This window comes from Mesorhizobium sp. M0848 (genome assembly GCF_040319805.1).
Lineage (GTDB): Bacteria > Pseudomonadota > Alphaproteobacteria > Rhizobiales > Rhizobiaceae > Mesorhizobium.
In genome coordinates this window covers 115344-171895 of record NZ_JAMYOM010000014.1, presented here as the reverse complement: position 1 = coordinate 171895, position 56552 = coordinate 115344, and the positions used below count along the sequence as shown (strand labels likewise).

General features: G+C 61.0%; 55 protein-coding genes and 5 pseudogenes (2 of these 60 cut by a window edge). 30 read left to right on the top strand and 30 right to left on the bottom strand.

What is annotated here, in order from left to right; genetic code table 11:
- The 16 genes and pseudogenes from nifN to NKH95_RS17960 all read right to left on the bottom strand — a co-directional run.
- Window positions 1-596 carry the 5' end (the start) of a nitrogenase iron-molybdenum cofactor biosynthesis protein NifN gene (gene nifN / locus NKH95_RS18035; protein WP_352892254.1) on the bottom strand. It extends 787 nt beyond the left edge of the window, so only the first 596 of its 1383 coding nucleotides appear in the window; its start codon is at window positions 594-596; its stop codon lies beyond the left edge, outside the window.
- Between the two features lie 9 nt (window positions 597-605).
- Window positions 606-2096, bottom strand: coding sequence for a nitrogenase iron-molybdenum cofactor biosynthesis protein NifE (gene nifE, locus NKH95_RS18030; protein ID WP_352892250.1), 1491 nt, complete (start codon window positions 2094-2096; stop codon window positions 606-608).
- A 56-nt stretch (window positions 2097-2152) separates the two neighbouring features.
- On the bottom strand, window positions 2153-3694 hold the full coding sequence (gene nifK / locus NKH95_RS18025; protein ID WP_352892248.1) for a nitrogenase molybdenum-iron protein subunit beta: 1542 nt from the start codon (window positions 3692-3694) through the stop codon (window positions 2153-2155).
- Window positions 3695-3818: 124 nt separating this feature from the next.
- Window positions 3819-5321, bottom strand: coding sequence for a nitrogenase molybdenum-iron protein alpha chain (nifD, locus tag NKH95_RS18020; RefSeq protein WP_352892246.1), 1503 nt, complete (start codon window positions 5319-5321; stop codon window positions 3819-3821).
- A gap of 98 nt (window positions 5322-5419) precedes the next feature.
- Entirely contained in the window at window positions 5420-6313 is an 894-nt protein-coding gene (gene nifH, locus NKH95_RS18015; RefSeq protein ID WP_023763052.1) for a nitrogenase iron protein, read from the bottom strand.
- A 473-nt stretch (window positions 6314-6786) separates the two neighbouring features.
- Window positions 6787-8043: a type II toxin-antitoxin system HipA family toxin gene (locus tag NKH95_RS18010; RefSeq protein ID WP_352892244.1), complete on the bottom strand. Its 1257-nt coding sequence runs from the start codon at window positions 8041-8043 to the stop codon at window positions 6787-6789.
- The gene (locus NKH95_RS18005; RefSeq protein ID WP_352892242.1) at window positions 8018-8344 is read right to left on the bottom strand and encodes a helix-turn-helix domain-containing protein; all 327 of its coding nucleotides are present in this window, start codon (window positions 8342-8344) and stop codon (window positions 8018-8020) included. The genes NKH95_RS18010 and NKH95_RS18005 overlap by 26 nt, the downstream gene beginning before the upstream one ends.
- A 583-nt stretch (window positions 8345-8927) precedes the next feature.
- Window positions 8928-10034 (bottom strand): annotated as a pseudogene (fni, locus tag NKH95_RS18000) (type 2 isopentenyl-diphosphate Delta-isomerase).
- A 25-nt stretch (window positions 10035-10059) separates the two neighbouring features.
- Window positions 10060-10962: a terpene synthase family protein gene (locus NKH95_RS17995; RefSeq protein WP_352892239.1), complete on the bottom strand. Its 903-nt coding sequence runs from the start codon at window positions 10960-10962 to the stop codon at window positions 10060-10062.
- On the bottom strand, window positions 10959-12509 hold the full coding sequence (locus NKH95_RS17990; protein ID WP_352892236.1) for a hypothetical protein: 1551 nt from the start codon (window positions 12507-12509) through the stop codon (window positions 10959-10961). The genes NKH95_RS17995 and NKH95_RS17990 overlap by 4 nt, the downstream gene beginning before the upstream one ends.
- Before the next feature lie 146 nt (window positions 12510-12655).
- Complete coding sequence (locus tag NKH95_RS17985; RefSeq protein WP_352892291.1) at window positions 12656-13645, bottom strand: polyprenyl synthetase family protein; 990 nt, start codon at window positions 13643-13645, stop codon at window positions 12656-12658.
- 143 nt (window positions 13646-13788) lie between these two features.
- Entirely contained in the window at window positions 13789-15132 is a 1344-nt protein-coding gene (locus NKH95_RS17980) for a cytochrome P450 (protein ID WP_352892234.1), read from the bottom strand.
- Window positions 15132-15974 (bottom strand): SDR family oxidoreductase, encoded by an 843-nt coding sequence (locus NKH95_RS17975; protein ID WP_352554150.1) that lies wholly within the window; start codon window positions 15972-15974, stop codon window positions 15132-15134. The genes NKH95_RS17980 and NKH95_RS17975 overlap by 1 nt, the downstream gene beginning before the upstream one ends.
- 168 nt (window positions 15975-16142) lie before the next feature.
- Window positions 16143-16268 (bottom strand): annotated as a pseudogene (locus NKH95_RS17970) (ferredoxin); the annotation flags it as partial.
- Between the two features lies 1 nt (window position 16269).
- Window positions 16270-17559: a cytochrome P450 gene (locus tag NKH95_RS17965; protein WP_352554149.1), complete on the bottom strand. Its 1290-nt coding sequence runs from the start codon at window positions 17557-17559 to the stop codon at window positions 16270-16272.
- Between the two features lie 91 nt (window positions 17560-17650).
- Window positions 17651-18853 (bottom strand): cytochrome P450, encoded by a 1203-nt coding sequence (locus tag NKH95_RS17960; RefSeq protein ID WP_352892232.1) that lies wholly within the window; start codon window positions 18851-18853, stop codon window positions 17651-17653.
- A 1623-nt stretch (window positions 18854-20476) separates the two neighbouring features.
- Between NKH95_RS17960 and NKH95_RS17955 the strand changes: the two genes are divergently transcribed.
- The 6 genes from NKH95_RS17955 to NKH95_RS17930 all read left to right on the top strand — a co-directional run bounded on the left by NKH95_RS17955 (window position 20477) and on the right by NKH95_RS17930 (window position 25000).
- Window positions 20477-21010, top strand: coding sequence for a peroxiredoxin (locus tag NKH95_RS17955; protein WP_352892229.1), 534 nt, complete (start codon window positions 20477-20479; stop codon window positions 21008-21010).
- Between the two features lie 69 nt (window positions 21011-21079).
- Complete coding sequence (gene rpoN / locus NKH95_RS17950; protein ID WP_352892228.1) at window positions 21080-22516, top strand: RNA polymerase factor sigma-54; 1437 nt, start codon at window positions 21080-21082, stop codon at window positions 22514-22516.
- A gap of 57 nt (window positions 22517-22573) precedes the next feature.
- Window positions 22574-23788, top strand: coding sequence for an MFS transporter (locus NKH95_RS17945; RefSeq protein WP_352486902.1), 1215 nt, complete (start codon window positions 22574-22576; stop codon window positions 23786-23788).
- Window positions 23789-23872: 84 nt separating this feature from the next.
- Complete coding sequence (locus tag NKH95_RS33475) at window positions 23873-24202, top strand: hypothetical protein (protein WP_155930619.1); 330 nt, start codon at window positions 23873-23875, stop codon at window positions 24200-24202.
- A 31-nt stretch (window positions 24203-24233) separates the two neighbouring features.
- Entirely contained in the window at window positions 24234-24605 is a 372-nt protein-coding gene (locus tag NKH95_RS17935; RefSeq protein ID WP_023813997.1) for a type II toxin-antitoxin system RelE/ParE family toxin, read from the top strand.
- Window positions 24605-25000 carry an XRE family transcriptional regulator gene (locus NKH95_RS17930; protein ID WP_023801991.1) on the top strand — a complete coding sequence of 132 codons (396 nt, stop codon included), beginning with the start codon at window positions 24605-24607 and terminating at the stop codon, window positions 24998-25000. The genes NKH95_RS17935 and NKH95_RS17930 overlap by 1 nt, the downstream gene beginning before the upstream one ends.
- Before the next feature lie 346 nt (window positions 25001-25346).
- Here the strand turns inward: NKH95_RS17930 and NKH95_RS17925 are convergent, their stop codons facing one another.
- The 3 genes and pseudogenes from NKH95_RS17925 to NKH95_RS17915 all read right to left on the bottom strand — a co-directional run.
- The gene (locus NKH95_RS17925; RefSeq protein ID WP_245273310.1) at window positions 25347-25487 is read right to left on the bottom strand and encodes a hypothetical protein; all 141 of its coding nucleotides are present in this window, start codon (window positions 25485-25487) and stop codon (window positions 25347-25349) included.
- A gap of 24 nt (window positions 25488-25511) precedes the next feature.
- Window positions 25512-25823, bottom strand: a complete 312-nt coding sequence (locus tag NKH95_RS17920; RefSeq protein WP_352892227.1) for a phage integrase N-terminal SAM-like domain-containing protein — start codon at window positions 25821-25823, stop codon at window positions 25512-25514.
- A 234-nt stretch (window positions 25824-26057) separates the two neighbouring features.
- Window positions 26058-26270: pseudogene (locus tag NKH95_RS17915) on the bottom strand (IS110 family transposase); the annotation flags it as partial.
- Between the two features lie 852 nt (window positions 26271-27122).
- Here NKH95_RS17915 and NKH95_RS17910 point away from each other — a divergent pair.
- The 4 genes and pseudogenes from NKH95_RS17910 to NKH95_RS17895 all read left to right on the top strand — a co-directional run.
- Entirely contained in the window at window positions 27123-27560 is a 438-nt protein-coding gene (locus NKH95_RS17910; protein ID WP_352892224.1) for a toxin-antitoxin system HicB family antitoxin, read from the top strand.
- The gene (locus NKH95_RS17905; RefSeq protein WP_023760395.1) at window positions 27557-27691 is read left to right on the top strand and encodes a hypothetical protein; all 135 of its coding nucleotides are present in this window, start codon (window positions 27557-27559) and stop codon (window positions 27689-27691) included. Before NKH95_RS17910 ends, NKH95_RS17905 begins: the two co-directional genes overlap by 4 nt.
- Before the next feature lie 108 nt (window positions 27692-27799).
- Window positions 27800-28828: a hypothetical protein gene (locus tag NKH95_RS17900; protein ID WP_352892219.1), complete on the top strand. Its 1029-nt coding sequence runs from the start codon at window positions 27800-27802 to the stop codon at window positions 28826-28828.
- 269 nt (window positions 28829-29097) lie between these two features.
- Window positions 29098-29187: pseudogene (locus NKH95_RS17895) on the top strand (oxidoreductase); the annotation flags it as partial.
- Here NKH95_RS17895 and NKH95_RS17890 read toward each other — a convergent pair.
- The 4 genes from NKH95_RS17890 to NKH95_RS17875 form a co-directional block, all read right to left on the bottom strand.
- A complete protein-coding gene (locus tag NKH95_RS17890; protein WP_352892217.1) occupies window positions 29184-29891 on the bottom strand; it encodes a hypothetical protein in 708 nt (235 codons plus the stop codon). The pseudogene NKH95_RS17895 and the gene NKH95_RS17890 sit on opposite strands and share 4 nt — an antisense overlap.
- A 359-nt stretch (window positions 29892-30250) precedes the next feature.
- A complete protein-coding gene (locus tag NKH95_RS17885) occupies window positions 30251-30973 on the bottom strand; it encodes a thermonuclease family protein (protein WP_352892288.1) in 723 nt (240 codons plus the stop codon).
- A 68-nt stretch (window positions 30974-31041) separates the two neighbouring features.
- Window positions 31042-31428, bottom strand: a complete 387-nt coding sequence (locus NKH95_RS17880; RefSeq protein WP_031260607.1) for a hypothetical protein — start codon at window positions 31426-31428, stop codon at window positions 31042-31044.
- A gap of 1588 nt (window positions 31429-33016) precedes the next feature.
- A complete protein-coding gene (locus NKH95_RS17875) occupies window positions 33017-33160 on the bottom strand; it encodes a hypothetical protein (protein WP_155930622.1) in 144 nt (47 codons plus the stop codon).
- A gap of 239 nt (window positions 33161-33399) precedes the next feature.
- Here NKH95_RS17875 and NKH95_RS17870 point away from each other — a divergent pair, with 239 nt between their 5' ends.
- Entirely contained in the window at window positions 33400-34335 is a 936-nt protein-coding gene (locus NKH95_RS17870) for an ImmA/IrrE family metallo-endopeptidase (RefSeq protein ID WP_352486900.1), read from the top strand.
- A gap of 589 nt (window positions 34336-34924) precedes the next feature.
- Here the strand turns inward: NKH95_RS17870 and NKH95_RS17865 are convergent.
- Entirely contained in the window at window positions 34925-35011 is an 87-nt protein-coding gene (locus NKH95_RS17865; protein WP_245266724.1) for an NUDIX domain-containing protein, read from the bottom strand.
- Window positions 35012-35172: 161 nt separating this feature from the next.
- On the opposite strand from NKH95_RS17865, the gene NKH95_RS17860 reads away from it, so the two are divergent.
- From NKH95_RS17860 to NKH95_RS17850, 3 genes are all read left to right on the top strand, one after another.
- On the top strand, window positions 35173-35667 hold the full coding sequence (locus tag NKH95_RS17860; protein WP_352892213.1) for a hypothetical protein: 495 nt from the start codon (window positions 35173-35175) through the stop codon (window positions 35665-35667).
- Window positions 35668-35780: 113 nt separating this feature from the next.
- On the top strand, window positions 35781-36143 hold the full coding sequence (locus tag NKH95_RS17855) for a hypothetical protein (RefSeq protein ID WP_352892210.1): 363 nt from the start codon (window positions 35781-35783) through the stop codon (window positions 36141-36143).
- 251 nt (window positions 36144-36394) lie between these two features.
- Window positions 36395-36775, top strand: a complete 381-nt coding sequence (locus NKH95_RS17850; RefSeq protein ID WP_352892208.1) for a hypothetical protein — start codon at window positions 36395-36397, stop codon at window positions 36773-36775.
- 385 nt (window positions 36776-37160) lie between these two features.
- Here the strand turns inward: NKH95_RS17850 and NKH95_RS33470 are convergent.
- From NKH95_RS33470 to NKH95_RS17830, 4 genes and pseudogenes are all read right to left on the bottom strand, one after another.
- A pseudogene (locus NKH95_RS33470) lies at window positions 37161-37349 on the bottom strand (ABC transporter permease); the annotation flags it as partial.
- A 261-nt stretch (window positions 37350-37610) separates the two neighbouring features.
- A complete protein-coding gene (locus NKH95_RS17840) occupies window positions 37611-38282 on the bottom strand; it encodes a nitrogen fixation protein NifQ (protein WP_502895255.1) in 672 nt (223 codons plus the stop codon).
- A gap of 287 nt (window positions 38283-38569) precedes the next feature.
- Entirely contained in the window at window positions 38570-38761 is a 192-nt protein-coding gene (locus NKH95_RS17835) for a ferredoxin (protein ID WP_352892205.1), read from the bottom strand.
- A 39-nt stretch (window positions 38762-38800) separates the two neighbouring features.
- The gene (locus NKH95_RS17830; RefSeq protein ID WP_352892203.1) at window positions 38801-40018 is read right to left on the bottom strand and encodes a cytochrome P450; all 1218 of its coding nucleotides are present in this window, start codon (window positions 40016-40018) and stop codon (window positions 38801-38803) included.
- A gap of 409 nt (window positions 40019-40427) precedes the next feature.
- Here NKH95_RS17830 and NKH95_RS17825 point away from each other — a divergent pair, with 409 nt between their 5' ends.
- Window positions 40428-40727 carry a hypothetical protein gene (locus NKH95_RS17825; protein WP_352892201.1) on the top strand — a complete coding sequence of 100 codons (300 nt, stop codon included), beginning with the start codon at window positions 40428-40430 and terminating at the stop codon, window positions 40725-40727.
- A gap of 138 nt (window positions 40728-40865) precedes the next feature.
- Here NKH95_RS17825 and NKH95_RS17820 read toward each other — a convergent pair whose 3' ends face one another.
- Both NKH95_RS17820 and hemP read right to left on the bottom strand, forming a co-directional pair.
- Complete coding sequence (locus NKH95_RS17820; RefSeq protein ID WP_352892200.1) at window positions 40866-41948, bottom strand: hemin-degrading factor; 1083 nt, start codon at window positions 41946-41948, stop codon at window positions 40866-40868.
- Window positions 41949-41978: 30 nt separating this feature from the next.
- Window positions 41979-42083 (bottom strand): hemin uptake protein HemP, encoded by a 105-nt coding sequence (gene hemP / locus NKH95_RS17815; protein ID WP_023685012.1) that lies wholly within the window; start codon window positions 42081-42083, stop codon window positions 41979-41981.
- A 535-nt stretch (window positions 42084-42618) separates the two neighbouring features.
- Between hemP and NKH95_RS17810 the strand changes: the two genes are divergently transcribed.
- The 15 genes from NKH95_RS17810 to NKH95_RS17740 form a co-directional block, all read left to right on the top strand.
- Window positions 42619-42939 (top strand): iron-sulfur cluster assembly accessory protein, encoded by a 321-nt coding sequence (locus tag NKH95_RS17810; protein ID WP_352601193.1) that lies wholly within the window; start codon window positions 42619-42621, stop codon window positions 42937-42939.
- A 445-nt stretch (window positions 42940-43384) separates the two neighbouring features.
- Window positions 43385-44551: a cysteine desulfurase NifS gene (nifS, locus tag NKH95_RS17805; protein WP_352892198.1), complete on the top strand. Its 1167-nt coding sequence runs from the start codon at window positions 43385-43387 to the stop codon at window positions 44549-44551.
- A 25-nt stretch (window positions 44552-44576) separates the two neighbouring features.
- On the top strand, window positions 44577-45785 hold the full coding sequence (nifV, locus tag NKH95_RS17800; RefSeq protein ID WP_352892196.1) for a homocitrate synthase: 1209 nt from the start codon (window positions 44577-44579) through the stop codon (window positions 45783-45785).
- Window positions 45782-46162, top strand: a complete 381-nt coding sequence (nifW, locus tag NKH95_RS17795) for a nitrogenase stabilizing/protective protein NifW (RefSeq protein ID WP_352441428.1) — start codon at window positions 45782-45784, stop codon at window positions 46160-46162. Before nifV ends, nifW begins: the two co-directional genes overlap by 4 nt.
- Window positions 46163-46349: 187 nt before the next feature.
- Window positions 46350-47201 (top strand): electron transfer flavoprotein subunit beta/FixA family protein, encoded by an 852-nt coding sequence (locus NKH95_RS17790; RefSeq protein WP_023795975.1) that lies wholly within the window; start codon window positions 46350-46352, stop codon window positions 47199-47201.
- 17 nt (window positions 47202-47218) lie between these two features.
- A complete protein-coding gene (locus tag NKH95_RS17785) occupies window positions 47219-48328 on the top strand; it encodes an electron transfer flavoprotein subunit alpha/FixB family protein (protein ID WP_352664362.1) in 1110 nt (369 codons plus the stop codon).
- Between the two features lie 9 nt (window positions 48329-48337).
- A complete protein-coding gene (locus tag NKH95_RS17780; protein ID WP_352798753.1) occupies window positions 48338-49645 on the top strand; it encodes an FAD-binding protein in 1308 nt (435 codons plus the stop codon).
- Window positions 49646-49656: 11 nt separating this feature from the next.
- On the top strand, window positions 49657-49956 hold the full coding sequence (locus tag NKH95_RS17775) for a ferredoxin family protein (protein WP_023678245.1): 300 nt from the start codon (window positions 49657-49659) through the stop codon (window positions 49954-49956).
- 179 nt (window positions 49957-50135) lie between these two features.
- Window positions 50136-51899: a nif-specific transcriptional activator NifA gene (gene nifA, locus NKH95_RS17770; protein WP_502895252.1), complete on the top strand. Its 1764-nt coding sequence runs from the start codon at window positions 50136-50138 to the stop codon at window positions 51897-51899.
- A gap of 239 nt (window positions 51900-52138) precedes the next feature.
- Window positions 52139-53614, top strand: coding sequence for a nitrogenase cofactor biosynthesis protein NifB (gene nifB, locus NKH95_RS17765; RefSeq protein WP_352892193.1), 1476 nt, complete (start codon window positions 52139-52141; stop codon window positions 53612-53614).
- A 31-nt stretch (window positions 53615-53645) separates the two neighbouring features.
- Window positions 53646-53840 (top strand): 4Fe-4S dicluster domain-containing protein, encoded by a 195-nt coding sequence (locus NKH95_RS17760; protein WP_023672218.1) that lies wholly within the window; start codon window positions 53646-53648, stop codon window positions 53838-53840.
- A gap of 88 nt (window positions 53841-53928) precedes the next feature.
- Window positions 53929-54246, top strand: a complete 318-nt coding sequence (locus NKH95_RS17755; RefSeq protein ID WP_352554113.1) for a nitrogen fixation protein NifZ — start codon at window positions 53929-53931, stop codon at window positions 54244-54246.
- Complete coding sequence (gene nifT / locus NKH95_RS17750) at window positions 54243-54455, top strand: putative nitrogen fixation protein NifT (protein ID WP_023813715.1); 213 nt, start codon at window positions 54243-54245, stop codon at window positions 54453-54455. The genes NKH95_RS17755 and nifT overlap by 4 nt, the downstream gene beginning before the upstream one ends.
- 32 nt (window positions 54456-54487) lie before the next feature.
- Window positions 54488-55393: an SIR2 family NAD-dependent protein deacylase gene (locus tag NKH95_RS17745; RefSeq protein ID WP_352892191.1), complete on the top strand. Its 906-nt coding sequence runs from the start codon at window positions 54488-54490 to the stop codon at window positions 55391-55393.
- A 72-nt stretch (window positions 55394-55465) separates the two neighbouring features.
- Window positions 55466-56552 carry the 5' portion of an ABC transporter ATP-binding protein gene (locus tag NKH95_RS17740; RefSeq protein WP_352892189.1) on the top strand. It continues 758 nt past the right edge of the window, so 1087 of the gene's 1845 nt are visible here — the first part of the coding sequence; it begins with the start codon at window positions 55466-55468; the stop codon falls past the right edge of the window.

The following is a 56552-nucleotide window of genomic DNA, read 5'->3' as shown; positions in this document are numbered from 1 at the left end:
ACCGGCTTCAGTCCAAAGCTTTCAACCATCTCACGCAAATGCTCGATATCAGCCACAGTGAGGTTCCAGCCAGGCAGGATCACGATCTTCTTCGACTGCCGCGCCTGCTCGCCGGGCCGCGTAATCCTTTCGATCATCGCGGTGACAGCCTTGGCCCAGCCCTCTTCGATCGCGCCATCGAAATCCGGTGTGTTGGCTAGCACCACCTCCGTACCCACGAGTCCTTCCCTGCGCTTCAGCCTGATATTGGCGATATCGCCTGCGCAGTCTTCACCCCGGGTTTCCACCAGCGCCGTGGTGCAGACCCCGATCAGCGTTGGCTTTGTGCGGGCCTTGAGATTGAGGATCGCCTCTTCCAGATGGTCTGCCCCGCCGAGGATCGTCGCCACCTCGTCCATCGCCGTCGTCTGCAAGGGGATGGCTTCCTTGAAATGTCGCACGAAGAGCACGAGGGCGAAGCTGGTGCACCCCTGGCTGCCGTGGAACAATGGCATCGCGCCGTCGACGCCAAGAAAGGCCAAGGCGGCACCCAATGGCTGCGATGACTTCAGCGGATTGACCGCCGCCGCTTTGGTCTGGGGAAGGATGCGGACCATCGACTCTCCTCAACACTCGCCGAAATTGCCGGCCGTCGTGCCTGCGAATTCCTGGACAACATGCAAGGTCGCGGTCTCGCTTTTCGTGCGCGGCAGTTCCTGCCTCACCGCAGGCTGGCAATCCCATGGTGCCGGTTCCCGCACCTGGCGCCAGATCGGGTTATGAATAGCGAGGTCGATCTGGCGTACGAGTTCCACCATGCCGTGATAGCCGGAGTAAGGATGTTGGCGCTCCTGGTTGATATCGAGCCACGGTGTCTTGGCCTTCAGGGCGATGAACTGCGTGCGCCCGCCCGACAGCATGATATCGGCCTTGTGTTCCGAGAGCATGGCGTAAAGCTCGCGCGCCGACATCTGCTCGAACATGTGGTTGTCGTCCTTGAGGATCTGCTTGATGCGTTCCTTGTCTTCGACGGTCGACTTCTTGACAGAGGTGCCGACGATCTCGATGCCGATCTCCATCAGCGCATGGACGACCGACCAGGACTTCACACCGCCGGTGTTTAGCAGCACGCGCTTGCCTTCGAGCCTCGGCCGGTAGGCGGCGAGCTTCTTCCAAGCGATCGCCTCCTCCTCTGCAATCAACGCCTCGGTGCGGCCGAGGATCTCCGGATCGGCACCCTTCTTCACCAGCAGCTGAGAGATCTGTCGGAGCGCTTCCGAGGTGTCGGTGATGCCGTAGAAGGAGCCCTCGAAAAACGAGATGCCCCAGCGCTTCTCCATCTTGCGGGCGAGATTGATGAGCGCGGTCGAGCACACCACCATGGCCGCCCGGGCGCGGTGCGCGCCGGCAATGTCCAAGTAACGTGCGTCACCTGGAATGCAGGCGCGCACCCGGATCCCGAGCCGATCCAGCAGCGGCTTCACCAGCCAGAATTCGCCCGAGAGGTTGAATTCGCCAAGAATGTTGATGTCGTAAGGGCCGGCATCGTCGGGCTCGACCGTGCCGATGACATGCTCGAGCAACGCCTCGCCGGCAAGCTTGTTGCCGAGATTCTTGGAGCCGACGAAGCCCGGCGCATTGACCGGTACCACGGCCAAGCCGAACTTTTCCGCCGCGCGCTTGCAGACGGCCTCGATGTCGTCGCCGATCAGCGCCGTCACGCAGGTCGGATAAACGAAGATCGCCGGCGGCCCATACGCTTCCTTGATCTCGCGGATCGCTTTGAAGAGCTTCCGCTCGCCCTGCCCCATCACCACGTCGAGTTCGGTGAGGTCGGTCGTGAAGCTTGTGCGCCACAGTGTTGGCCCGGACGAAGCCGCACCGCGGTTGTCCCAGGAATTGCCCTCGCAGGCGAGCGGCGCATGGATCAAATGCGCAACGTCAGTGATCGGCTGCAGCACGATCTTGGCGCCATCGAAGGCACAGCCGCCGGCCGCCGCCCCGGGGGTCGGTGGCTTCGAACAGCCCTTTTTGCGCGCCTTGGCATTCTTGCCGCGGTTCTTCTCGCAGGCAGGCTCATTGAAGAGATCCTGGATTTTGGCTCTGAGCAAGGACATTGCGTCGGTCTCCAAAGTCCCTCGGGAAGACGACCGGCCAAAGCCGACCGTCACGCTTAGCGGGTGAGGTCATACGAATAGTCCGTCACGCCCGTCTCGCTTGTCTCGCGATCGAGCTTGTCGAAGATCTTGTCGAGGATCGTCGTCAGGACGCGCAACCCGCCTTGGTAGCCCATAAGCGCAAACCGATGGTGATGGTGGCGGTCGAAGATCGGAAACGTCAGCCGGATCAGCGGCGTGCCGGTGTCGCGCTCCAGATATTTGCCATAGGAGTTGCCAATCAGCAGGTCCACCGGCTCGGTGAAGAGCAGCGAGCGCATCGCCCAGAGGTCCTTGCCCGCCCAGACTTGAGCACCCTTGCCGAAGGGCGATGATGCAAGCAGTTCCTTCAACTCCGCTTCCCATGCCGAGGTGCCGTTGGTGGCGAGGCAATGGGTCGGCTCGCCCCCCGTCTCCATGATGAAGCGGGCCATGGCATAGACAAAGTCCGGATCGCCGTAGATGGCGTATTTCTTACCGTGCAGCCAGGATTGACTGTCCGCCATGGCATCGACAAGTCGGCCGCGCTCCAGGCGGATTGCCTCGGGGATTTGCTTGCCGGAAATCGCGGAGACCTCCATCAGGAAGTCGTCGGTCGCCTGGACGCCGAGCGGGTAATGAAACGAGGCAGTCGCCTGCCCTACCCCCTCGCAATACTCCAGTGTTTTTCGGGTGTTGTAATGCTGAAGCGAAAGTGTCGCCTCGGCGTTGAGTGCCTTCCTCACGTCTTCGATCTTCGTGCCGCCGTCATACATGCGGTATTCGCCGTCGGACGGCGTGTCGAACTGGTCAGAGGCGTCTTGGATGAAAGTATAGGACACGCCTATCAGATCGAGCAGGCGCTTGAGTTCCCGGTTGTTGCCGACACAGAACCCGTCGAAGCCCGGAATGATGTTGATGGTTCCCTCGGCTTCCGTTCGCTCCTCGCCCTTCCAGAAATGCTCCAAAATGCCCTTGACCGCAACGTCATAGCCGTCGACATGGCTGCCGACAAAGGCCGGCGTGTGGGCGAAGGGCACGTCGAAGTCGCGCGGGACCGAGCCTTCGTCCTTGGCGTTCTCGATGAAGCTGTGCAGGTCGTCGCCAATGACCTCCGCCATACAAGTGGTCGAGACGGCGATCATCTTTGGGTCGTAAAGTTGGTACGTGTTGGCGAGCCCGTCTACCATGTTCTTCAGGCCGCCGAACACTGCCGCGTCCTCGGTCATCGAGGAGGAAACCGCCGAAGCAGGCTCCTTGAAATGGCGCGACAGGTGCGAGCGGTAATAGGCCACGCAGCCCTGGCTGCCGTGGACGAAGGACATGGTTCGCTCGAAGCCTGCGGCCGCGAACACCGCGCCGAGCGGCTGGCAGGCCTTGGCGGGGTTCACGACAAGCGCTTCGCGAGCAAGGTTCTTTTCGCGGTATTCCCACGTCTTGGTGAATTCGCCTTGGTCGGTAACGATCTGGTCCGGGTGAGGACATTCGAAATTCAGCCTCTTCTCGGCGAGCATCTGCCTGTATTCCGGCTCGCGGAACAGGGGCGCGTGGTCGAGAACTTTTTCAGCCGACTGCGGCATGGGCGGTTACCTCTTTGCATCTGGCCCGCCATAGGGCGGCACAGGGACGTCGAAAGTTTCAGGTCGCCCGCCGACAAGCGGCCACAGGCGTTCACGGCCTCCCGGTTTCCGGGAGGCCAGGGTTTCATTCGGCTGCGATCGCCGCCGACGGCTCGGCTTTTTTCTTCCAGGGGGCGTCGTAGAGGTTCCAGACCGGGTTGTTGATGGCCAGGTCCATGTCGCGGGCGAAGATGGCGAACCCGTCGTAGCCATGATACGGGCCGGAATAATCCCAGGAATGCATTTGACGGAACGGTATGCCCATCTTCTGGACCGGGTATTTTTCTTTGATGCCGGAGCCCACGAGATCAGGACGGATCCCCTCGATGAACTTCTCCAGCTCGTAACCAGTCACGTCGTCATAGATCAGGGTGCCCTTCTTCACGTAGTGGCCGGTGCGCTGATAGTCGTCGTTATGGCCAAATTCGTAGCCAGTGCCGACGATCACCATGCCCAGGTCCTCATATGCCGTGACGACGTGACGGGGGCGCAGCCCGCCGACATAGAGCATCACCGTCCTGCCTTCGAGGCGCGGCCGGTACTTGGCTATGACCGCTTCGACCAGCGGCCGGTATTTGGCGATGACCGCCTCGGCCTTGGCCTCAATTTCCGGCCCGAAGTGCTTGGCTATCTTGCGCAGAGAGGCTTCGGTCTGGGAGGGGCCGAAGAAGTTGTACTCCATCCAGGCGATGCCATACTTTTCCTCCATGTGCCGGCAGATGTAGTTCATCGACCTGTAGCAATGGATGAGATTTAGCTTCGCCTTTGGCGCCCGCTCTATTTCGGCCAGCGTAGCGTCGCCCGACCAGTTGCCGACCACGCGCAGGCCCATCTCCTCAAGCAGGATGCGCGAAGCCCAGGCGTCGCCGCCGATATTATAGTCGCCGACCACATTGACATCGTACGGGCCGGCCTCGAACTCGAGATCCTTCTTCTCAAACACCCAGTCGCGGATCGCGTCGTTGGCGATGTGGTGGCCGAGGGATTGCGAGACGCCGCGGAAGCCCTCGCAGCGCACCGGCACGATTGTCTTTTCGTGCTCCTTGGCCTTGTTGCGGGACACAGCTTCGGTGTCATCGCCAATCAGCCCGATCGGGCATTCGGATTGCACAGTCATGCCCTTGTTCAGCGGAAACAGTTCCTCGATCTCGTCGATGATCCGTTCCAGCTTCTTGTCGCCGCCGAAAACAATGTCCTTCTCTTGGAAATCGGAGGTGAACTGCATCGTGACGAACGTGTCGATGCCGGTCGTGCCGACGTAGTAGTTTCGGCGTTGCGACCAGGAATATTGTCCGCAGCCGACCGGGCCGTGGGAGATATGGACCATATCCTTGACTGGACCCCACACCACGCCTTTCGAGCCGGCATAGGCGCAGCCGCGAATCGTCATCACGCCGGGGATGGACTTGATGTTCGATTTGACCTCGCATTCGGAAAGGACCTCGCTTTCCTCGCCAGCCTCGTCGCCGCTCCTTGCGACGCTGAGGTGCTTTTTGCGGCGCTTCGCCGACTTGTCAGGATATTGCGACAGCACTTCCTCGATAAGCCTCGCATGGAGGCCACCGTCATTCTCGTATTCCAGGCTCATGGGACCCCTTTCAAGGTTCAGGGTGACGCCTCACCGACGAGGCGCCGTTCTTTGAAAGGCGCACCAGGTCAGGCGGCGCCTCATGTCGGCAGCAGTCGCTACTGTGCGGCAGTCTTGGCCGCTTCCTTGACCTGAAGCTCGGCAAGCATCTGCTCGTCGGTCTTCATGATGCCGAAGTCGAGCAGCATGTCCTCGAGCTCCTCCATGGTGATCGGGGTCGGGATGGTGCCCTGGCCCGAATTCCCGTGAATCTTCTCGGCCAGCGCCCTGTATTCCCCGGCCTGCTTGGAGTCCGGCGCATACTGAATGACAGACATCTTCCTGAGCTCGGCGTGCTGGACGATGTTGTCGCGCGGCACGAAGTGGATAAGCTTGGAATTGAGCCTGGAAGCCAGCGCTTCGGCGAGGTCGAGCTCGCGATCGGTTTGGCGCTCGTTGCAGATCAGGCCGCCGAGCCGCACGCCGCCCGAATGGGCGTATTTCAGGATGCCCTTGGCGATGTTGTTGGCGGCATAGAGCGCCATCATCTCGCCGGACATGACGATATAGATTTCCTGGGCCTTGTTTTCGCGGATCGGCATCGCGAAACCGCCACACACCACATCCCCGAGCACGTCGTAGGAGACATAGTCGACATCGTCGTAGGCGCCGTTCTCCTCGAGGAAGTTGATCGAGGTGATCACGCCGCGGCCGGCGCAGCCGACACCTGGCTCAGGGCCGCCGGACTCCACGCATTTGATGCCTTTGTAGCCGACCTTGAGCACGTCCGCGAGTTCCAGGTCTTCCACCGAACCTTCCTCTGCCGCGAGATGCAGGACCGTATCCTGCGCCTTCGCGTTCAGGATCAGGCGGGTGGAGTCGGCTTTGGGGTCGCAGCCGACTATCAGGATTCTCTGCCCGAGGTCGACCAGGGCGGCGAGCGTATTTTGGGAGGTGGTGGACTTGCCGATGCCGCCCTTGCCGTAAAAGGCGATCTGACGCAAACCTGACATGTAGCTTTCCTTCCTTCGTTCCCATTCATCGCGGCTGCCGCGACTTGAATGCCGGTCGGGCAGCTCTAGCCGCCTCGCACCTAAGGATCTCAAGACTCATGCCAATTTGGCTGATCCAACCGAAGAATAATTTCATAGTGGTTTTTCAGGGGTTTAGCTTGAGTTCCAAGAAAGGATCGTCGGAACAGCCCGTGTAGCGGACGCGACATTGGCGACACAAAGCGTCGGATCGCGATCCTCAGTCACCGCATTTTGAACCGCATCGTTATGTTGAAGTGGACGAACAGCATCTCAACCTACTTGCGGGAAGCTGCTAAACTTTCTGTGCCCGCGAGCTGACGTGCTTCGTCTCGCGTGTCCTCGTCGAGACTGCGTAGAATCCTGCGCGCGACGCTGGCATACCATCGTCCGCGGCCACTCATCCGGTGCCAGGGCGGATAGTCCGTTAGATCAGCAACTCGAGGGGTCTCGGCTCACTTGTCGGCACAGGAGTTCAGTATCGGCGTCATCGCCTTCACATGTTCGTCGATCCGCTCGAGCACTTTCGCTGCGACGACATCACGCTCAGGCAGATGCCACCAGTGTTCGTTGACGAGTTTGACCGTCTCGACCACTGCCTTCAGGACTGCTGGCTCCGGGAGCCGTGCACGGTTCGCAAATGCTTTCCATCGCGGTGCTGCTAGCGCCTTAAACGAGCGCTCTCCTCCAAGCGACAGCGCCATGGCGTCGGCGGGAATATATGGCACGGTGGACAGGACGTCGTAAATTGGTGCAAGCGCCGGCTTGTCGCCGTTACCGGGATAGATCAAAGACCAGTTCTTCAGGTGCATGTCGCCATTGCCGGTGATGACGGTCAGTGCCAGGCGGCGGACGAACTCGAGAGCCGCCGTAGGCGAGACGGCCACGCCAAGAGCCAAGGCTATGTCGTGATAAGCAGCCCCCTCATATTTGCGCGAGGGGTAGACACCGAAGACCTGAGCGAAATCCTCGACGTGTATCCTCTCGCCACCGGCGCCGCGATCGAAGCGTTTGACGAGAAGGACCTTGCCGTCAGACAGCGTGTTGAATTCTTCGGGGACGCCCTCAAAATCGGACTTCTCGACCAGTTCGCATTCAGGAACGTCCATGCCGATTGCTGCTGCCAGCGCGAGGTTGGCGAATTCATTTTCGGAAACGCCCGGAAAGACCGTCGAAGGGAACTTGGCAATGTACCGGCCCTGCTCGTCGTCCATCGGCAAGGTAAGGCCGCCGCCTTTTCCAATGTTCTTCATGACCGACAGCTTCATCTGCACGCCGGCAAGCGAGAACCGTGCCTTGGGCTGATCCTTTGAAGCGTCCTGCGAAACCGCTATCGCGCCGTCACTGCGCAACGCCCGTACGGCTCCCGGCAGATCGGCGCCCAGTGCCGCTAAAAGGTCGAAATCATTGCCTGGCCGCACATTGCCTTCGTGGTGCCTTTCCATCGCCTCGCGCAATTTCTCCTCGGGCAGGAGGTTCGCGAAGAAAGCGGGCAAGGCGCTTGCCAGAGGCTTCGGATCTTTCCGCAATCCTCCCGTCGCTGCCCGGAACGACAGGCTGAAAACCGGAAAGCCGCCCGTCGCGCGGTAGGCCTCATCGAAGTTGAATGCATTGAAATCGCCCGGCGTCCTGACGATCGTGCCGATCTTCACTGCGTTCAAGAGCACGTCCAGCGACGGGATCGTCTTAGGTGCGCGAAATACTGGGGCCATGATCGTCATCGTCAGGTTGAGAAACAAAGGCGGGTCGATCGTCATCATCATGCGGACGCAATAGAGCCTGGACAGCTCGCACCATGACTTGCGGAACCAGCATCATTTCCAGGCCGAGCGCGCGAGCGATATTCATGAGCGTTGTTGCACGCGCGGCTGCGGCTCCCGTTTCGATGTCGCGATATCGGGGACGGGATATACCCGCCAAATCAGCGACCTGCTCCTGCGTCATCGCAGCGGCCAGCCTCGCCTGCCTGAAATGCCCACCGATTTCGCGCAGAACTTCCGATTGAGAATCCATATGATATGTAAACGATCCATTCCAATGCTAGATGATATGGCAGAGTATCTTATCTAGCGATAGAGTCAACGTGTTAGGATCTGTTCGCGTATCATGCATCGGACAAATGATACGTAAAAAGATCAATCATCCTGCCTTTTGGCGCCCCCGACGGTGGACGCCGTCCGAAGCTGACGCCCGATCAGCGCTCCGAAATCTCGGAATGTTAAATCAAGGGGTCCGGCGGCTGAAATCGCTCGTCTCTTCTCGTTCATACGGCCGGCCGCGCTGCCTGGGGGTCAATGTGATCGCCACTCCTTGATGGCAATGGCTTTGTACCATCTGCTCCTGCCGGTCTCCCGCCGCACCTGGTGTTCCGACCCTTTCAGGGGCTTCTCGCCCTGCGTGACCGGTCACCCTGATCAAGCATCGACATAGCCGTCGAATACCGCTTTACTCTCGGCTGTGCGTTCGGGCATGGCGAGGTGCCTCCCCGATAACGAAGCAGCACCCGAACAACCCCGCGACCAGGCAATCCCCCCGCTTCCGAGACTTTCGCACTCAGTAAGACTAGCGCCCGCCGCACGTACGGGCGCCGCCGGCGTCAACCGGCGGGCAGATGCGCCGAGGGCAACAAGCGGGCCTGACGCAACGCCGCCAGATCAGCCGAGCCGGTGCAGAAGCAGGCGACGGCCAACTGGCGGATGACGATCTCGAAATGCGCGACAACGGCCTCGCTGGATTGCGTAGCCGCGCGCAGCACGCCGGCTGCCTGCCCGGCGATGTCCGCGCCCAGGCGGATGGCCTTGGCCACGTCGACGCCGTCGCTGATCCCGCCCGACGCGATCAGCTTCACCGCTGGCATCGCCCGACGTACCGCCTGCACGCTGGCCGGGGTCGCAATCCCCCAATCCGCGAATGCCATTGCCACTGCGCGGTCGGCGGCATCGGGGGCGCGCTCGCCCTCCACCGCGGCCCAGCTGGTGCCGCCGGCGCCGGCGACATCGATCACCGCCACGCCCGCCTCGACGAGCGCACGGGCCACCGAGGCGGACAGGCCCGACCCCACTTCCTTGGCCACGATCGGCACGCCGACGCTGCGCGCGGCGCGAGCGATCTGCGCCAGGACGCCGCGCCAGTCACGGTCGCCCTCCGGCTGTACCGCTTCCTGCAGCGGATTGAGATGGACGATGAGTCCATCGGCCTCCAGTGCATCCACCGCCCGGCGCGCGAGGTCCAGGCCGTCGGGCTGGCGCAGTTGCGCGGCGCCGATATTGGCCAGCAAGGGAACGTCTGGGGTCAGGCGGCGCAGCGCGCGCGTCAGCCCTTGGGAGTTGCGGGATTGCAGGCTCACGCGCTGCGAACCGACGCACATGGCGATCCCCAAGGCTTGCGCTGCCTCGCTCAGATGCCGGTTGATGGCCTCGGCGCGTGGCATGCCGCCGGTCATGGAGCTGATCAGCAGAGGCGCGCGCATGGTCTTGCCCAGCAGCGAGGCGCTGAGGTCGATCTGCGTCAGGTCCAACTCGGGCAATGCGCAGTGTTCGAAACGAATGTACTCTCAGCCGGCGGCGGCCTGGGCCCGCGCCGTTCGCCGATCCAGCACGATGTCCAGGTGGTCGTCCTTGCGCCGGCTCAAGTTGGTGTCGCTGATGCTCGCTCCATCCGCGTCATCGGGCGACGGCGTTGCGTCGGGCCGGACCGACGGCAGCGCGCGCACGCCGCCGTTCGCGCGTTCAGGCGGGCGCACGCTGGCCTCCGCCCGCAGCGTCGCTGCGGTAGCGGCTGGTCGAGGTCTCGTAGTACTGCGCGCGGACTGCCGCCATGGCCTCGATCAACGGTCCCCACGGCGCGGGAAAACGTTCTTCCGCCATCACCCGGTGCAGCATGCGTGTGTGGCCGGCCAACTCGTCCTTGAGGAACTCCACCACAGGCATGGCGGGATAGCGCTGCAGCAGCAGGATCGCCGCGTTGTTGGCCTCGCCGGCCGATCTATCCTTTTCGCGTCCATGCAAATCGTTCTGCAAACGCCCTATTGCGGATATGAGCCGCAGGGCCTGGCGAAACGCCGGACGCGCGCGCAAGGTCGCCATGTCCAGCCCCCACAGCAACGACAGGCAACAGAACACGTTCGTGTAGGCGATCGAATCCACGCCGTTCTGCATGTACTCGGCGTAGGACCAGCGCTCCTCCCCTGCCGCCTGCGCGTGTCCGGCGCGCAGCGCCGCGCAGTAGCACCGGGTATCCTCGAGAAGCTGGGCATAGTCGCGACGATCGTAGGCGAGCGCGGCGAGCGAAGCGCGCAGCACAGCACAGCCCTCGAATCCGGGGAGCACACACCGCACGCCTTGCCCCAGCGCCTGCTCCACGGCGGCGAGTTGCTCCGGCGCGATCAGGTCAAGGTCGTTGCAATCGTCGAGCCAGAACAGCAGCGCCAGTTCGCGATAGAACGCCACGATCAGCGTTTCGTCCAGCGGATCGCGGCCGGTGCGGGCGCTGGTGTCGCGCAGGCTCGGATGGATGCGCTGCAGGATGTACTGGCCGCCCCGGACTGCTTCCACGCCATGCTCGTCGGCGAACCCGGTCAGGGAACGCCCCCACTCCAGCACCTGCTGCAGGGCGCGATCGGTCGGGATCATGGCCCCCCTCCTGCTCCCTCGGCCGAGACGCGCCGCCCCCAACGAAGCGCCAGCCACAACCCGGCGAGTTCGGCCACGCGCACCGCCCGGGTGGGGCAATACAGTTCCTTGCCGATCCACAGCGGCGTCTGGGGCAATGCATGGGCTGCGTGGCGGGCGAGCATCCACTTCAGCGCACGCCCCACCGCCTGCGCGATGCGCCGGCGCCCTGCCGGCTCTTCGCTCCCGTCCATCACGTGCAACGCGAACAGCGCATAGGCGGTTTCCTCGAATGTAGACGCGCGACCGGCGCCCCAGCCGCCGTCGTCGCGCTGCGCCCGCAGCAGCCCGGTCAGCGCGCGCTCGTCGCGCCAATGGGGGTTGCCTTGCGCGAGCGCAGCGACCGCATGCGCGGTGGGATAAAGCCACGAAACGTGCCATTTTTCGTTGTCCCATACACCGTGGGCGTTGCGATTGGCCTGGACGTAGGCGCTGGTGCCGGCCGCGGGTTTTCCCAAGATTCGCAACGCATGCAGGGCATGGATGTTGGTCGACACCGAGGCATTGCGCTCGCCGGGGAAGGTGACGAACAGCTCGCCGGTTTCGAACTGGCGCAACGCGTCGGCCGCCGGGTCGCGGCCTGCAAGGCGAAGGACGCACAACGCAACGGCGGTGTCGTCCGCATCGGCCGCGAAGTGCAAGGCAGGGCCCAGACCGCGGACTCCGAGGCGGGCGTCGAGTTGCGCGATGATCACTTGCACCGCCTCGGCGAGCGCGGGATGCGGGAACAGACCGGCCAGATGCAGGGTGTACAGCGACCAGCATGGCTCGAACACATTGATCGGCCAGACGTTGGGAACGACACCTTCAATGCCGGTGCGCGTTGCCCGCGATGCAGCCTGCAGATACCCGTCGGTGCGCCCGACGTGCGGCGTTCTTCCCTGTGTCACGGCGTGCGCACGCCACGCGGCGGTGGCCGCTGGACTGATGCCGATGCTGCCGTCGTCGTCCGGGCATGCGGTGGCCGGCGACGTCCCCCAGGCTTCCCAGGAGTGCAGCAACGGATGGCCGCTCGGCAACGTCGCCACAGCCCCCAACTTGACCAGGCGTGCTTGCCGCAACGGCAACAGCGCCGGGTGGCGCGAAAACGCCAAGCCGCCCAGCAAGGATGCGGCCTCGTCGCACAACTGCGGCAGGATCAGCTCCGCGCCGATGGGCGCGTCTTCCGGCACCGCATTCGCGTAGGGATCGGGCTGGCGCTCGAGGAACCGGATTGCAGCCTGGGCTGCGTCGGCAGCGCCGGGAAGAGGATCGGCACGCTGCAATGCCAGCAACGCCGCCCAGGTAGGCGCATGGCGAAACAGCGGGAAGTCCGCACTTCCCCATCCGCCATCGGCCTGTTGCTGCGCGATGAGCCACTCGTATGCGTCGTGCCGACCGGTGACGTTGCCGTGGAACTGCAGAGCTCGCGCCGTGTCGTATACGGACGGACCGACGCTACCGCCGTCGCTCATCTCGCTCAGCAGATGACGCAATTCGGAAAGGATCTGTTCGGACAGCGCGTTCACGCGGTATGTTCCTTCTGCAGAGGGCTAACGAGAACAGAAACGTGCAGACGCCGCGCACGTCGCCGCCGACACGGACACAGTGCAGCATGCAGCGCCCGCCGGCCGATCGCACCAGCACAGGGGCGAGTCCTTACGGATGGGCGCGCTCATGCGTGTGGCGCGGACAGATAGACCTTGGCCCGCTGCAGCATCTGCGCCAACCCTTCCGCACGCGGCCCCAGAGGGGCGATGGCCTCCCCGGCGTCGTGCAACAAGTACAGCGCGAACTGGCGCGCAGCCTGCAGCCCCATGATCGACGCGCAGGTCGGCTTCTGCGCCGCCGCGTCCTTACCGGGGGTCTTGCCAAGAGTCGCGGTATCCGCCGTCGCGTCGAGAATGTCGTCGGCCACCTGCAACGCCAGGCCGAAACAGGCGGTGTAGCGATCGAGCGCTGCATACAGCGCAGCGTGCGCGGCATCCTCCGCGATGGAGTATAGCGCGCCCATGCGAACCGACGCGCGCACTAGCGCTCCGGTTTTCATCCCGTGCATCGCCAGGATCCTGTCCAGCCCGGCGTGCTTTCCGACCAACGACAGATCCATGGCCTGCCCGCCTGCGGCACCCTCGGCGGACACCGCCTGCGCCAGTTCGCGCACGAGCGCGACACGGATGTCGTCCGGCGCATCCAGGCTCGCCAGGGTCAGGAAGGCGTGGGCCTGCAGCGCATCACCGACCAGGATCGCAGTGGCTTCGCCGAACTTTACGTGCACGGTCGGAAGGCCGCGGCGAAGCACGTCGTCATCCATCGCGGGCAGGTCGTCGTGGACCAGGGTACAGGCGTGCATCATCTCGATGGCGGCGCCGACGTCGTCGAGCATGTGCGCCGGCGTGCCCGCCAGTGCGCCGGCAGCCAGACAGAGCAAGGCGCGGGTGCGCTTCCCGCCATGCAAGGTGGCGTAGCGCATGGCCGCCATCAGCTCTGTCTTACCGTCGTCTTTGGCGCAGAGCAGACGCCCCAGAGCCTGTTCGACCCGCTTTGCGCCGTCCTGCATCCAGATCTCGGGGAGCAGCCCGCCAGAGGCGGCGCGCGCCTGCGCGCCCAATCCGCCGGATGCGGAAACGCCGATTCGGTCGCGTGGAGTGGAACCGGTCTGCATGTTGTTGATGTCCTTGTAGCTGAGACGGCCACGGCGAGCGCAAGCCGTCACGGTGTTGCCGGCGTCACACCAATGCGTGCGCTGAGTGCAGCAATGCCGCGCCCCGCCGGCGCCGCTGCCTTGCCACACAGGGCGTGCCCAGCTCATGAGAAGCCTATGCGGATTGCCATGGACGGATGTGCGGTCGGGTAATAGCGCCGGCCTTTTTCGACGTCGCCCAGCAACTGCGGCCGCACCCCGGCCTTGTGCATGGTCAGCGCCAAGGCGATGCAGAACTGCACCATTTCCAGCCATACCAGGTGGTAGCCGATGCAGACGTGTGGGCCGGTACCGAACTGCAGCATGTCCACGGGCCGGATCGGCTCTGTGCGTAGCAGCCACCGCGCCAGGCGGAACTGATCAGGCGCCTCGTGCAGCAGCGCCGAGGTCGAGAAATGCAGCAGCGGGATGCATAGATGGGTGCCCGCGGGAATGCGCCGTTGGCCGAGTTGCAATTCCTGCAGCGCGCGACGCGGCAGGAGCGTGGTCGCCGGATGCAGGCGCAGTGTCTCGCGAAACAGCGCCTCGGCGACCGGACACTGCGCCAGATCCGCGTGCCGGGTCGGCACCGCGCCCACGCGTTGCGCCTCCTCGACCAGGGCGTCCCACAGCACAGGCTGCCGCGCCAGCTCGATCACAATCCAGGCCATCGTCGAGGCAGTGGTGTCGTGACCGGCAAGCAGCAGCAAGCGAATATTCGCGATCAGGACGTCATCGGAGAGCGGACCGTCGCTGCGGTCAAAGGCGCTCACCATGTCGTTGATCAGCCCGGTGCGCGCGGCATGCGCGCGCGCATCGCGGACGAACCGGCGCAACTGCGCGTCGATCCAGTCGCGGGCGGCACGGCCGCGCCGCAAGGGCAGTCCGGGCAGGTCGACCGGGGGGGCTACGATCAATTGCAGCAATTGCCGGTACTTGCGATGCCATCCCGGCAGATCCTGCGCGGGGATTCCCATGAGGCTGAAGATGAGCTTCAGCATCAGGTCCCCGGTTTCGCGCAGGATGGTTACCTCGCCGCGGGCGCGCCACGCCTGCACCCGCGCCTGGATGACGGGCGCGAACAGGTCGCCGATCCCGGCCTGGGTCAGTCCCTTGGGCAAGAACGCTGCCTTGATGGCATCGCGCGCCTGCCGGTGCGCGCCGCCGTCCAGGGCAACCAACGTTCCGCCAAGCAATTCGGGCGCGATCTCTTCGATCAGCGCCGAGGACACGTCCTTGTGCTTGAGCAGTGAGAAAGCGTCCGGATCCACACAGGTCATCAGATGTCCGGCAGGGCCGAAATCCAGCCAGAAGTGGCTGCCCAGCGTGCGTTGCGCGCGCCGCAGCAGGCGCGGCAGGTCGCAGACAATGGCGGGAAGATGCCCGACCAGGGGGAAAGCGCCAGGCATGACCGGGATGTCGCATCGCAGCCGGTGCCGACGGTTGAGTGGATTGAGCAGCATGTCCATCAGCAGCGCGCCGCCGCCGCCGATTCGGAGGCGCCTGCAGGGCGCGCGGCGCAGCTGTTGCCACCGTCGGCATATGTCGGCACATGCGCCAGCATGCCGCCATCGATGCACACGAGCTGGCCGGTGATGAACGCAGCATCGTCGGAGAGCAGGAACGCCACCAGCGCGGCCACATCCTCGGGGCGGCCGACGCGCTGCAGGAGCTGGTGCCGGCGCAGATGCCGTTGCATGCACTCGTCCAGCTTAGCGAGGAGACGCTCGGTCATGATAAGACCCGGCGCAACCGCGTTGCAGCGTATCTGAGAGTGACCGTACTGGGTGGCGAGCGAAGCCGAGAGCATGTTCATCGCCGCCTTCGACGCGGCGTAGGACGTCTGCGCCGTGTCACCGCTGAGCCCTTGGCACGACGACATGTTGACGATCGCGCCACCGCCGCGGGCGATCATCCGTGGGATGGCCTGCCGGCAGCAGAGCAGCGTGCCGCGCAGATTGGTCGCCATTGTCTGGTCCCAGACTGCCAGGTCCAGGTCGAGGATGGCGCGGTCGCGCGGGGTCAGATGCATGGCGCTCGCATTGTTCACCAGCAGGTCGACCCCCCCGAAGTGCCGCTCCGCCGTCTCGAACAGCGCTGCCACCGCCTGCTCATCGGCGATATCCATGGCTATGGCCAGCGCGTGGCCTGCTTCGGCCGCGATCTGCGCGGTGCAGGCGATGGCCGCAGGGCCATCAATGTCGGCCACCACCACTCTGCCGCCTCCGCGCGCGATGGCGAGAGCGCATGTCTTGCCGATGCCGGCGCCAGCGCCGGTCACCACGGCCACCTTGCCTTCAAACCGTCCCATCGTGTCTCCTGAATTGCATTGGTCTTTCGCGGCATGCCGCTGGGCCTGCGTCGGAGAAGGCGCCGGGTCGGCGCTGGCGCACTCGTCATGGCCAGCGTCGCTTTCGATGACCCGAATGGCGGCGACCGGGCACTGGTTCGCCGCAAGCCGCACGGCGGCGTGCAGCGCCTGCGGGACCGTCGCAACGCACACTTCGGCCACGCCGTCCGGTTCGCGCTGGCGAAAGGTGCCCGGCAGCGTCAGCACGCACTGCCCGGTCGTTCCGCACAGATCCTGATCGACCAGGACGCGCATCTCAGCCCTCCTGCCCATGCAGCCGTACCGGCAGCGCGCGGAACGTCCTAAGGAACGCGGAGGGCTCCCGGGTCGGCTGCTCGGCCAATGCCAGCGTGGGGAAGCGCGCCTGGATCCGCGGCAGGCTCTCGGCCAATTGCACCCGGGCCAGTTGCGCACCAAGGCAGAAGTGGATGCCGTGGCCGAAGGTCAGCATGATCTTCCCGTCGATCGACATGCCAGGACTGGTGCCGTAGAACCGCACGGCATCGAAGCGATCGGGATCGGCGAAGGCGTCCGGGTCGCGATTGCCGGCCGCGATCAGCACGCGCACGTCCGCGTTCTTCGGGATCACCACGCCGCCCAGTTCGATGTCGCGCTGGGCGATACGCGGAATGGAGCTGAACATGGCGGGCGCGTCATAGCGCAGGGCTTCTTCGACGAAAGCCTTCACCCCCACGGCATCTCCCTTGAGCCAGTGCCGCTGTTCGGGATACGCCAGCATCGCCAGGACCGCATGGCCGATGGCCGCGGCAGTGGTGGCGAAGCCGCCCAGCAGCATGCCCCAAAGCATGCTGATCAATTCCGCATCCGACAGCGTCTCGGCATCGTCGTCGTGTGCGCCGACCAGCATTGACACGATGTCGTGGCGGGAATCGGTGCGCCTGCGCTGTATGAGGTCGCCGAAGTAGGCCTGCACCCTGGCGCTGGCCGCGTCCCCCGCGGCGAGCTGGGGATCGCTGGCGTGCGGGCTCAGGCCTTCCAGAATGGCGCTGATGCCGGTGATGAGCCCGAGAATGTCATCCGGGGGCATGCCGAACAGTTCGCCGAAAACCAGCATGGGCAAGGCCAGCGCGAATTCCTGATGCAGGTCCACCGCCTCCCCGCGCTCCAGCGCGGGCGCCATGCCGTCCAGGCGCGCCGCGACGATGCGAGCGATGGTCGGCCTCAGCTTGTCGATCTGGCCGATGGTGAAATCTCGCGAGATCAGCCGGCGCAGACGCGTATGCGTTGGAGGTTCCTTCATCGCTAAAGTGGACGCCAGCAGACTTAGCGACAGGCTGGTCGCCGCACGCGGGAAATAGCGCGCCAGTTCTCCTGGCGCCGGCCCCCGAAAAGCATCGCCCGTGGCCTTGAGCGCCCAGTAGATGTCGGCGTGGCGGCTCAACAGAAAGAGGCCCGACGCCGCGCGATGTACCGGATCGTGCTCGCGCAACCACCGCATGAATGGGTACGGGTCCTGAATGCACGCTGGCGACGCCAGTTCGGCGAAGGCGTCCCGGCATGCTGCCGTGGTTTCTTGCACGTCCATCTTGGTCACCTGTTGGCTGGCTGATCTGATCGGCGCGCGGCAGGCGCGCCGGCAATTCGAGAACATCGCGATTCCTGGTGGCATCCGAGCATCACCAGAGCACCGGGAACTCCTCGAACCCACCAGTGATGATCTCCTTGCGCAACTTCAGTTCTTCGGGCGCCACGGCCAGGCGCAGCGCGGGAAAGCGCTGGAAGATCGAACCGAACACCGCCTTGAGTTCCAGCCTGGCCAGCGACAAGCCGACGCAGTTGTGCGGCCCGTAGGAGAACGCCAGGTGCGGGTTTTCGTCACGTCCTATGTCGAAGATTTCCGGGTCGTCGAAATGGCGCGGATCGAACGACGTCGCCGGCAGGCCGACCAGCACCTTGCTCTCCGCGGGAACATGCACGCCCGCGATGGTCACGTCGGTCCTCGGATAGCGCATGATGCCGTCCCAGCCGGCGCCCGGCGGGTACATGCGCAGGATTTCCTCAACCGCCTTGTCCACCAGGGATGGATCGCCGACCAGGCGTTCGCGCTGTTGCGGATGGCGGAACATGGCCAGCAGGCCGAATTCGATCTGCGCGACGGTGCTCTCGTGCCCCGCAACCAGCATGCCCGCCGCCAGGCCGATCGCCTCTTCCTCGGTCGCCTTGCCCTGGTCGACCGCCGCGAGCAGATCCGTCAGCACGTTGTCGCCCGGATCCTGGCGCTTGTCCCGCATCTTGCCGCGAATGTAGGCGCGGAGTTCTTCCCAGGCCAAGCGCGACGCGCTTCGCGGGCCGCTTTCATGCTGGTGCGTCATCACCTCGTCGGACAGCCCGGCGAAAAAGGCGTGATCCTCGTAGAGCACGCCCATCAGCGCGCCAATGACCATGGCGGGAAGCGGAAAGGAGAGGTGGCGCCGCAGATCGGCGGGCTGGGGCTGGGCCGCCAGCGTCTCGAACAACTGCGCGGCGATCGCCTCGACCTGCTGCGCGAGCAGCTTCACCCTGCCGTTGCTGAAGGCCGGCGCCACGATCGTGCGTAGCCGCGTATGCTCGCCCCCCTCGTGCGAGACCAGCCATCCTGGCGAACCGAGAATCACCGAATCCGGGGTGAATGCCGCCGGCGGCATTCCCGCGGGCCGGAACGCCGCGTCGGACAACACCGCCTTGGCCTCGTCATAGCCTGTCACCCACCAGCCTTCGTGCCCGGACGGAAAGCGCACGCGGTGGATCGGACCGTTGGCCCGTAGCGCCAACATCTCAGGCGAGGGCTCGATGTGATCGACGCGCCACATCGGCAGCGTGGGCAAAGGTTGTTCGGACATGCGGCACTTCACTCTATAGCGATGGAAGGGCGGAAGGTGACCGGCGGGCGCTGCGGTAGAGAAGACCTACGACGGCATGTGGACGACGTCGTCGGAGGCAGACCGATTATTAGGATCGGCTAACGCTTAACTGTCTAGGCAAACGCGCGGCGAGATGCAGACGTTATCCTGTACCTTCGAGGTCAGGATAAAGTCGGTGTGGTGGGCCTTTGACTCGCCGCCGGCCAAGATTTCCTGCGCAAGGGTCGACAAGGGCGGCGAGCTGTTGGGTAAGGGCGGTTTCGCCGAGGACCCCCTGCCCTTAGACGCTATCCGACGCGGATTTGACATTTTGCTTTTCTTTCTTCGTTCCATTCGTGTCATCCACGAAATGAAAGTCGGTCGGCGGCTCCCGGCCCGCAACGAAGGTGCTTCAAATCTCGTGCCAATTTGGCCGCAGCAGAAAAAGATTGTGGCAGCTTCTCAGCGGCCTACCCTGAGGCCAGAGAAGAGCTAGGCGAAATAAGCCGGTGTCGCGGGCCAACAAAGGCGACGGAACAGTGTCGGACAGAACGCCTCGGGCGACCTTTAGGTCGGGCCTGCGACATTTTGGTCCAGTTTCGAACATAAGAGGGCGGCAAACAGACAGGATTGGGGAATTCGATCCTCACGGCGCCAAGGCGCTTGCCCAAGAGCGCGCGCTCATGTTGCTGCGACAGGCGCGTGTTCGCGATAGCCGTGCCTGCGCACCCATGAACGCTAGCGGCACACGCTACGACTGGAGTGCCCGCCAGCCTCAGGTAGTGCATCGGCTCGGCTTCCGGTTCTTCTTTGCCCAGCCGGGGCTGAAGCGCCGAATATCCGCCGTTGTTGCCTATGTGACGAGGCGGCATAGCGCGCGCCCGATCTTCTAAGACACGGCCTCCGAGAAGAAGGGGCGGTCCAACAGCACCTCTATTTGAAATGGCACGCCGCTTGCTGCTCCTGGTTAGAGCACCATCAAATCACGATGAAAGCGACTTGCACCATGCCCGACGCGCGAAGCTCTAGACAGTGGTCTGAGGAGACGGTGCCCGTTCCCGCTGAACATCGGGACATCGTCTCCTCCGGAAGGCCGTTCTCGGTGGCTGCTTCGCGCATGGCTGGTCCGATGCCGGCACGCCAACACGGGCCGCTCGCGCAAATGCCGTTTACCGGTTCGGTTCAGCATGTGAGTGCCCAAGGGCCCCGTCAAAGGGTCACCCAAGCCAAGGCCGGCGGGTCACAGCCACATATCGACAAGACGCTGAACCAGTCTAGTGACCCGAGTCTGCGTGAAGTGACATTTCAGGCCCCCACATGCTCGCGATATTGGCTACTTCCGGCCGCTATCCCTTTTCCAAACGCACGATCGTGGGTGACCGATCCCGCTTGCGGCGCCATAGCCGTGGAAAGCAAGCGGCTCGACGTCTCCATCTCGCTCAGATCGATTGCGTTCGGGTGGCCAAGACACCGCCAAGACGTTCCCATACGTCGGGAGGGATAAAGGAGGTTGCGAGCCGCGAGGCCCTCATTCCATGCCCGGCATACGAGCCTTAGCTCGGTATTGCGCCAGCCTCTGCCAGAATTCAGCGCGCCAGTTTCTACTTTTGCAGGAGCAAATTAATGACAGTTCAAAAGAAAGTTCCCTTCGTCACCTTTCTCACGCGTGTTCACGATAAGTCAGTCCAGGGGCCAAATCCATATCGCTGGGAAGAAAAGACATCTGACGACTACTTTTCCGGCAGGCGGGTCATCCTGTTCTCGCTGCCTGGCGCCTTCACCCCGACCTGCTCGACCTACCAATTGCCCAAGTTCGAAGAGCTCTATGATGAGTTTGCGAAGCAGGGAATTGACGCGATTTACTGCGTCTCAGTCAACGATGCCTTCGTCATGAATGCGTGGGGGAAGTCCTTGGGCCTGAAGCAGGTCGAGCTCATCCCCGATGGCTCAGGCGAGTTCACACGCAAAATGGGCATGCTGGTCGCCAAGGACAATCTCGGCTTCGGGATGCGCTCCTGGCGCTACGCCGCCCTGATCAACAATGGCGTGGTGGAGCAGTGGTTCGAGGAGGAAGGTTTCTCCGACAACTGCGAGGCCGACCCGTATGGCGTCTCATCCCCGCAAAACGTTCTCGAAACGCTGAAAGCCGCCGCATGACCTAGCAAACGTCCCATTGGTGCCATTGCCGGCCCCAAGGGGCTCCTCGACAGGATTATCCCGCTCACCATGCAATCCTCAGCAAGCCTGCTTCAGCGCCAGAAGCAATCCATGGTCGCATCGCCTCAACTGATTGAGTCGATTCGCTTGCTGCAACTGGCGCATCCTGAACTGCATCAGTTCGTGGAGCGGGAAATCGAGAAGAACCCGCTCTTGGAATCTGCATCAAACGATGGCGGGCCTTTTGACGACGTTTCGATTTCGGGAGCGGATCAGCCTGTCGGCCCTTTCGCAAACGCCGTTGAAGGACCGACCGGGGCAGGTTCGCCTGAACGGCTCGGGCAATGGAAATCCCTTCGCAACACGACCAACAACCCGCCGGGCAATGGCCCTTCCCTCGACGAGTTTGCCACCCTCGCCGAAACATTGCACGACCATGTCGCTCGTCAGATCGCCCTCACTGCGTTCACACCACAGGAGCGGCTGATCGCTGGCCAGCTTGCCGCCGATCTGGAAGACACTGGCTATCTTCGGGCAAACCTTCTGGAGCTGGCCGAGAGCCTGAATGTCCGTGAGGCTGTTGTGGAACGGGTTCTCGGGACGTTGCAGCAATTTGATCCACCGGGAGTTTTTGCGCGAAATCTCAGAGAATGCCTCGAGATCCAGTTGCGCCAGCGAAACCGGCTCGACCCAGCAATGGCAGCTTTGGTTGCCGATCTTGAAAAGCTCGCGCGACGCGATTTTGAGGCGCTGAAGCAGCATTGCGGCGTCGATGAAGAAGACCTTCTCGACATGATGCATGAGATTCGGGCGCTCGATCCCAAGCCTGGGAACAGATTCCAATCCGGTGCGTCTGAATCAATCATACCCGACGTCTGGGTCACGCCCTCGCCGCAAGGCGGGTGGCAGATCGAACTTGATCCCGCCACGCTGCCGAAGCTGCTGATCAACCAAACCTACTATGCCGAAGTCACGCGTCAAACTGCCCAAAATTCGAAAGACCAAGCATTTCTCGACGAATGCTTGCAAAATGCGAACTGGCTAATCCGCAGCCTCGATCAGCGCGCCAAGACCATTGTTAAGGTTGCGGCTGAAATCGTGCGTCAGCAGGATGCCTTTTTGGAACATGGCGTCGCCCACCTGCGGCCTCTCAATCTTAGAACAGTCGCTGATGCGATCGGCGTGCACGAGTCAACGGTAAGCCGGGTGACCTCGAACAAATACATGCTTACCCCGCGTGGAGTCTTTGAGCTGAAGTATTTTTTCACCGTCGCGATCGCGTCCTGCCAAGGCGGCGATGCGCACTCCGCCGAAGCTGTCCGGCATCGGATCAAAGCGATCATTGCCGCAGAATCTCCCGGCGACGTGCTTTCCGATGAGGACATCGCTGTCCGGCTGAAGGAAACCGGCATCGATGTTGCGCGCCGCACCGTCACAAAATATCGCGAAGCAATGAACATACCCTCCTCCGTGCAACGCCGCCGGGAAATGCGCTTGTGTTTTTAGATTTGGGTCAAGGCAGCCAACATCACGTTGCATTGCATCAAAGTGGAGACTTCGTTCATGACCCAATCCGCAGCAGGTGTCATGGACGCTGTTCTGCACCCAGAAAAGCCCGTCCCACCGTCTGGTCCCGCATGGGGTGCGGTCATTTCGCTTTCCTTGGGCACCTTCGGGCTGGTCACGGCAGAGTTTCTGCCTGTCAGCCTGCTCACGCCCCTCGCGCATGATCTCGGTATCAGCGAGGGAGCGGCTGGACAGGCGATGACGGCGACAGCTATCGTCGGGGCGATCTCGGCGCCGACGGTGGCCATCATCACAAAGCGCCTGGACCGCAGGACCGTCATGTGGACCATGACGCTGCTGCTGATCCTGTCGGACGTTCTGGCGGCCGGCGCGTGGTCGCTGGCGGTTCTCCTGACTGCACGCGTCGTGCTCGGCATAGCGCTCGGAGGCTTCTGGTCGATGTCGGCAGCACTGGCGATGCGGCTCGTTCCAAGCCACCTCCTGCCGCGCGCCATGTCGATCATCCTCACCGGCGTTTCCGTAGCTACCGTCTGCGCAGCTCCAATCGGCGCCTATGTCGGCGATATCTGGGGATGGCGAAGCGCCTTCATGCTCGCCGCAGCCGGCGGCGCGGCTACACTGCTGGTGCAACTCATAACCATTCCGAGACTGCCTCCGATTGGAGTGGCTAGCTTCCGCAGCCTGCTGGATGTGGCTAAGATTCCGATGGTCAAGGTTGCGCTTTTGGTCGTCCTGCTGGTCGCTTCCGGCCACTTCGCCGGAATCACCTATATCCGCGCCTTCCTCGAGAAGATTCCCGCGCTGGATGCAGAAACGATCTCGCTTGTGTTGCTTGCTTTTGGCATCGGCGGATTTTTCGGCAATCTGGCCGGCGGGCTTCTGGCCGAGTACAGTCTCAAGGCAGTCGCGGCCCTTGCACCGCTGCTCATAGCGATAGCCGCTGTTTCGCTGCTGACGGCGGGAGCATCGGCCTTGGCCTCGGCGATTGCTGTTGCCGCGTGGGGGTTTGCCTTCGGCGCGGTGCCAGTGGGATTGCAGACGTGGATGGTACGGAGGGCCGTTCCCGAGCAGGCCCAAAGCGCCGGTGTGCTGCTGGTCACAGTATTCCAAGTGGCAATCGCCGCCGGCGCGATTTTCGGCGGACTGTTGGTGGAGAATGCGGGGATTACCAGCGCCATTGCCTACAGTGCTGTTGCCACGTTCGTCGCTGCCCTCATAGTGTTCGTGCTCGGCCCGAAGCGCGAAACCTAGACCGCCTGACAGAAGAGGCCTCAGCAGCGCAGCGGGACGAGAGATGCGATGCACAGCGCGGCGCGGTCCTCCGCACGATTACGCATGGACCAGCGCAAGCGCCTCGCCGGCTTCACCTCCGGGCCACGCGACCTTCGCCGCCAGACACGCGAACCTCGCCGGCACCGGTTTCCATTTGGCGTCGGTGAGCGCTGCCGGCGCGATGGAACCCTTGCTGGCGGTCATATCCTTTACGACAAGCAGGCATTATGGGCAAGCGACAGCTACGCGCCGGCCATGCCCGTCAGAACGCCGGTGACGATGCCGCTCGATAGCGCAGACAGGTCGCGAATTGCCAGTCGTGTCAACGGCGGCCGGATTATCGTCGACGGCGCCTACCTTGTTTCGGCCGCAGACTATCGTTCGGCAGCTTGATGATGTTGACCACATAGCCTAGGAGCTATATATGACTTGGGAAGTCGTTTTTGGCGATGAGTTCGATGGGGAGTTCGAGGCGTTGCCCCAGACAGTCCAAGATGAGCTATTGGCCTCCGCTAAGCTGCTCGGTGTGTTTGGGCCCCAGCTGGGGCGACCGCATGCGGATACCTTGAATGACTCGTCGTTCGCGAACATGAAAGAACTTCGCTTCGATGCTGATGATGGTGTCTGGCGGGTTGCGTTCGCATTCGACCGGAAGCGGAAGGCGATCCTGCTCGTCGCCGGCGATAAGTCGGGCGTGAGTGAGAAGCGCTTCTATAAACGTCTGATCGCCAAGGCGGACAAGCGCTATCAAGGGCATCTCGACCGTTTGGCGGCGGCGAAGAAGGAGAAGAAGTGATGGGACGCAAGCTTGATGACCTAATCGCTGCGCTCCCCGAGGATCGTCGGGAGCGGGTCGACGCGCGTTTCGAAGAGTTAAGGGGAGAAGTCGAGAGTCTCGGCGATTTGCGGCGTGCCGCTGGAAAGGCCCAGGCCGAAATCGCTTCGGTCCTCAAGATCAAGCAGCCTTCGGTCTCGAAGATCGAGAAACAAGCCGACATGTACTTGTCTACTCTTAAAAGCTACGTCGAGGCGATCGGGGGGCAACTCGAACTCGTCGTTCGCCTTCCCTCGCGCGCGCCCCTCCGTATAGAGCGGCTCGGCGACGTCGTGGCTCCCAAAGCCGTCTCCGTGCGTAGCGTTAAAAGAGCGGCAGGTGGACGTAATCGCACAAAGGCCGCACGCGCCGGCTGACCTCACTCTGTTCGGCGAAAGACTACCGATGGGGGCGAGATGCTCTCGTCCATGCGAGGAGTAGGTATGAGCAACGTCCTAGTTAAGCCAGCTCGCGGCAAGTTAACGGAGGCCGACATAGGTGTGAGCTGCGGATGCCGGCGACTTTGGCTGCCTCCTGGACTGCGCGGTGCAATTGCCTCGATGAGATCGGCGCGGTGAAGCTGCGCCCCGGGGAACAGTCAGCCATGGGGGAGCATCACCCCGCGCCACCTGCCTTCGCGCCACCACAGCCGGAGCAGTTCCAGAAATTGCAGCGAGAGTATAGCGTTGCGGTCCCTGCGTCCCTTGCCCTGTTCGACGCGGATCAGCATGCGTGTCGAGTCGATGTCGTCGATCTTGAGGTGCGCAACTTGAACACGCGCAGGCCCGCGCCATAGGCGACGCCGAGCGCGGCCTTGTACTTGATGCCGGGTGCGGCTTCGAGCAGCCGCGCCGCTTCCTCCACGCTCAGCACCTCGGGCAGCTTGCGCTAATACCTCATGATCACCAGCGCACGCGCCAGATCCCGACGCTTCAGCGTCACGATGAACAGGAACCGCAGTGCCGAGACCGCGCCATTGATCGTCGCAGGGCCGACGCCGCTCTCATGCTGATGCAGCTGGAATCGACGGATGTCCTCAGCCGTCGCCGTGTCGGGCGAGCGGCCAAGGAACACAGCGGAGCGCCGGACGTGACGAACGTAGTCCTGCTGGGTATGGGAGCCCAGGCCACGCATGAGCATGTCGTGCTGCATGCGCTGGCGAAGCGGAGAGATTGGTGCATCGGTCGACAGGGTAGCCATGGCGAGTTCCTCTCGTTGAACGGAACTCCATGGTCAGATCGACGCCTCTTCCCGCCAAGTCAAATGGCAGTCGCGCCATCTCAGGCCGAGGCGCAATCTGCTTACCGAGGCAGTTGCTTCCCGCTTCGCGGAATGATCTCAGCCACGTCCCGGCAGGGACAGCTCGGTGCGTCCTGGAAGAACGCTATCGGTTGAATGACGTGAGGAAATCGTCGCCGGCAAGCGTATGCAGGATCAGGCTGCGGCAGGCGTTCCTCCGTGCGGATCGAACAGCTCGCCCGTCTGGAGCATCGCATGCATGATCACCGCCAGCTTGCGCGCCAGAGCCACGGCCGCTCGCTTGAAGCCAAGCCGTTCTTTCAGCTCCAAAGCCCAGGTTCGCAGTGTGCTAGTATACGTCGACCGGTTCAGGATGACTGCGGCCGCCTCGTATAGCAGCGCCATATGCAAGCGCAGCACCGATCATCGGTAAGCGCTGAATTGAGGCGTCGACCTAAACGCGTCAACTGAGGAGCTGTGCACCCGTAGTCTTGGTCCCCGACACGAAATGTCAGACGGCTCAACATCGTTGTAATCTGATCGACGTGGTCGGGGTCCGATGGGTCAACTAGAAGGTGGATGTTGACGAAGTTGCCCCTAGTCGTGCCAATCCCAAGTCGCATTTCGATGTTGGGGAATATAAGGTCGCAATCGGGCAAGCGGTTCTGCTGTTTGTCGGCCAGCACACGCTGATACGTTCTGATCCCGTAATAGTCGGCAATTCCGATCGCCTTTAGAGCCGGAGTTACGGCCTCTAGTGCTGAGAGATAAGCCTCCCAAGAGTCTGCACCAAACTGATCGTTGAAGATCGTTCCGGGCGCATGAATATGTGGCTCCCAACGAAACCACTGCGACCCTCGTTCAAGCATGACTTTGATCGCCCTGACCATTCTATCAGGGGTTTCTCGTTGCCTGGCAAGCAACTTAGTCGCAATCGAGAGTTCTGTATGAGTAGCGCTTGACTTCATCGAGCGTCGCCTCATCCGGTCGACGGTCGCCCGAAGGTATGGTTTCCGGTATTGGGGTCGGTGGCTCCGCCCCAGCCCGCCTTTGCAGCATGGCTTAGAAGCGCAGCAATGCTGTGAGAACGAGAGATGGCGCGGACCATTAAGACGATAGAGCGGCGTTGAACTTTACGCGCACAATCACTGATAAAGGACATTGTCACATTGAGTCATGCTAGATCAGGTGACGGCAAGTGTTGACAGGTGACGGCAAGTCACCTACCTTGTCAGTTGACGGCAACTGATGGAGCGCTTCATGCGTCCGACAAAATGTAAGCGGATTATCGATGGCAAAACCTACAACACCGAAACGGCAACCCAGATCGGCGGTTGGACCTCCAATGAGGAGTGGTGGAGCTATGGCGATTACCTTTACCAGACCCGCCATGGTGCATTCTTCCGCTACAATTTCACGGATGGTCAGAACGAAGATGATCACGACACGATCACACCGCTGACTCCGGACGAGGCCCGTCAGTGGCTCGAAAAGAATATGAGCTGGGACCCCGAGCTCATAGAGAAACTGTTCGGTGAAATGCCTGAAGCCGGCTCGGGTGAGGTGAAATTCACTTTGCGAATGCCGGAGAGTTTGAGGACGCGGTTAGCGGCAAAAGCTGAGGCAAACAAACAGTCCCTCAATGCCTGGATGGTGCGCTGCCTCGAAGGCTGCGCCGGCGATGGAGACAAGCCGTGAGCAAGATTGAGATTTCTGCCTCGCGTGCCAGCCTCAAGGTCAGGCTGACGGCCGAAGGTGCGGTCGCCATAATCATTGCCATCGCGGCAGTCGCGATAGGCGCGTATTGCGCTTATCGGCTTATCTCATAAGCTTCATCACACATCCGAGGGTCGCTCCCAATGAGCCACACCGCTTTTTCACAACACTTCGATCGTGAGCTTGACTCCAGGCAGTTGCTCCAACTCCGCGGAGTAACCATGATCCTTGATCAGGAAGATTTCGGCTTGAGCCAGTCGGAACGCGAATGGATGCGCGGTGACTTGTTGTGCCCATCCTGTCGTTGCGGCGGTGCAAGCCTAGTGCGTTCGGACGTCAAGAAGGGGACGCAAAACACACGCCAGGCACACTTTCGGTTCATAGATCAGTACGGCCACTCTGCACACAAGATCGGGTGCGACTTCTTCCCCATTGATGAGACCCCGGGTGTCGTGCGCGACGTTGAAGTGCGTTTTGATGCGAACGACAAGGATACGAAAATTATCCGGGAGTTAGTGTGCAAGGCGATCGCGACCGGTGAGTGTAATAGAGAGGACATATTCCGGCTGAGATCTTGGTTCCTGATGTTTCGGGAAGCAAATTCGTTTGTCGTCAAGGGAATCCCACTGATGGCTGACTGGGCGTATTCGATCCGGCGATTGCCATTTTACGAAGCTATCTCTTTTGACCCCTTGCACGCGCGTATGCCTGGCTTTGATCGGAAACGCGCGGCGCAGCGTGACCTGGCCTTTCACTATCGCGATTTCGTGGAGACGATGCCTAGGGTGCTGATTGATGCGGATGTAAGAGATCGCACCAAACGCATTCTGAGCGGCTTTCATGGAAGCACTCTGATTGCGATGGCACCTCTACGAGATCGGTTTGAACGGGCGGCACGCCTAGCGGCGCTAATGGCCGACTACGGCAAATTGGCGCTCAGACGTAAAGTCGGTCCTGGCATCTTCGGAAACGCGCCCCCGGCGCTCCTAGCCTTCAGCTCACTGCTGTTGTTCGTATCGGATTGGAGCATAGACGAGGCATTGCGTCGCTTTTCTAGACTGCTCCCTTCTCCTGTTCCCGAGGACCTGACTATGAGCAACGTTATCGGTCTCAATCCTTTTCACGACTTCGGCGCGCTGGAGCTTGCGCACTTCATTTCCAGATTGCCCCCGTCAACGGAACGACCGTACGATTTTGATTCTGAGATCGCAGCCGTTTTGTCAAAGATCGATGCAGGGTTAAGCGGTTAAGCCAGGGACATACCCCGAAGTGGCTCATCGCCCTTTTCATCCCACAGCGTCTTCAACTTGGGTGGCCGACACGTAGGATATGCCATCGTCGACCATATGCAATCCTTTGCGCTCGACCACGGTCGCGGCTGCGCAGACACTAAACAGCCTGCGTAGTGGCGATCCGGCATATTCGGCAGCGATCGACCATTTTCGGCGAATGGGTCAGATGCGGGTTGATGGCGACCCTTCCTGGATGGGCAGTTGGCTGGCGGTAAGCTCGGCGTGGTTTGGTCGTCTATGTCTGCTCGGAGCAGGCTTCGGCGACAAGTCGCGCTGCTTTGCGCGTCGACGGCGGCGTCCATAGGTCAATCTTCTAAGGGGCGCTGTCGTCATTCGCTGACAGGTCTTCCCTACGGTCCAACTCCCGGTTTATGCAGGCTCTCGTTCGTCTCACGGCGTCGAGGAGGCTTTGCGGATTTGGGGGCAACCGGGAACTGCCGTTGGCTCTATGGCGAAAGGCGTTAGCGGTCTGTTTGACCTCCTTCATTCCGCTATCGAGTCTGACGCCTCCGGCCAGGAGACATTCGCACGCTTTGTAGAGATCAAACCAGTCAGGGGCTCCGGCTGAATAGGCCAACGCTTCAGCAAGAATGGGTTGGGAGGCAGCGGCTTTGTATCTCTCTTGCGCGATCGGTGGTGCCGCTTCCTCGACGATCGGCTCACCATGCTGGTCAAGGATCTGAAACCTGGCCGCCCCGGCGCCAAATCTAAAATGCGCGGTCTCGGTCTCCATGATGAAATCTACCAATAATCGGTCCCCGAATGAGCGAACCGTTCCGGTCAACGTCACATTTGATTTGCCAACGATTCCGGCCACGATGGCATTCATTTCCCTGACGGCCAACTTACCAGCGTCATAGGCTTCTCGGGGCGTGGAACTAGCGCCCAACCGCGCCACATTCAAAACAAGATGCTCTTGCCCGTCCTGACTAAGCACCTCAACGGAAGGGTCGAACGGAGCCGAGAATAAATCCAGCCAGTTGCGCCGCTCGGCTCCATCAGCCCTTAGAAGTAGCCGCACCGGTTATCCTCGCGGTTGTAGGGAGCTAATGCAGTCTCCGTAGTATGTGATGACGTCATCCCCAGGCGCGGCTATTGAAACAGAGGTGGGCATTCGAAGGGAAAACGTCAGCTCCTGTGCCCCTATTTCGGCAACCATCAAACTTGATCCGACGCTTAACGAAACGGGCGGGGTTTGTCCGACTTGCAGAGTATTGTCGTTAGCTCCCATCCCGCCACGGAACGTTAGCAGCATCGGAGGCAGGTGCTCAAACTTGCAGGAGACCACAGTCGGTTCTCCCGCCGCAAGCGCAACCATCTGAAAGGGCAGGCACAAAGCCACAGCCAGTCCAATTAGTCTCGCTGTCATCGTCGCCATTCCTAGCATAAGGTTTCGCACGCCTGCCCGTCGCCATCCCGGTCGAGCTTGCCGCCCCACGGACAATTACTGAGATACCATTGAGCCTCGTCGCACGAGCTGATTTGCGAGCATTTCCGCCGCGGCTGGCATGAGTAGCTTTGCGCTACCTGTTGACGGCTGATGGTGCCGAGCGGTTGGCTCACCGCCGGTTGGGCATTGTCTCCATGCCCGGCGCGCCATTCCCACGGCGCTTGGAACTTTCCGACCCACAGCCCGACCTTCGCCGCTTCCGCCTTCCCCTGCTGCGCTGCATAGGCACCATGGCTGTAGCGGGGCCAGTCGATCGCTTGGCCGTGCTCGACCATCCAAGCGCCCACGCTGGCGCCATCGGCACGCTGGCAGTCGCCGACAAAGCGGTGATAGCGATCCCAGGTCACGAATGTGCATTGCACTGGCTTCGACGCGGCCAGGAAGGTGTCAAGCGCCTGTGCCGATCGCCGGCCGCAGGGATAGTCGGCCCCGCTCGCATTTTTACAAAGCTGCTGGCTCTCCGGCGCGTCGATGCCGTTGAAGCGGATGCGCTGTCCGTGGATTTCGATCGTGTCGCCGTCGATGACGGATGCCACGCCGGCAATCGTCGCCAAGCCCGCGCTGGTCCAGTTCGGCAGATGGAACTCAGGTATGCGGTCGCTGTGTTGCATGGCCGTTTGCGCAGCCAGAGCGCCAGCCGCGGCCACCGTCACCAAGATCAGGCGCCTTTGCACCACGCCAAGTGGCCTCCGGCGAGGCGATCGCATTCTACGCAGCATTGCTAGTTCGCCTCATGTCCGGTGCGGCCGCCCGGTTTCGCTTCGGCGGCACGTTCACCGCAAGCCCGGCCTAGGCTGTCAACCCCATTGCGCAGATCGCATGGATGATTGCCAGAGTCCCCGCCGCCACCTTGGCGCGCACCTTGGCCTGGCGGTGTCAGCGGGATTCCGCGAAAGGCCTGGATGACTCCAGCTGTTCGCTGGCCGTCGCCCTCGATATGCGTGTTCTGACTGTTCGGGTTGAACGGGTCGACTGTCTGGGCGAGGCTATTGGCGCGATTGGCGTCGCCGGCAGAGAGCGTCACGCTGTCGTAGTGATTGAGATAATCCGCTGCGCAGCCGCTCAATGCCAGAACGATGCCAAGGCAGATCGCCAGGTTCCACTGCATGGCCCCTAGACCGGCGCCGGGTTTATGCCGGCGGCTCTCAGTTGCGCACCAAGCTTCGCTCGAGTCCCACACGCGGCCTTGTCGCCGGCGACGCACTTGTTATTCGCGTCTGACCAGTCCAGCAGCGCCGTATTGATCCAGCTGCCAGGTGCGCGCTGGATCCCATAGGGTGTCGGTGGCGCGCCACCAGCAACGGCTGGAGCTGCCGTGGCACTCTGGCCATGCGGGGCACGCTTCCACCCGCTTAGGATGAGGCAGTTCTTCATATACTGGTCTTCGGCAGCCAAGTTGCCGAGGGCATTGCCGATTCCGGCCCCCGCAACAAAGCCCGGGGACCCGATAGCAATATAGCCTTGGTCAACCGACCCCTTATGCATTTCGCATTGAGCGTGGGCGACGTCGAAACTAGGCCCGTAGCCTATTTGCATGTAGTCAGCTTGATTGCTTGTTTGGCAGCCGCCCAGCGCTGCCGTGGCACCAAGTGCCACAAATGCTTTTATTCTCATCCCCCAGCCCTCCCAAGGCCGAGTTAGCATCTCCTAAAGTTGAATTTGGTGCAAGAGTGATGAACAAATCTGGTAAATTCTGCCAAATTCCACCTACTGGCAGTTCGTAGACTTCCCTATTCCGACGGATATACCCCGTTATTTTATCCATCATTCCGTAGGAATGAAGATGCGAAACAGCGAATTGGCGCAACGGCTATGCAAGGGCTAGACCCCATGGGCAAAGGGTCCAGGCGACCACGATATTGAGAAAATATGATGGGCGGCCCGCGTGCTGCATTTTCCGAAGCTGAACTTTTCGACTTGGTTCGAGGGCTCGGAAGTCGTCGGCACCTGGCATTGGGGATTCGTCAGGAGCGGCATGCTTCCCCCTCTGACCCGATCGTGCATCTCTTACGGGATGTAGAGCTACGGATTCCGGCTGACGTCCGCGACATGCGCCCGCAGAGCAGAGTGAACCTCTAACATGGAAGGTGGAGGTTTTTGTCCTCCTTGGGCGATCAACGCTGGAATTTCGGCGGGGGGCGCTCGACCAAGGATGCCGAGACCGAGATTACGCCTTTTGAAGGCGTGCAGAATTGACAGAAAGGGCAGTTTCAGGTCATGCGGCCGGCAGCATTCGCCATAGCGCCGATTTGATCCGCAGCTGCAAAGCTCGGCCTCCTTAAACTGAGTTAGCCGATAATAGGGATCAGATTGGCCCAGTTCATCAGGCATCGCATACTGGCGTCCCGGCCACCGATCAAACACCACCAAATGAAGGTGACGAAGCGCCCATACGCTATAAAGGTCGAGCAACGTGCACAAATCACCACCTGGCGACCAAGCTTTGTCGAGCATGGGGTGATAAGCGCAGACCGAGCCGTCAGGGAAATTGGTATGTCGCGGGCCGATCCATTCGACCTGCCCATCTTGCTCCCAGAACGCCCATCCACGCGGCTCGACCGCTGGTGTTTCTGGTAAGGCAATAAGGAATATGGCTTCTCGCGCTAAACCATCTATGACTTGGCTGCGAGCGAGAAGCCATACTCCATGGTCATCGGGGAGGAGAGTTGCTCCGGGGTATGCCCGTTGCACATTCTCTAGCTGCCCGGCGTAGTTGCCGGCGAGGCCGACGATCCGTGATCCGGCACGGGGCGCCCGTGATCGATCGGACGACCTTTGCCGTCTGGTGGACCCTTGCCGTGATCGGGCTGCGGGTCCTCCCGCTCCTTGCTGTTGCTCATTACTTTTCTCCTGGACAGTCGGTGATGTGGGCTGTGGGCCGAGAATTACGATTCCCCGGTCCCTTACCCCCACGGGCTGGCGCGCGTCCAAACCGTCGCCAATCCGCTGCAACTCAGCCCGCGCATCCTTGGTCAACAACACTTCCATTTTGCTTGCCGATGTGCGAGTCTGTGTCACCAGCACAGGATGCATTCTGGAGCGGAGTGTGTCAAGGTGTGCTGATCGCACAATGGTGAACATGAACGAATTCGAAGAAAAGCTCGTCGGGGCGGTCCGCGAGAAGCGGGAACGCGAAGGTCTTAGTATAAGGGCATTATCGGGGATTGTGGGGATCAGCTTCTCCACGCTGGCCCGCATCGAGCGGGGCGACGGATCGCCCGACAACAATTCCAAAATTAGGCTGCTGGAGTGGCTCGGCCCTGATGCCGATGAACACGAGCTTGGCTTTGATCGGGTGGCATTCGTCCACTTCCGCGCTGGCAAAAACGCGTCCTCCGGGACTGTGCAAACCCTACTGCACGCAGCCGTGTGTCTTCGTCAGCACTACACTAAGGGTGATATATCAGAACCGAGCAGCGCGCCGATAGATGCTGAAGTTATCGCCATGTCTAAGGAGGAGCTAGAGCAGACGGCCGAAGATTTCCGAAAAGAGTTAGGGTTGAAGAAAAGCGATCCGCTGGATCCATTTTATTTGGTTGTTGATTCTGTTACGGTAGAACGATTGCGGGAATCCACCTGTATTTCCGGAAAGGCAAAAAACACGCTTGCTGGACCGTCGCGCGGCGAGTGGTCCGCTATGAGCGTTCCCTTGAATTCCGATCAGGATAGCTGGGTTGTCTTTTTAAACGACTACCATACCGTTGAGAGACAAAGAGTGACGCTACTTGAGGAGTATTGGCATATTCTTGCCGGGCACAAGCTAACCAAGATAGCTAAGATTGCTGGCTGCTTCGGTCGAACATATGATAGCGCTGAAGAGCACGACGCTTATTTCTTGGCATCGGCAACTTTGCTTCCACGAGACGCGATCAAGCGTATGGTCTCGGATGGCAAAAGTGCCCCCGAGATCGCATCCTTCTTCGGGACCTCACCGGAACTTGTTGAATATCGAATAAAGCGGCTCGGCTTATGGCGCGATCATATTGGAAAGAAAGTGAGTCTCGCCAAACCCTAACGATGCCACCCGTCGACCGCCAGCGCCGCGTGGTTCAACAAGGTTCCGATTCGCAGTTACGCTTAGGCAGTGCAAAGCCGGTCGGGAAATGTCGACCCTACTACAAACTTCAAAATAGCGCCTTCTAGCTCCCCTGACCTTTCGATGCCGTCAAAGAAGGAGACCGGCGAGCGCGTCATCCCCCTCGGCAACGAGCCATTTCTGCCGGAATGGCTGCTTGTCCGCCTCCAAAGCGAATCTCACCGCCTCCTCCACCCTCTCATGTGCATCATCTGCAATCGCCCAGAGTGTCGGGTTGAGAGCGTGTCTTTGCCTAGCATCCTCCAACAAGAGATCGACCATGCGCGGCAAGTCGGCAATAGTGGCGGCTCTGATAATAGCAGGCATATCGTTCCCACGTCGCAATGCGGATTACGCCAATCCTGTTGGCGGCGCCACGGCACCGAGCACCAAGAGACTCAAAGCTGCCTTAGCTGCTCTCGCAAATGAACTCCCGCTCGGCTGTGGAACTATCGGCCCGTATCAGGAAGAATCGCTCCTCGGCGATGACATGTTCGCCGTCGGGCAAATGAAGCACAAATTCTCGCTCTCACACCTGGGGCGCGACGCGATCCACAAGGATTCCGGTTTCCTCGCGCAGTTCGCGGATTGCGGCCTGTTCGAACGTCTCCCCCATGCTGCAAGCCTCCACCGGGCGTCGCCCAGTAGCTCTGCCCCGCGAGCGCGCCTTTAGATTGTGCTTACTCGAGAGAGACTTGCCCTCCGCGACCGAAGGCGGCATCTTCGCTGACCATGGGAGACGGTGCAGCCAAAAAGCCGAAGGTATATGGATCGGGAATGACGCCGTTCGGCGTCTTTCTTTTCGCCCAAACGTATCGGGCGAACGCTGATGCTCTTGCCTTGGTCTCCCCCCAAATTCGGCCGAGCATTTCCGATCATCCTCGCAGATTCCTCTACTTTCAAGCGTTAGAGCACTACCTGCGAAGCTTCCTCCTTCTCCAAGGAAAAACACCGGCTGACATCCGGGGCTATCAGCATCATTTCTTGGACATGCTGGACGAAGGAAGACACCTCGGGTTGGAGATGCCGAGCGAGGTAGAAGACTTCATCCGCTCGCGCACGGTCGCGAACGAATACACGCAGATCCGATACGACTACAAGCTTGACAAGGACGGGCCGCGTAGGACTGCGCGAACCATGGAGCGATTGCGGCTGGTGGTTTGGGAGATAGAGAAAGCCGTCGGTCCTGCTATCCGGAAGACGGGCATCGAGGCTGTGTATGGTGAACGACCATCGGCAAGTCCACTAAACGGATCGTTTGCCAAAGCATGAGGAGACCATTTCGGCTTCGGCACTGGCAACTCCCGCAGACCCACGGCGGCGCCAGGTTTTGTACGGCTGCCCGACCAGGTCGAACGGGGAACGAGGCGTCGGCCTCGGCAAAAGTGTCCGATCAGCAGATTATCGATTGGCTTCACGGCTTGCCTCTAGCATGCCGGGTCATTATTTCGGTGCTTGGCACAAAGCCCAAAGGTCATATGAGTGAATGGTCGTTCTACTCGTTCGACAAAAAGGGCTTCAGCTTCCAAAACTGGTTAGATGAGAATGCACTTGGGTACATCGTCTTAGAGCGACCAACATTCGATTTTACCCCCGTACCGGTCGAGATCTGCCAACAGATATTGAGCGACGTCCAGAAGTGCGAGTCTAACTTTGGCTACATTCCAGTGATCATGGATTCGGGTGGGGTGGGCAGGACTGGTCAGGTGTGCCGGTGGATGAAAGCTGTGGAACGAAGCGACAGCTAACCCTGGCTTCATAGCCTAGGTTTGTAGCGCTCTTGACTGCCTGACCGCGCCGGATAAATTCCATGCCGTGCCTTGAGAGAAGCGGCCCTGGGCATCTTGGCTAAGCCGCGTGATAACCGACGATGGGGGAGCCCTTACGTCGTAGACAACGAGCAGCACGGCTGCCCAACAAAACTCCTTGAACACATCAATTGGCCCGCTGACCTGCTCACGCAGTCGGCGGCCGAACGAACACGTTTGGAGATGGAGTCATGCGGATACAGAGTGGCTATTGGTGGGCGATTAGCATTCGGCAGGAGGATGATCGGCCCGAGATCATCGACGTAGGTTCTTATTCCTTTGGCCAAATGGTCAATCGTGTTGGGGATGCCGATCCATTCGACTTGATAGAATTCGAGCTACTGCAATGGCTTGATGCCAGCCTCTGGCCAACGGAGGGCGCCGTCGATCCATCGACAGTTCGCGAGGGCTATTGGTGGGCGCTTGACCCGGCAGAGAACGCATATCAGATCGTCTTGGTGGGCAAAGATAGAGCAGTTCGAACCTTCAATGGCGATTTCGATAGCTGTCTGGACGAGTTCGAATTTCTGATGCCTCTGGATCTCATCCCCACGGCTCGCTCCGATCACTAGGGCCTGTCGCCGTCACGTTGGCTGCTTGCGCGTCACCCCGAACCTTGGTCATGTCGCCTCCTGATCCGTTACGCGATAGGCTCCATGGCCAACCTTGATGAGTAGGCGCTCGTTACACATCCGAATGAGATAGCAACGAGCTGAACGGTGCGCGGACAGAGGCAATTCTGCCGATGCGGCTATCTGAACCCCTTGATATCAGCGCATCAACTCGGTTGAAGCAAAACGAGATCTAATCGCATTAACTCACCGCGAATGGTCCGTTAGCAGACTATTTCAACAACAGCGCTGTATTGGCGGTAGCCCTCTCCCGACTCGAACCCCCGAATAAGCGGTTCGATCATGCTTGCATCACTGTATGTCCAGGGCCGTCAACTTCCTTCATGAGCGCGCGAAATTCAGCTGGTGGCGCCAGGCAGAAAGTTCGAAAAGCTTCCAGGAACCCTAGCGCGCGCGCCGCCGGAACCTGGCCGAGAATGATGGCGGAGCCGGCAGCAACGAAATTGATGGCGACGCCGGAGACAATCTGGCCGCCCCAATGGGTGATTGAGGCGAAACTGTGCACCAGCGCGAACAATGACGGCGGTGAACCGCGGCCGTGTAACCGCCGCAACCGCCAGGCAGGCGAGCAGCAACGGCCCGGAGAACACCAGTTGCTCGGCGGCGATAGTGCGGGTCGCATCCTGCACCGCCATCATGACGGCGGCCCGCCGAAGCATGGCGAGTAATCGGACAGCATGCACAGCATTCAATCCCCGAAGGGGCAGTCGACATTCGACAAGAGACATATGGCGCGGCGCGAGCGCTGGCGCTGTACAATTGACGAAAGCGGCTCTCAATCCGAGGCGACGCCGTTCTTGATCCGTGTGAGGCGGCTTTCGCCTTCCTCCGGGCCGAAGCAGCTTTCGAAATCATTGCATTCCCGGCAACTGGGCGCGCTGCACAGCGAAAAACCTTCGGCCTCGCAGAGCTTGCGGTAAAAGTATTTCTTCCATTTCATGTTTTGGGTGTTGCCGGCCGCCAGCGTCGGAAAATGCGAGGCGAGCAGGCGGCCGAGGTCGGTTCGATTAACAAGGCCAAGGTCCTGCCAGAGGTGGTCATTGCGCATGGCACGCCGGGCGATGATCCTGGCGAAGCGGGCGCTCGCCTTGTCGCCCGGTCGGGCATGCGCCAGCAGCAGTCCATGCAGAAGTTCTTCCTCCAGATCCGGCTCGGGCTCGCTCACCTCTTTCAAGGCAAACGCGTTGATAGGAATAGCAGGGAAACAGCGGGCCAGGACATCGCGCAGCTCGGCGCGCGAAAGTCCGGTTGCCTCCGTCGCCGTCGCCTCGCCGGCCTCGATCTCCTCGAGCGCACGTGAAAGCACACAGGCAAGCACATGCTGGTCGAACCTCCTCTCCAGCTCGATCTGTGGCCATTGGCCGGTGCTGAGCCGGGCATAATGTTGGGCAAATATGGTGCGTTCTCCTGGTTTGTTCTCATGCAGAGACCCGGCCTGCCGCAACATGGGTCGGGCAGTTCTTGGGTATACGCAGTCGCGGATCGCCTCGCGGTCGAGTAGTTCGGCAATTTTCGTCTGTTCCATCGGCTCTGTCGCAAATTCTGTGATTGGCAGAGGCGTTTCGCGAGCCCCGGCCCTGCCGTTTGCGCCTCTTGGGGAACACTGCCGGAAATGCCCCCCGCAGAGTTGGACGTGGACCGTGCAGGACAAACGCCGCCTGCTGAGTGCGGCCACATGGTCGGCCCCATTCAAGCCCGCCAGACTCACGGTTGAATGACGTCTGATTCAGAGCGTCAGAGAGTGAGTTCCAGCGCACGTTCAGGACAGGATCGCACGCCTCGTGACGCAGGCAGTTCCTCCCCTTCCGCAACTTCAATGTCACCAGGCAGGATGTAACCGTCATCATCGAGTTTGAAGATGTCAGGCGCTTGCGCCGCGCATCGCGCGTGGCCCTGGCATTTGGCCTTTTGGACGATGATGCGCATGGCACTGCCTCCATTGTTTGTGCCCGGCTCGGGGCGGGCCTAAGACCAGTCCAGGATCAAATTTTCGATCCCGAACACATGGCCGCCAGAAGTTATCGGCGCCGTACCCTGCTTGATCCTGAAAGCCGGGACGCGCGCCAGCCACTCCTCCAGGCCAATGACAATCTCCCGCCGGGCAAGGTGTGAGCCAAGGCAACGGTGGGGACCATAGCCAAACGCTGCGTGGCGGTTGTCCTCCCGCTCCAAATCGATCGTGTTGGGGCATGCGAATTCCGCCGGGTCACGATTGGCAATCATCGTGGCGCAGGAAACATAGTCCCCCTTCCGGATCGGCGCGCCTTCGAAGTCGATATCTTTCGTGGCCACGCGGATCAACTGAATGGGCGGATAGGCCCGCAGCAATTCTTCGGTTGCGAGCGGGATGCGGTCCGGTTCGCTCCGCAGCAATTGCTGATCTTTGAGGTTGCGTGCGAGGTACGCCAAGTCAAAGCCTATAGCTGCTGCGACCGTGTCGAGCCCAGCGACGAAGACAAGCACGCCGATACCGCGGACTTGGGTGTCCGTCAGCCGGCGGCCCTCGACCTGTGCCTGCACGATAAAGGTCATGAAATCGTCAACCGCCTCGTCGCGGCGCATCGCTGCAAGTTCGTCGATGAATGCAACGATCGTCCGGGCAGCCACAGGTCGTTCCTTATCGTCGCCGTGGAGCAGATCTTTCCCCCAGCCGACGAATGTATCGCGTCGGTCATCAGGCAACCCCAGAAAGCGAAGAAAGGTGCTCACCGCGAAAGGAAAGGCAAAATCCTTCATCACGTCGCAGCTTGTGCCCGACGCGGCGATCCTTTCGATCAGCTCGACCGCCCGTTCGCGGACAGCCGGTTCCAAAGCCAACACCCGCTTTGGCGAAAGCAGCGGATTGAGCAGTGAGCGAAAGACGCCATGGGCCGGTGGATCGAGCTCAAGCGGGATCGTCGGCCAGTTTTCACCCAGTATGGAGGAGAAGATGCTGCGATGGCTGGAAAAAGTCTCTGAGTCCTGCAGCACCCTACGCTGGTCCGCGGCACGGGTGATGACCCAGGTACCCCGGCCATCTTGAGTGTTGTAGCGGGAGTAAAAGATCGGAGGCCCGTCATGTACGCAAGCGACAGCTGCGTGTGGATCCCCGTTGGGCGTTGGTGGCATCCCTGGCGATGTAAACAGGCTGAAGTCCCTCACCATTTCGGGCGGGACATGATCTGGAACGGGGTTAGTCGCCATTTTGTTTTCTCTACATTGGCGTTCATGGCTCGATTGAGATTGCACCGCTGTTCATAAAGCCGATTTCCAGCATGAGCACGTCTCTTGTCGGGCGCGTTCGAGATCTGTCGCCCGATCAGCCCACTGCCAGCGCGATGAGATCGGTTGCGAAGTCAATCCGAAGGGCATCTCCGCCGCGCTGCGGTCAGAAGCAAAGCCGCCGCTTATCCCGTTATGGTTGAGAGGCGATCAATCACCGTTGAGCTCCGTGACGCACTGCTGACACCCCGCTGGCCAAATTGTCGAAGCAAGTCGCGTGCCGGATAGGGGTACCCATGGCGCTGCACCAAGCAATGCCAGCCTGCGCTGGGCCCGCCGCTGATGATCACCTGTCCATCATTCTTATGACAACGTCCGACAATCGACATCCGTGGTCGGTTTTGTCGAGCCCGCGACATCGGGCTGTTCGGCTTGGCTGCTGCTGCACAGCCCTCCGGTCGACGAACGAGGAGATCGCCTCGCACGGCCCGCATTGAGCAACGATGCGATCCAGCGCAAGGATCGGGTGCGATCCGACAAGACCCGACGGCGTTTGATCGGAAATATCAGCAAGGTCGAGCCGCGCTTCGGTTCGGCGCTGATGGCGTATTTATCGCTCGCAGGCGCTGCAACGATTTTCGGTCAGACGGCGATGCACTCGTGCGCAGCAGTCCGGCCGCGACGAGCTTGACTGTATCGATGCGGTCAATTTCCGGCGTGCACACCCAACCGTCCGTATGCGCTTATGACGGCAAGCCTTTCCGCACATGGACCTAAATACCTCGCGAGCTGCTGTCGGAACGTGCTGCCGAGTCCTATGGCGGCCGGTTCAATCCGAGGGCCTGTCGGCACTCTCCACATCCGGACCGGGAACACATGGCAGACTCTCGGCCAGAAACCGCCAGTCGCTGCCCTCGCGTTCGCCTTCCTTGCGCCTGCCGAAGAACTGGATGATCATCTTGCCGTCCGCGCCATAGGCTTCAATGGACGTGACGTGACCGTCCCTCGTCGGCTTGCGCACGGCCCAGACCTCGCGGATGCGATGGGTCCTAAGATGCAGATGGAAGGTCTCGTCGAGCACATTGATCCGCGGCCCGATCTGCTTGACCGACTTGATCGGGCCGGAATGGATCTGGATGCAACCACGATTGCCGACAAAGCACATGATCGGCATCTCGTCTTCGGCCGCCTGTTGGAACAGGGCGCCAACGGCATCATTGTCGAGCAGCCAGGCGTTATCCTCGTCGGCCATACGCATAGCCTGGCAGCGGCTGAGCTTCAGTGTCTTCAACATATGATAGAACTGATGCACGTCGCTTAGCCGGCCCCAGTGCTCGCGTAGGTCGTCGACCGTGGCGGCGTGGTCTGGACTCACTGCGTTATCGCGCGCCCCGCTCGGCTCGAGCGATATGATCGGCTCCTGATCGGAGGATACAAGCTCTGCCGTCAGATCCTGATAGGCCTGCAGGTTCGAGGCGGGCCTGAGATGAGCTTTGTGCATCGCCTCGCCGGTGGCATCAAAAAATTGCAGGCTGCGGCGGATCTCGGCTCCCTCGCGCTTCTCGACGGCGAAGCCATACGCCCACGCTTTCGGGAAGATGCGCAGGTCGATCCCGTCGCCGAGCAATATCGCATGCTGGTTGCCGGTGACCACTTTGCCGTAGACGCCGATCTTTTGGTGCACGGCACTTTCGTTGCTGGTGACTGCCATCACCTCGCCGACCGCTTCGAGGCCGGTCAGCAGATCATCGACGCGCGGCTCGATGCGCACCGCGCCATGACCACAATGCGCCGCGACCAACTCGACTTCCGAAATGCCCAATCGAGCGGCGAGATCATGCTCCCGGATTTTCGGATTGTCTTTGCACGCCCGCCGGATTTCGTCGGGCGACGGTTTCTCGCGTTGGTCCATGCTTACCCCTGTTTCTACGACGTGTGAGGATCATCTGCCCTGCCCGGGAATCTTCAGCCGATAAGGCGCGCCGAAATGCTCGATCCTGATCTGCTGCTGGCCCATGAACAAGGTGTCGCTGGACAGCGTGCGCACGGCGTCGCACCCGTGCGAAAACCGGCGAGCAGGCACATGCCAATGGCATCCCATCGAGCCGGTCGACGGTGAGCGAGTGTGGGTGTTGTCGCAATCGGCCAAGCGGGCATTCGGATGCCACGGGCGGCGCTGCTTTGCCAAACAACGCGTGTCTGACCCGGTCCTGACATGTTGCTCCCTTGGCTTCGCCCCATCCATCGCGCGGGCACCCACGGCATGGTTGTGGTTCGGCATGCTCTTGCCGTCTCGCCAAACGGAGCTTCAAAAACCGTGCCAACTGCGCCGAAGCAAGGCTCAGAAGAAGGTCTGTATTTGGTGATGTGAGTTCAACCGGGAACTCAGGCCCAACATCCCTGGTCGCGGGACCGGACAAACCCGACAGTACGTGTCGGTTGGCCGACACCTTCGCTGCAATGCACTCACAAGAAGCACGGCAGTGTCAGAGATGCCGCGCTGTGTTGAAACGTTTTTTCGCTTTGGCACGGTGCATGCGGCGTGATGCGCAAGCCGGTCCTGGACTGAGGAGAATGGAGCCATGATTACGCTCACCGACAACGCCGTTGCCGCCTTCAAGACTGCTCTTTCCCGCGCCAGCGAGCCGGCGGAAGGCTTTCGCATCATGGTCGAGGCCGGCGGCTGCGCCGGCTTCAAATACTTAATGGGCCTGGAGAGCGTGTCGCGCGAGGGCGACGCGATCACTGACACCGATGGGATCAAGCTGTTCGTGGACACGGGCTCCCAACCCCATGTAGCCGGCATGACCGTCGACTTCCTCACCGGGCTCGAATCTTCCGGTTTTGTCTTCGATAACCCCAATGCGCGCGAAAAGTGCGGCTGCGGCAAGTCCTTCAGTTAAACGCCCGAAGCGCCTGTGCGGCCGACAGACTGATTTTGCGGCAGAGGAGACTTATATGGCCGGCACAACAGATGTCCGCGTCCTAAAAAGCAAGACAAGGTCAAAGCCGATCCCGGGACCGCCATTCGCTCCCAGCAGGATTCAAAGAAAGTCGCCTCCCGAAGCAGCTCGGTTCCTGGTGGCACCCGAGCTGCTTGCGGACAAATCGCGCCGCTGCGCCAAATTCGGCTCATCGGTAGCGTTATCGCGTTCGGGCGTCCTTACCTGCGGGCTGACCTGCGGCCACTGCGAACATGTCCATATCGACGGAGATCCGATTTACGCAAACACTCCGGGCGTCTGCGCGCGCTGCCAGTTCAGGCCCATTATCATCAACGGCATGAGCCAGAGGCTCAACGAGTCGGTCTAGCGCTCGCGTCATTCTGTCTAACTGAGGATCGCACCTATGAAGCCTGTCTACCTCGACAACAACGCAACCACACGGGTCGATCCTGCGGTCGTGCAAGCGATGTTGCCGTTCTTTAGGGATCAATTCGGCAACCCTTCGTCGGCACACGCTCTTGGCGCCTCAGTCAGTGCGGCGGTGAGAAAGGCGCGGAGGCAATTGCAAGCGCTGATCGGCGCGGAGTTCGAGGATGAGATCACCTTCACCTCGGGTGGGACAGAAAGCGACAATGCAGCGCTTCTTTCAGCGCTCGAGGCGGCGCCCAACCGAACCGAGATCGTGACGTCCGCGGTCGAGCACCCCGCCGTGCTGACGCTCTGCGCGCATCTTGAGAAGACCCGCCGCGTCAAGGTGCACAGGATCCCGGTGGATTGCCGTGGTCGGCTCGACCTCGACGCCTATATGGCCGCCCTCACCCCACAGGTGGCAATCGTATCAATAATGTGGGCGAACAACGAGACTGGTGTGATCTTCCCCGTGGCCAGGCTTTCCGAGTTGGCCAAGGAAGTGGGCGCCCTATTCCATACCGATGCTGTGCAGGCGGTCGGCAAGCTTCCGATGGACCTGAAGTCGACCGCAATCGACATGCTGTCGCTCTCCGGCCACAAGCTGCACGGGCCGAAAGGGATCGGTGCCCTTTTCGTAAAACGCGGCGTCAACTTCCATTCGCTGATCAAGGGGGGTCACCAAGAACACAACCGGCGTGCTGGCACCGAGAATACGCCCGGCATAGCCGGGCTCGGCACGGCGGCCGAACTCGCCTTGAAATTCATGGACGACGAGACCACACGGGTAAAGTCGCTCCGCGATCGCCTGGAGGGCGGTATCCTCCAGCGCATCCCAAGCACCTGTGTCACTGGTGATCCCCTGCAACGATTGCCCAACACCGCAAACATCTCCTTCGAACATGTGGACAGTGATGGAATTCCACTTCTCCTCAGCCGCATTGGCATCGCGTGTTCCTCTGGCTCGGCCTGCACCTCCGGCTCTCTGGAACCAAGCCATGTCCTAAGCGCGATGAAAGCGCCGCACGCGGCAGTCCGCTTCTCCTTGGCGCGGGACAACAGCGAAGAGGATATCGACCGGGTGCTCGAGGTCATGCCGGGAATCGTGGGGAAGCTGCGCAGCTTTTCCGGTTCTGGGCCGGGTAATCCGGTCTATGCGTGAGCGGCAGAAGAACAGGCTACCGGTCATGACCCGTCATGTCTCCCTCAACGATACGACCTTGCGCGATGGCGAGCAGGCGCCGGGCGTCGCCTTTACCACGACGGAAAAGCTGGAGATCGCTGAGTCTCTTGCGGCGGCCGGCGTGACAGAGATCGAGATCGGCACGCCGGTCATGGGCGTCGACGAGATCGAAACAATTCGCGCCGTGGTCGCGCGGCGTCTTCCGGTTCGGCTCATGGCCTGGTGCCGGATGACGTCGTTGGATCTCGATGCAGCGATCGAGAGCGGGGTCCAAGCGGTCAATTTGTCGCTGCCTGCGTCGGACATCCAACTTGCCGCCAAGCTCGGCCTCGACAAGGCGGGAGCGCTCCAGGTCATCGATGATATGGTCAGGCGCGCCGCCGCCGCCGGCTTCTTCGTCGCGGTGGGGTGCGAGGATGCCTCGCGGGCCAATCGGGATCATCTCGCCCGCGTCATCGAGACGGCCGCACGCGCCGGCGCAAGCCGCGTGAGGCTGGCCGACACAGTCGGTGTTCTCGACCCGTTTTCAACCTTCGAACTTGTCGCCCAGCTGGTGGTGCAGTCTCCAATCGACCTTGAATTTCATGCGCACAACGATCTCGGACTTGCTGGCGCCAACACGCTAGCCGCGATCCGCGCAGGCGCGCGCCATGCCTCCGTTACCGTCCTGGGGCTCGGCGAGCGTGCGGGCAATGCCGCGCTGGAAGAGGTGGCCGCCGCGATGGCGGTCTTCGGCGGCGCAGATACCGGCATCGAGCTGACCGCATTGCCCGGCCTCGCCGCCGAGGTGGCCTGGGCCGCCCGCCGGCAGACCGCGGCCACTAAGCCGGTCGTCGGCGCCGATGTTTTCACCCACGAATCCGGCATTCACGTCGCAGGGCTGCTGAAGGACTCGCGTACTTATCAGGGGCTTGATCCGGCTCTCGTGGGCCGCTGCCGGCGGATCGTCATCGGCAAGCATTCCGGCGCCACTGCGATTGCCCATGTGCTGAGCGAAAGCGGTCGCTATCTCGACCCGGATCTGGCAGCCGCGATGGTGGCCCGCGTCCGGCGCGAGGCGGCCGAGACCAAATCGACGCTCACTGCAACTCAACTGGTCGAGCTCTACGATAAAATGTGCAGCGAGGCGTCCCTCTTCGAGCTGTGCGGGTCCAGGTCAGCCGTGCGCGCGCGCGCAAAGGCCACAGTTTTGCGACCAGGGAGAATGCAATGAATTGTTCCGCTGACAGCCGCCCCATCGATGTCACAGACATCCTCGCACGACTGAAGCGCCTGTCGGCCGCGGAGGAGTTCTTCTCAGTCCTTGGCGTCTCCTATGACCCCAAGGTGCTGAATGTCTCGCGGCTCCATATAATGAAGCGCGTGGGCCAATACCTTGCCGAAGAAGATTTCTCCGGTCTGCCCGACCAGGTGATTGCCGCGAGGGTGCGCGCGACGCTCGAACGCGCTTACGAGGACTTTGCGATTTCCTCGCCGCTCACGCATCGGGTCTTCAAGGTGCTCAAAGACCACGATCCGAACAGACCTGCCGCGCCGGGTCACACCTTTGTCCCGTTCGACTCGGTACTGAAGCGGTTCGGACGGGAATGAGCGGCGACAAGGGTTGCGACGCGACAATGTCGAGCAGCCGACAAATCCGGCCATCACCACAGCGCCGTCAGAAGCAACCAGCCGAAGTTGTAGGAAGGGGGCAGCGCAAGAGACTTGGCACGAATTATGCGGATCAAGGAGATAACCGCAATGCCCGCACCCGGACAGGAGCCTAGAGAAACCGCCAATGCACATCGTAATCTGCATCAAGCAGGTGCCGGACTCGGCACAGATAAGGGTCCATCCGGTGACGAACACAATCATGCGCCAGGGTGTTCCGACCATCATCAACCCTTACGACCTGTTCGCCCTCGAAGAAGCGCTCAGACTGCGCGATGCCTATGGCGGCGAAGTCACTGTGCTCACCATGGGTCCGCCCATGGCAGAGGACGCGCTGCGCAAGGCGCTCGGCTACGGCGCCGACCGAGCGGTGCTCTTGACCGACCGCTATTTTGCCGGCTCCGACACGCTGGCGACCTCGTTCGCCCTTTCCCAGGCAATCGCGAAGGTCGGCGAGACGTTCGGCACGCCAGACCTCGTCTTCACCGGCAAGCAGACGATCGATGGCGACACCGCCCAGGTCGGGCCCGGCATCGCCAAGCGCCTCGGACTCCTGCAACTGACCTATGTCGCGAAGATCCCCTCTATTGACCTTGCTGCAGGCGAGATCAAGGTCGAGCGCCGCTCCGAAGGCGGCACACAGATGCTGAAGAGCAGGCTGCCTTGTCTCATCACCATGCTGGAAGGCACAAACGAGATCCGCCGGGGCTCGATCCACGACGCCTTGTGCGCCGCGCGCAGCCAGGTCTTGAAATGGAGCGCGGCCGACGCCGGCATCGAGGATCTCACCAAATGCGGCCTGCGCGGCTCACCGACGGTCGTCAAGCGTGTTTTCGCCCCTCCTGCTCGAGCTGAAAAGGCGGCACTAATCGACACCGCCGAGAAGGCCTTGCGCGATGTCGCTGACGAACTCATCACCGCAATCTTCACCCGCCAGCCGGCGCTGGAACATGAGCTCGCCTTCAACGGCGGCGCGTGACGGCAAGGAGCAAAACGATGTCGACCGCGAACCGAGAAACCCCTCGCCCTGCCGCCGGCCGCGCCGGCATAAAGAAGGAGCTGCCCGCCCATTTCAAGGACTACCGCCACGTCTGGGTCTTCATCGAGCTCGAACGCGGCCAGGTCCACCCCGTATCATTCGAGCTGCTCGGCGAAGGGCGCAAATTAGCAGACAAGCTTCAGGTCCAGCTTGCAGGCGTCGTGCTCGGACCGCCGGGAGAGGCCGTCGGGAACGCCGTTGCCGAAGCATTCGCCTATGGTGCTGACCTTGTCTACATCGCCGAGGCGCCCCTGCTCGCCGACTATCGGAACGAGCCTTTCACCAAGGCAATGACGGATCTGGTCGATACCCACAAACCCGAAATCCTTCTTCTCGGTGCCACCACACTCGGCAGGGATCTTGCCGGCTCCGTGGCGACGACCTTGCAGACAGGGCTCACGGCCGACTGCACCGAACTCGATGTGGATACCGACAGTTCGCTCGCCGCCACGCGTCCGACTTTCGGCGGTTCCTTGTTGTGCACGATCTATACGCTCAATTTCCGCCCTCAGATGGCGACAGTGCGGCCAAGAGTCATGCCCATGCCGCAGCGGACGGATAAACCGGTCGGGCGTGTCATCCGGCACAAGCTCTCGCTTGCCGAGGACGAGATCGCTACCAAAGTCCTCGGCTTCCTGCCGGACAATCAGTCGGCAAAGGCAAACCTTGCCTATGCCGACGTCGTGGTTGCGGGAGGCCTTGGTCTTGGCGCGGCGGAGAACCTGCAGCTTGTGAAGAACCTCGCGCGAGCAATCGGCGGCGAGCATGGCTGTTCGCGCCCGTTGGTCCAGAAGAGCTGGATGCCAGCTGATCGGCAGATCGGCCAAACTGGCAAGACCATCCGGCCGAAGCTTTACATAGCGGCCGGGATTTCCGGCGCCGTCCAGCATCGGGTTGGCGTCGAGGGGGCGGATCTCATCGTGGCCATCAACACCGACCCGAACGCGCCGATTTTCGATTTCGCTCACCTCGGAATCGTCACCGACGCGATCCGCTTCCTGCCCGCACTGACGGAAGCCTTCACCCGGCGGCTGTCGCCCCACAGTCGCGATAAGCTTGCGAGCTAAGGGACGGACATGATCGAGGAAAACTTCGACGCCATTGTTGTTGGGGCAGGCATGTCCGGAAACGCAGCTGCTTACACCATGGCCAGCCATGGCCTAAAGGTGCTGCAGTTGGAGCGCGGTGAATATCCGGGCTCCAAGAATGTCCAAGGTGCCATCATGTACGCGAACATGCTGGAGAAGATCATCCCGGATTTCAGGGACGATGCACCTCTCGAGCGGCATTTGGTTGAACAGCGGCTTTGGGTGATGGACGACACATCCCATACCGGGATTCACTATCGGTCGGACGACTTCAATGAGGCCAAGCCCAACCGATACACAATCATCCGTGCCCAGTTCGACAAATGGTTTTCGCGTAAGGTGCGCGAGGCCGGCGCGACGGTTCTGTGCGAGACGACCGTGACGGAGCTCATCCGTGACGCCAAGGACAGGGTGGTCGGCGTCCGCACAGATCGGGCCGGCGGAGCCATCTACGCGGACGTGGTCGTTCTCGCAGAAGGTGTCTGCGGACTGCTTGGCACGCGAGCCGGCCTGCGCCAGATGCCGAAGCCACAAGCCGTGGCGCTCGCCGTTAAGGAAATGCATTTCCTGCCCGAAGAGGTCATTGAGCAGCGGTTCGGCGTCAAGGGCGATGAAGGCTGCGTGATCGAGGCGGTGGGCACGACCTCCCGCAGCATGGCCGGGCTCGGCTTCCTCTACACCAACAAGGAGTCGATCTCACTGGGCATTGGCTGCCTCGTCTCCGATTTTGCCGCGATGGTCGAGAGCCCCTACGTTCTCCTTGATGCCTTAAAGAGCCATCCTTCGATCCGGCCGCTGATCGCCGGCTCGGAAGTGAAAGAATATTCCGCACACCTCATTCCCGAAGGCGGCTACAAGGCTATTCCGCAGCTGTTTGGCGATGGTTGGGTCGTGGTCGGCGATGCCGCGCAACTGAACAACGCCATTCACCGCGAGGGTTCGAACCTCGCCATGACCTCCGGCCGCATCGCGGCTGAGGCAATCATCGAGGTCAACAGCCGCAACGCTCCTATGACCAAACGAAATCTCGCTCTTTACAAAGCCATGCTGGACAAGTCCTTCGTGGTCAAGGACCTAAAAAAATACAAAGATATGCCGGCCTTGCTCCACACCAATTCCTGCAATTACTTCACAACTTATCCGCGGTTGATGTCGCAAGCCGCGCAGAACTTCATGCGTGTCGACGGCACGCCGAAGATCGAGAAGGAAAAGGCGACCACGGCGGCCTTCATCAAGGCGCGCTCGCGTTGGGGGCTGGTCAGCGACGCGGTCCGCCTTGCATTGGCGTGGCGCTGAAGGGAGACGAAATGACGATCGCAGTGACAAAGTCACGTGTCGAGGACAAGCTTTACCAGAACCGCTACTTGGTGGATTCCGGCCGCCCGCATATCAAAGTGCGACCGCACGAGAGGCCAAGCGCGAACTTGCTCGCGCTTACCCACGTCTGCCCGGCGAAATGTTATGAGTTGAACGACAAAGGTCAAGTGGAGATCACTGCTGACGGCTGCATGGAGTGCGGCACCTGCCGGATTTTGTGTGAGACCAGTGGCGAGATCGAGTGGAACTATCCACGCGGCGGTTTCGGAGTCCTCTTCAAATTCGGATGACCGACGCACGCACGTATTAAGAGGGTTGATCTTGATACAGTTTAGGTCTCGCCCAACGCCAAGTCTATTTTCTTTGCTTCGATCGTCGCTTTGACGAAGAGAAGCTCGTGAATACTGTGCTTTCAGAATTCAGATAAAAAAGGAGGAGCACTCTGGACGACAACCCCTGAGGTGTTTCCATGACCCACGGACCGCAAGATCGGGTCGACGAGGTTGGACCTCGGGAGACCCGCCCTGAACCGCCCATCAAAAGCATGCCCCAATCAGATATCGCGCTCAGAGGACTCTACGAGATATCGAAGGTGCTGACCGCCCCCAGCGAGCTGGAGATTACGCTCGCCAATGTCGTGAACGTCCTGCCTTCATTTCTGCAGATGCGTCACGGAGCAATCGTCGTCCTGGACGCTGAAGGAGAGCTGGAGATTGCCGCGACTGCCGGCAATACCCACGTACGTCAATCAGGCACTCGCCGCGTCATACCACAGGCCGTAACAGATCAAATCGTCGCTACGGGGACGCCACTCTTCATACCGGACGTGCGCAAGTCCCAACTATTTCAGGCTGACCTTCAAACGTCTTCGAGCATCGGAACCATCCCAATTGCCTTTATCGGTATCCCGCTAAAGGCTGATCATGATATCCTTGGGACATTGTCGATCGACCGCGCCGGAGACGGCGCCACCGACTTTCGCGACGACGAGGACATTTATTTCCTGACGATGGTCGCCAACCTTGTCGGCCGGACCATCCGCCTCCATCGCGCCCTGAGTACAGATCGTCAGCGGTGTGGCCATGAGCCATCGGGACCGGAGAAATCGCCCAACGAGGGGAGGACCTACGACCCTGCCCGGAATGCGGATGCCAAAATCGACGGGATCATCGGGGAAAGCCCCGCACTCAAGCAGGTGCTCGAAACCGTCTCGGTCGTAGCAGGGACCAATTCCACCGTGCTTCTGCGGGGTGAGAGCGGCACCGGCAAGGAATTCTTTGCGCAGGCCATCCATAAGCTCTCACGTCGGAGGAAGAAGTCTTTCGTCAAATTGAACTGCGCCGCACTGTCTGAAAGTGTTCTGGAGTCAGAACTGTTTGGGCATGAAAAGGGCGCTTTCACGGGTGCTATCTCCCAGCGCGCCGGTCGGTTTGAATTGGCAAATGAGGGAACGCTGCTACTTGATGAAATCGGCGAGATTTCGCCGGCCTTTCAAGCCAAGCTGTTGCGTGTCTTGCAGGAAGGCGAGTTGGAGCGAGTCGGCGGCACCAAAACGCTACAGGTCGACGTGCGCCTCATATGCGCCACCAACAAGGACCTCGAGACGGCCGTCATAAAAGGGGAGTTCAGGGCCGACCTTTATTACCGCATCAATGTCGTGCCAATTATCCTGCCTCCGCTCAGAGAGCGAACCGGCGATATTCCACGCCTTGCGAACGCCTTCCTCAACCGGTTCAACAAGGAGAACGATCGCGCACTAGCCTTCGCGGCGCCGGCGCTTGACCTGATCTCGCAATGTTACTTCCCTGGTAACGTCCGCGAGCTGGAGAACTGCGTCCAAAGGACGGCCACACTTGCGCGCTCAAGGACGATCACTCCATCCGATTTCGCCTGTAAGAAGGGCCAGTGCCTTTCCTGGCTCCTCTGGAAGCGAGCCGACCGCTCGAATGGCGGCAATGCCATCGACGATCTCGCACGGGTCAACGCAGCGCCGGTCGGATTGCGGCTGCCGGCCAGTTGCATCAGTGCCTCCGCAGGCAAGATATCTCCCTTTACGGCAGGCGATCCGAACGATCCCACTTGTCCCCCGCGTTTGGCGGAACGCGACCGGGTGATCGACGCGATGGACAAGGCCGGTTGGGTTCAGGCCAGGGCGGCTCGTATCCTCGGGCTCACGCCGCGGCAAGTCGGCTACGCCCTGCGCCGGCATGGTATCGTGGTGAAGAAATTCTAGACGTCGTGATGACGTCAACCGTAAGCAGCCCGGAGTGGTCTCGTTCACACTTTGCGCGCCCAAGGCTGGTAGCCTCGCGACCCTATTTGCGTGTCCACTGTCGTAAGCCCGACAAAGGTGTGTCGGAGCAATCCGAAGGAATCTGACACGACAAGCCTATTCGTGAACCGAAACAGCTCTTTGAGCTGGCATAGCTCTTGCGCTTTGAACTGCGACATCACGCAGCAACGGAGCCGTTCATGTCTGCACCGGCAATTTCGCTTGAGAGCCTCAGCACGACATTCGGTGACCAGTTGCTTGGCACCATGAAACCCGGTGGCTGCGCGTCATCCTGCGGCTCGTCGACAAAGCCCGACGACACGGATCCGGCTGTCTGGGAGAAGATCAAGGATCACCCCTGCTTTTCAGAAGAGGCGCATCACTATTTCGCGCGCATGCACGTCGCGGTCGCGCCGGGCTGCAACATCCAGTGCAACTACTGCAATCGCAAATATGACTGCGCCAACGAAAGCCGACCTGGGGTGGCCTCTGAAAAGCTGACGCCCGACCAGGCGCTACGCAAGGTGATCGCGGTCGCCAGCGAGGTGCCGCAGCTTTCCGTGCTCGGCATCGCCGGACCAGGCGATGCCTGTTACGACTGGAAGAAGACGAAGGCGACCTTCGCCAGGGTCGCCAGGGAAATCCCAGACATCAAGTTTTGCATCTCCACGAATGGGCTCGCGCTACCGGACCATGTCGATGAGCTTGCCGACATGAATGTCGATCACGTGACGATCACCATCAACATGGTCGACCCTGAGGTCGGTGCAAAGATCTATCCTTGGATCTTTTACGACCATCGCCGCTACGTCGGCATCGAAGCCGCCCGGATGCTGCACGAGCGGCAGATGTTGGGCCTGGAGATGCTGACCGCGCGCGGCATCCTCACCAAAATCAATTCGGTGATGATTCCTGGCGTGAACGATGAGCATCTGATCGAGGTGAATAGATGCGTCAAGGAGCGAGGCGCGTTCCTGCACAACCTCATGCCGCTGATTTCGGACCCGGCGCACGGCACGCACTACGGACTGAGTGGGCAGCGCGGCCCAAACGCAAAGGAGCTGAAGGCTCTTCAGGATCGTCTCGAAGGCGGCGCCCAGTTGATGCGCCACTGCCGGCAGTGCCGGGCAGATGCCGTCGGCATGCTTGGCGAGGATCGTGGCCAGGAATTCAGGGCCGACCGGATTCCCGGCGAGGTCACCTACGATGCCAGCAAGCGTAACGCCTATCGGGAGCTGGTCGCGCAGGAGCGCCGTGATCACGTGGCGGCCAGAAGTGAAGCGATCGGATTGGTCAAGGCAGCGAGGCCCGGCAAATCCGTCCTCTTCGCGGTGGCGACCAAGGGCGGCGGCCGCGTCAACGAACATTTCGGCCATGCGAAGGAATTCCAGGTTTATCAAGCCTCGCCGAGGGGGATCAGCTTTGTCGGGCATCGCAAGGTCGAGCAGTATTGTCTCGGCGGCCGGAGCGCAGAGGCCACCCTCGATGGCGTCATCGCAGCGCTGGAAGGCATAGATATCGTGCTGTGCGCCAGGATTGGAACTTGCCCGCAGGATCAGCTCGCGGAGGCTGGAATCCAAGCGACCGATGCTTTTGCCCATGACTATATCGAGACGGCAATCAGCGCGATTTACACCGCCACGTCAGGGGCCCCCGCACTCGCGGCGACGGCCTGAGCTGTCTCATCCATTCGGACCAGGAGTTAAAATGGCTTTCAAGATCATCGCATCCCAATGCACCCAATGCGGCGCCTGCGAATTCGAATGTCCTTCCGGCGCGATCAAGTTCAAAGGCGAGAGCTACGTGATCGAGTCACAGAAGTGCACCGAATGCGAGGGGGTCTTCGATGCGCAGCAATGTGCCTCGGTATGTCCGGTGCCGAAGACCTGCGTTCCTGCGTGACCACATGGCTGCCGACATGGTTGGGGCTGCCTACGCAGGACGCCTGGAACGCACAACCTGCAGCCGCAAGAGAAATCAGGGAACGGACATGTCGCTCGGACGCGAAGAGGAGATCGAAATCCGCAGGCCGCCACGCTTCATGCCGGGAGAGCGGGTACGTGCCACTCGCCACATAAAGAATGACGGCACCTATCCTGGCAGGGAGATCGGCGAAAATCTCGTGCGCAAGGGCGACGAGGGATATGTGCGCGACATCGGCACCTTTCTCCAGCAGTTCTTCATCTATGCGGTCGAGTGGATCGACCGTGGCACCGTCGTCGGCATGCGAGCGCGTGAACTGATGAGCCTCGAGAAAGCCGAGTCCTGCAGTGCTGAAAGCAATACCAATGAAGGGACGGCCAGATGAAAGTCATGATCCGCAGGACCGATGCTGGCTTGTCGGCCTATGTCCCCAAAAAGGACCTCGAAGAGCCGATCATCAAGCTCGAGAAGGAAGAGTTGTGGGGCGGAACTATCACGCTCCGGAACGGGTGGCGGCTCGTCTTACCCGATCTCCCACGGGATACGCGTCTGCCGATCACTGTCGAGGCAAGGAAGGTTTCCGAAGAGGACTGATGCTGCCGCTAAGTGCGTCGCGAGGAACGAGCATGAATACGATCCTGACATCGGGCCACCTTGTCATAGTGCGGGACAGTTTTGCCGATAAGCTGCTTGACCTGGCGAAGGCAGCGCTCGCCGCCGATGAGGTGATCCCCTATCTCGGTCCGGGTCTTCTTGGGTTCAACTGTGCGGAACCGCCTGTGCCGCATACTCCGGAGGTCGTTGCCGCGGCACTCAATGCACGGGCGCCCGCCCCTTCCAGGATCCGCACCAATATGTGGTCGGTTGCGCAGTTCATCGAACATCGCCGGCATCGCCGGACGCTTCAAGCTTGGATGACCGAGATATTCGCAGCGCCGGTGAGGCCAACCCTCCTCCACGCCTGGCTCGCAAGGCTGCCGCTCTCCCTCATCATCGACAGCTGGTATGACAGCGCGATGCGCACGGCTCTCGTGGAGACCGGCCGAACGGACGTCGTTGAGATACAAGGCGTCACGCGGGCGAACGAAATCGGCAACATTTGGACAAAAACCTACGATTTGTCCGGGAGGGAGCTCGACGCCCGATCGGGGGCAAAGACGGTCCTCTATGCACCTCACGGGAGTAGTAGGCCCTCGCAAAACTTTCTCGTCGCAGATTCCGACTATGTCGAAGTCCTGACCGAAATTGATATCCAGACACCTATTCCTGACGTGGTGAAGGAACGGCGCATCACCCGTGGATTTTTCTTCGTTGGCTGCCGCTTCAACGATCAGATGCTGCGCACCTACGCCAGACAGATCATGAAGCGCTCCCGCGGTCCCTATTGCACCGTAATGGACGCGGAAACCCTGACCAGAAACGAAGCGCGTTTCCTTGCGGCAAGCGGAATCACGGTGATCGACATGCCACTTAGTCAAGCGGCGGCTCGGCTTCTGGGAACGGGCAAGGCTGCAGGTTGTGGACAGGATTAAAATGGCGGTCGCCTTTGATGATGCGTCCTTCGGCTTTCCTCGAAGGCGCAAAATGCAGTCGGGAATACACCCGTGAACAGTGATGCTGTCGGCAGCGCAACGAACGCTCTGAATTCGTTGACCCATGTTGAAGCGGCGCGCTGGGGCCGGGATTTGAGTACGCTGTTGCGCATAACGCGTATGAATTTTCGGCATCCCTGGCAGGTCGCCTTCGCTATGGGCTCGACGATCATGGCGGCAATCCTCCAGTTGCTCATTCCCCAGCTTCTCGGCCGGGCTGTCGACCAGGCCCAGACAGCCATCGGGGGCGGTGTCGCCGGGAGCGCGGCAGGACAAGCGCTCTGGACCCCGGCTCTCCTGCTGCTCGCCGTCAGCGCGCTACGCGGCCTTTTCACGATGGCGCAGAACTATTTTGCCGAAGCCGTCGGGCATCATGTCGCGTACGAACTGCGGCTCGCCTACTACGACAAGATCCAGCGTCTCAGCTTTTCCTTTCACGATCGGGTCCATTCAGGCGATCTGATCACCATCGGAATGCTCGATCTCCAAGGCGTGCGGATGTATTTTTCCACCGCGCTCGTTCGCGTGGTCCTGCTCACCATGCTGATCGGGATCGGCGCCTACATGATGATCTCGATCGATCTCATGCTCGGCCTGGTCGCGCTGAGCTTCGTGCCTTTTGTCGCCTGGCGCTCATCGACCACACAGCTTAGGCTGCGCGCCACCTGGCTCGACCTCTATGAGCGCCTTTCGGTACTAAGCCGCGTGATGAAGGAAAATCTCGCAGGCATCCGCGTGGTCCGCGCTTTTGCGGCTCAATCCTATGAGATGCTGAAGTTCGACCGCGCTTCCAAGATCGCGCTCGGCCTCGCCAACGATCTCGTTGACATCTACGTACCCAGCACGTCGGCGATGACCTTGTCCTTCTTTTTCGCAATGGGATTGGTGCTTTGGATCGGTGGCAACAAGCTCATCGCTGGCGAGATCAGCGTCGGAACGATGGCGACCTTCCTGACCTTCATGACCATCCTGCAAATGCCAGTCCGCCAGATCGGCCTCATGGTCAATGCCTTTGCCCGCGCTTCCAGCTGCGGTTCGCGGCTTTTCGGTCTCCTCGATCAGGAGATCACGATCAGGGATGCTCTCGAGGCCAGACCGC

Bases quoted from the DNA above. Each gene is read 5' to 3' on its own strand.
- NKH95_RS17775 (WP_023678245.1), top strand. From the start codon at position 49,657: ATGACGATCGCAGTGACAAAGTCACGTGTCGAGGACAAGCTTTACCAG.
- NKH95_RS17865 (WP_245266724.1), bottom strand. From the start codon at position 35,011: ATGGGGGAGACGTTCGAACAGGCCGCAATCCGCGAACTGCGCGAGGAA.
- NKH95_RS17960 (WP_352892232.1), bottom strand. From the start codon at position 18,853: ATGTCCGAACAACCTTTGCCCACGCTGCCGATGTGGCGCGTCGATCAC.
- NKH95_RS17930 (WP_023801991.1), top strand. From the start codon at position 24,605: ATGGGACGCAAGCTTGATGACCTAATCGCTGCGCTCCCCGAGGATCGT.
- NKH95_RS33475 (WP_155930619.1), top strand. From the start codon at position 23,873: ATGGACCAGCGCAAGCGCCTCGCCGGCTTCACCTCCGGGCCACGCGAC.
- NKH95_RS17935 (WP_023813997.1), top strand. From the start codon at position 24,234: ATGACTTGGGAAGTCGTTTTTGGCGATGAGTTCGATGGGGAGTTCGAG.
- NKH95_RS17975 (WP_352554150.1), bottom strand. From the start codon at position 15,974: ATGGGACGGTTTGAAGGCAAGGTGGCCGTGGTGACCGGCGCTGGCGCC.
- NKH95_RS17945 (WP_352486902.1), top strand. From the start codon at position 22,574: ATGACCCAATCCGCAGCAGGTGTCATGGACGCTGTTCTGCACCCAGAA.
- NKH95_RS17910 (WP_352892224.1), top strand. From the start codon at position 27,123: ATGCGTCCGACAAAATGTAAGCGGATTATCGATGGCAAAACCTACAAC.
- NKH95_RS17820 (WP_352892200.1), bottom strand. From the start codon at position 41,948: ATGGACCAACGCGAGAAACCGTCGCCCGACGAAATCCGGCGGGCGTGC.
- NKH95_RS17875 (WP_155930622.1), bottom strand. From the start codon at position 33,160: ATGAGCAACAGCAAGGAGCGGGAGGACCCGCAGCCCGATCACGGCAAG.
- NKH95_RS17785 (WP_352664362.1), top strand. From the start codon at position 47,219: ATGTCGACCGCGAACCGAGAAACCCCTCGCCCTGCCGCCGGCCGCGCC.
- nifH (WP_023763052.1), bottom strand. From the start codon at position 6,313: ATGTCAGGTTTGCGTCAGATCGCCTTTTACGGCAAGGGCGGCATCGGC.
- nifB (WP_352892193.1), top strand. From the start codon at position 52,139: ATGTCTGCACCGGCAATTTCGCTTGAGAGCCTCAGCACGACATTCGGT.
- nifK (WP_352892248.1), bottom strand. From the start codon at position 3,694: ATGCCGCAGTCGGCTGAAAAAGTTCTCGACCACGCGCCCCTGTTCCGC.
- NKH95_RS17830 (WP_352892203.1), bottom strand. From the start codon at position 40,018: ATGGCGACTAACCCCGTTCCAGATCATGTCCCGCCCGAAATGGTGAGG.
- NKH95_RS18010 (WP_352892244.1), bottom strand. From the start codon at position 8,043: ATGGCCCCAGTATTTCGCGCACCTAAGACGATCCCGTCGCTGGACGTG.
- nifA (WP_502895252.1), top strand. From the start codon at position 50,136: ATGACCCACGGACCGCAAGATCGGGTCGACGAGGTTGGACCTCGGGAG.
- NKH95_RS17965 (WP_352554149.1), bottom strand. From the start codon at position 17,559: ATGGACGTGCAAGAAACCACGGCAGCATGCCGGGACGCCTTCGCCGAA.
- NKH95_RS17760 (WP_023672218.1), top strand. From the start codon at position 53,646: ATGGCTTTCAAGATCATCGCATCCCAATGCACCCAATGCGGCGCCTGC.
- NKH95_RS17835 (WP_352892205.1), bottom strand. From the start codon at position 38,761: ATGCGCATCATCGTCCAAAAGGCCAAATGCCAGGGCCACGCGCGATGC.
- nifW (WP_352441428.1), top strand. From the start codon at position 45,782: ATGAATTGTTCCGCTGACAGCCGCCCCATCGATGTCACAGACATCCTC.
- nifV (WP_352892196.1), top strand. From the start codon at position 44,577: ATGACCCGTCATGTCTCCCTCAACGATACGACCTTGCGCGATGGCGAG.
- NKH95_RS17920 (WP_352892227.1), bottom strand. From the start codon at position 25,823: ATGGCTACCCTGTCGACCGATGCACCAATCTCTCCGCTTCGCCAGCGC.
- NKH95_RS17810 (WP_352601193.1), top strand. From the start codon at position 42,619: ATGATTACGCTCACCGACAACGCCGTTGCCGCCTTCAAGACTGCTCTT.
- rpoN (WP_352892228.1), top strand. From the start codon at position 21,080: ATGCAATCCTCAGCAAGCCTGCTTCAGCGCCAGAAGCAATCCATGGTC.
- NKH95_RS17860 (WP_352892213.1), top strand. From the start codon at position 35,173: ATGACGCCGTTCGGCGTCTTTCTTTTCGCCCAAACGTATCGGGCGAAC.
- NKH95_RS17850 (WP_352892208.1), top strand. From the start codon at position 36,395: ATGCGGATACAGAGTGGCTATTGGTGGGCGATTAGCATTCGGCAGGAG.
- NKH95_RS17985 (WP_352892291.1), bottom strand. From the start codon at position 13,645: ATGCAGACCGGTTCCACTCCACGCGACCGAATCGGCGTTTCCGCATCC.
- nifS (WP_352892198.1), top strand. From the start codon at position 43,385: ATGAAGCCTGTCTACCTCGACAACAACGCAACCACACGGGTCGATCCT.
- nifE (WP_352892250.1), bottom strand. From the start codon at position 2,096: ATGTCCTTGCTCAGAGCCAAAATCCAGGATCTCTTCAATGAGCCTGCC.
- nifT (WP_023813715.1), top strand. From the start codon at position 54,243: ATGAAAGTCATGATCCGCAGGACCGATGCTGGCTTGTCGGCCTATGTC.
- NKH95_RS17840 (WP_502895255.1), bottom strand. From the start codon at position 38,282: ATGTTGCGGCAGGCCGGGTCTCTGCATGAGAACAAACCAGGAGAACGC.
- NKH95_RS17900 (WP_352892219.1), top strand. From the start codon at position 27,800: ATGATCCTTGATCAGGAAGATTTCGGCTTGAGCCAGTCGGAACGCGAA.
- NKH95_RS17995 (WP_352892239.1), bottom strand. From the start codon at position 10,962: ATGATCCCGACCGATCGCGCCCTGCAGCAGGTGCTGGAGTGGGGGCGT.
- NKH95_RS18005 (WP_352892242.1), bottom strand. From the start codon at position 8,344: ATGGATTCTCAATCGGAAGTTCTGCGCGAAATCGGTGGGCATTTCAGG.
- NKH95_RS17745 (WP_352892191.1), top strand. From the start codon at position 54,488: ATGAATACGATCCTGACATCGGGCCACCTTGTCATAGTGCGGGACAGT.
- NKH95_RS17880 (WP_031260607.1), bottom strand. From the start codon at position 31,428: ATGCAGTGGAACCTGGCGATCTGCCTTGGCATCGTTCTGGCATTGAGC.
- NKH95_RS17955 (WP_352892229.1), top strand. From the start codon at position 20,477: ATGACAGTTCAAAAGAAAGTTCCCTTCGTCACCTTTCTCACGCGTGTT.
- NKH95_RS17780 (WP_352798753.1), top strand. From the start codon at position 48,338: ATGATCGAGGAAAACTTCGACGCCATTGTTGTTGGGGCAGGCATGTCC.
- NKH95_RS17870 (WP_352486900.1), top strand. From the start codon at position 33,400: ATGAACGAATTCGAAGAAAAGCTCGTCGGGGCGGTCCGCGAGAAGCGG.
- nifD (WP_352892246.1), bottom strand. From the start codon at position 5,321: ATGAGCCTGGAATACGAGAATGACGGTGGCCTCCATGCGAGGCTTATC.
- NKH95_RS17980 (WP_352892234.1), bottom strand. From the start codon at position 15,132: ATGGACATGCTGCTCAATCCACTCAACCGTCGGCACCGGCTGCGATGC.
- NKH95_RS17755 (WP_352554113.1), top strand. From the start codon at position 53,929: ATGTCGCTCGGACGCGAAGAGGAGATCGAAATCCGCAGGCCGCCACGC.
- NKH95_RS17790 (WP_023795975.1), top strand. From the start codon at position 46,350: ATGCACATCGTAATCTGCATCAAGCAGGTGCCGGACTCGGCACAGATA.